The following is a 57,671-nucleotide window of genomic DNA, read 5'->3' as shown; positions in this document are numbered from 1 at the left end:
CAACGTGCTGCTCGGCCTGTCCGGCGGTGTCGACTCCTCGGTTGTCGCGGCGCTGCTGCACAAAGCGATTGGCGATCAGCTGACCTGCGTATTCGTCGACAACGGCCTGCTGCGTCTGCACGAAGGCGAGCAAGTAATGGCCATGTTCGCTGAGAACATGGGCGTCAAAGTGATCCGCGCCAACGCCGAAGCGCAGTTCTTGGGCAACCTGGCCGGCGAAGCCGACCCGGAGAAGAAGCGCAAGATCATCGGCCGCACCTTTATCGACGTTTTCGATGCCCAGGCCAGTCAACTGGATAACATCCAGTTCCTCGCCCAGGGCACCATCTACCCGGACGTGATCGAGTCGGCTGGCGCGAAAAGCGGCAAAGCCCACGTGATCAAGTCGCACCACAACGTCGGCGGCCTGCCAGAAGAGATGAACCTCAAACTGGTCGAGCCACTGCGCGAACTGTTCAAGGACGAAGTGCGCCGTCTCGGCCTTGAACTCGGCCTGCCGTACGATATGGTCTACCGCCATCCATTCCCCGGCCCAGGCCTGGGCGTGCGCATCCTCGGTGAAGTGAAGAAGGAATATGCCGACCTGCTGCGCCGCGCTGACCATATCTTTATCGAAGAGCTGCGCAAGGCCGACTGGTACCACAAGGTCAGCCAGGCCTTCGTGGTGTTCCAGCCGGTGAAATCGGTGGGCGTGGTCGGCGATGGCCGCCGTTACGCCTGGGTTGTCGCCCTGCGCGCGGTGGAAACCATCGACTTTATGACCGCCCGCTGGGCGCACCTGCCCTACGAGCTGCTGGAAACCGTCAGCGGCCGCATCATCAATGAAATCGAAGGTATTTCGCGCGTCACCTACGACGTGTCGAGCAAGCCACCGGCGACGATTGAGTGGGAATGAGTTGAACAACAAAGGCACCGTGAGGTGCCTTTGTTGCATCTGGAGGAAAGGTTTAAATCTGTTTGTTCGCGGCACCCACTGAACACTGGTCCCCGGAGGAAGGGTGATGTGAAAATAGTATCAATTCGCCGGGCCGTCGGGTTCGGATGTTCGACAACATGGATGTGAGCAGGCTTTGAACGAGCTTGTGTAAGGAATATATGGTTTCCATCTACGTTTGCGGTGAAGACAAGACCCGGCAGATAAGTGACTGGGTAATAAAGAGTGACAGGCGCGACGGTCTCTCGCTGACTTGCCACTTTCCCTCCGGCAAGTATTTTCGTCGTCCACTCGCTGAGTGCGAGGTCATTCCTACCCGAGAGGTGCAAGACAAGCTGCTTCGCAAAAAGGGCAGCTCAGTAGTTAGTGCCATCGCAAAGGCTGTTATCTACGGCGAGAAATACGCTGTTATTCAGTATTCCGAAAGCACGACAAATTACCTGTTCAAGATGGACGCTATAGAGCTTGTCACCCCGACGACTATGAAGGACGAGTCGACGTTCCAATATTTCCGGGCCATGGCCAATGGTCGAGCCGTCCAGGCCGTGAAGTCTGCGGACAAGGTGATCGCCGACAATGTGCTGCGCCAGTTGAATGCATTAGTTCCGTGTGCAGACACTGCCTTGCACGCCTACTGCACCGGGCGGAATGGGCGGCAGGCACAAACGGGCGACTTCATCTTTCCTTTTGGTATCAATGAAAGTCAGCTTCAGGCCGTCGAGCAGGCATTCGCCTCACAGATCAGCCTGATCGAAGGACCGCCCGGCACAAGCAAGACGCAGACCATTTCGAACATCATTGCCAATATCCTGTTGCGTGGAAAAAGCGTGGCGGTGGTGTCCAACAACAATTCGTCCGTCGCAAATGTCTGTGAAAAACTGGGCAAGTCCGGGCTGGATTACCTTGTTGCCAGTTTGGGCAGCACAGAGAACCGCGAGGCATTCTTCGCTAACCCTCGCTCGCTGCCTACAGCGGCTCCCGAAGCCGTCCCTTCGATGGAGCGCATTCAGGTCGTCCTGCAACAACTCAAGGGTTTTCTAGGTGCCCAAAACGCGCAGGCGCAGTTGCAGATTGAAATCGATGAGCTGGAGGTGGAACGGCGTTATCTGCAGCAATGGCAGCAGGACAACGGTGTGCAGATACCCGCCCTGGACAAGTACAGGCTCTCCCCGCAAAAGTCCGCGGACTTGATGGCTTACCTGGCACATATGGCGGGTGGCCGCGTCAGGATCAAAGACAGAATCGAGATGCTGTTCAATTTCCGAATTCTGCGTATGAAGCCATTCGATAACTGGGAAAAGCGCAAATCGACGTTCTATGCCCTGCAGCTTCACTACTACGACAAGGCAATTGAGGAAAAGAAAGCGGTATTGACCAGCCATCAGCAAGCGTTGCGCCTGGGCAATTACCAGGCGCTACTGGATGAGCTGATCAGGCTTCGATGAAGTACCTCAAGCAACACCTGCATCAGCATGTGCCGGTCTCTGAGCCCTTTGAAGCCAAGACCTACAAGCGCAGATTCGATGAGTTCATCAAGCGTTATCCGATTATTTCCAGTAGCACGCACTCGATCATCAACTCGCTCGAAATCGGCGCGATACTCGACTATGTGATCATCGACGAGGCCTCGCAACAAGACATTGTTCCCGGAATATTGGCACTGGGGTGTGCGAAGAACCTGATCATCGTTGGCGATAGAAAACAGCTTGCGCACATTCCGGCGAACCTGGGAATGGCATCGCCCATTGACCACTACGATTGCGATAAATACAGCCTGCTCGATTCGTGTGTCAGTGTGTTCAAGGGGGCGATACCGACGACATTGCTCAAGGAACACTATCGCTGTCACCCGCGAATCATTCAGTTCTGCAATCAGCAGTTCTATGACAACCAGCTGGTCCCGATGACGAAAGACAGCGGGGAAAAGCCGTTGTCGCTGCTGGTCACCGCCAAAGGCAATCACACGCGAAAGACAACCAACCTGCGTGAGCTAGATTCGTTGCTGGCGGTGCTGGAGGGCGAGGGCGAAAGCGCATGGGAGGTCGAGGATGGCCGGGGGTTTATTGCGCCGTTCAGGGCTCAGGCCGTGCTTTCTGGCACGCTTTTACCGGCTGACTTCGTCAATGACACCGTGCACAAGTTCCAGGGCCGCGAGTGCGACGAGATCGTCTTCTCCACCGTACTGGACAAAAAGAGCATCACGCCGAAATTCCTGACCTTCGTGGATGAGCCACGCATGGTCAATGTGGCAGTGTCCCGAGCCAAGCACCACTTCACCCTGGTTACGGGAGACGACGTCTTTACGGCGAACAACGGACATATCGCAGCGCTGGTGCGCTACATCGAATACTACGCAGAAGAACGGCAGCTGCATCGCGCGCCGGTGATCTCGGCTTTTGACCTGCTCTACAAGGAATACGACCAGTCGCTTGAGCGCCTCAATAAGCGGTTGCGGCGGGAAGACTCTGAATTCAAATCCGAGCAGATCGTGGCACAGATACTGCGTGAGAGGCTGGATCAGGAGATTTTTCAGGGGCTCGAGTTTTACTCGCAGATCGCGCTGAACCAGTTGGCCTCAAGCGCCAACGCAAGTCTGACGCCGCGAGAGCTGGATTTCATGAGCAACGGTGCCAGTTGCGACTTCGTGGTCTATTTCAAAGTCGGGAAAACGCCGCTGGGCGTGATAGAGGTTGATGGGGGGAGTCATGACGCGCCGGTACAGGCGGCGCGGGATGCCTTGAAGAACAGCATCCTTGAGAAGAGCAATATTTCCTTGCTGCGCTTGCGAACCGACGGCAGCCGCCTTGAAGAACGGATAGAAAACTTTCTGGCTCAGTGGGTTTGAGAAGTTAGGCCGACAAGGGCAGCGAAAGCTGCCCTTGTCGTTTCTGCTGCGGCATCCTGTCCGCTTTTCGGGGTCGTAAGTCTCATCGCTTAAATGAGAAGATATTGCAATTGGTGTTCCGGATTAAATCTGGAACGATAGCTTCCCGGATTGCATTCGGGGCACGGGAATCCTTATGTCTTTTACTCGCAGACAAATGCTGGTCGGCCTGGCTGGCCTTGGCGTCGTCGGCCTTGGTGCTGGCGGCGTGCGTTATTGGCTGGGCCGCCCGGAGAATGTGGCGACTCACGACTACGAGCTGATCGCCGCGCCGCTGGATATCGAGTTGGTGCCGGGGCATATCACGCCGGCCTGGGCATACGGTGGACAGGCTCCGGGTGTGGAGCTGCGCTGCCGCCAGGGCGAACGCTTGCGCGTGCGTTTTATTAATAAGCTGGACGTGCCGACCACTATTCACTGGCATGGCATCCGTCTGCCGTTGGCGATGGACGGCGTGCCTTATGTGTCGCAGGCGCCGGTGCTGCCGGGGGAATACTTCGACTACAACTTCATCACCCCCGATGCCGGCAGCTTTTGGTATCACCCGCACGTCGCCAGCGGCGAGCAGCTGGGGCGCGGGTTGGTTGGTGCGTTGATTGTTGAGGAGCGCGAGCCAAGCGGCTTTAGTCATGACCACACGCTGAACCTGAAAAGCTGGCATATCGACGAGCAGGGCGCATTCACCGCATTCAGTGTGCCGCGCGAGGCAGCTAGGGGTGGCACGCCGGGGCGCTTGAGTACGGTCAATGGCAAGCATGCGCCGGCCCTGGACTTGCCTGCTGGGCAAGTGGTGCGCCTACGGCTGATCAATCTGGATAACACCCTGACTTATCGCCTCAACCTGCCCGGTGCGGATGCGCGTATCTATGCGCTGGATGGCAATCCAGTCGAGCCACGGCCGCTGGGCAAGGGGTACTGGCTAGGGCCGGGCATGCGTATCGAGCTGGGCTTGAAGGTACCGGCAGTCGGCAACGAGTTATCGCTGCGTAACGGGCCATTGCGCCTGGCGACTCTGCGTGCGCAGCCCAGTGCCGAGGGTGTAGGTGAATGGCCGCCGGCGCTGCCAGCCAACCCGGTGGCTGAGCCGGATCTGGCCAATGCGCAAACCGTCAAATTCAACTTCGAGTGGGCTGGCGCGGTGTCGGTCGGCCTGGCGCAGGGCGCGGCGCACAGCTTCTGGCAGATCAATGGTCAAGCCTGGGATATCAATGACAAGACCTGCGCAGACCGGCCGATTGCCAGTCTGCAATTGGGCAAAAGTTATATCTTCGAGCTGCGCAACCTTAGCCAGTATCAGCACCCGATTCATCTGCATGGGATGACCTTTAAGGTGCTGGACTCCAACCGCAAAAAGATCATCCCCTATTTCACCGACACCTACCTGCTGGGCAAAAACGAGCGCGCACGTGTTGCGCTGGTCGCGGATAATCCCGGGGTATGGATGTTCCACTGCCATGTGATCGACCATATGGAAACCGGTCTGATGGCGTCAATCGAGGTCGTTTAAGCGTGCGCCAGCCCCTGATTATTGATCGCAGCCAGGATCAGCACTTTATGCGCGAGGCCTTGGCTCTGGCCGCCGAAGGTGCAGCCCTGGGCGAGGTGCCGGTCGGCGCGGTGCTGGTGCAGGATGGCCAGATTATCGGGCGCGGTTTCAATTGCCCGATCTCCACCCATGACCCCAGCGCCCATGCCGAGATGGTGGCGATCCGCGCCGCCGCGCAGGCCGTGGACAACTATCGTCTGCCGGGCAGCACGCTGTATGTCACCTTGGAGCCGTGCAGCATGTGCGCCGGGCTGATCGTGCACGCGCGGGTGCAGCGCGTGGTGTATGGCGCAACTGAACCCAAGGCCGGAGTGGCCGTGAGTCGTGGCGAGTTCTTTACTCAGGCCTTTCTCAATCATCGGGTGTTGATCGAGGGTGGGGTGCTAGCGCAAGAGTGTGGTGCGGTGTTGAGTGCGTTTTTTAAGCTGCGCCGCGCAACGCGGTAGGTGCCTTCCCCACTTCAATCCAGCGGGTGTAGCCCGAATAAGCCTAAGCGCAATCCGGAGTGGGCAGGTGTAGAGATTTCCGGGTTTTATCCGGGCGATCAACTGATGCGAGTCGCTGTACTCAGCCTGCACGGGTTACAGCGGCGACAGTTCTTCCGGCGGCGGCGTTTTGTTCACCCCAGGTACATGCTGATTGCTTTCGGCGAGCTGCGAGCCTTCCAGTTGTGGCTGGGTTACCCAGGTGAGGATGTCGTAGTAGCGGCGGATGTTGCGCACAAAATGCACCGGCTCGCCGCCACGGGCATAGCCGTAACGGGTTTTGCTATACCACTGTTTTTGCGACAGGCGCGGCAGGATTTTCTGCACATCCAGCCATTTATTTGGGTCCAGGCCTTCGGCTTCGGTGAGCTTGCGTGCATCTTCCAGGTGGCCGCCGCCGACGTTATAGGCGGCCAGGGCGAACCAGGTGCGATCTGGCTCCTGAATGCTTTTCGGCAGCTGGTTCTTCACATAAACAATGTATTTGGCGCCGCCTTCGATGCTCTGCTTGGGGTCGAGCCGGTTGGACACGCCCATGGCCTGGGCGGTGCGCAGGGTCAGCATCATCAGCCCACGCACGCCGGTTTTCGAGGTGGCGGTGGGTTGCCAGAGGGATTCCTGATAGCCCATGGCGGCCAGCAGGCGCCAATCGACCTGATTGGCCTGGGCCGCTTCGCGAAAGTGTTTCTCGTAGCGCGGCAGGCGTTGCTGCAGGTGTTTGGCGAAGGTGTAGGCGCCGACGTAGCCGAGTACATCAACATGGCCGTAGTAACGGTCCTTCAGGCGTTGCAGGCTGCCATTTTTGTGCGCACGTTCGATAAAGGCATTCATCTCATTGAGCAGGCTGCGGTCCTCACCAGGGGCGGTGGCCCAGGCCAGGTTCTGCGCATCACCCAGATCAAAGGCCACACGCACGTTGGAGAAATACACCTGGTTCATCGCCAGCTCGTTGGAGTCGACCAGCGTCAGGTCGATTAGCCCCTCATCGACCATACGCAGCAAGTCGGTCACCTCGACGGCGGCGGATTCTTCGTAAGCCAGTTCCGGCAGTTGCAGCTTGAGTGTGGCCAACTGTTCGGCATGGCTGCTGCCTTTAAGCACCAGAATGCGTTTGCCGAGCAGGTCAGCGGGGCGCGTCGGGCGTTGCTGGCCGTTGCGGTAAATCACCTGAGGAGTGACTTCGAGATAGGGCAGTGAGAAGCGCGCATGCTGCTGCCGTCCGTCGCTTTCTACCAGACCAGCGGCAGCGAGTGCAGGGCCGTTGGGTTTGTTTAGGCTGGCAAACAGCTCGTCGAGGTTGTCGGCGGTTTCGATTTTCAGCTCAAGGCCCAGGTCGTCGGCAAAGCGTTTCACCAGCTCGTATTCAAAGCCGGTTGCGCCGTTACGGTCCTGAAAGTAGGTGGCCGGGCTGTTACGGGTGATCACCCGCAGTACACCCTCCGCCTGAACGCGCTCAAGTGTGCTGGGTTCTTCAGCACAGCCGCCGAGCACCAGGAGGATTCCGATCACCGACAGCCAGCAGGCGCAGTGCACGCGGAACGCAGATTGGGCAAACATTTGCGCAGTATACGCAAAGCATGGGGCGCGCCATATCTCGACAGCGGGAGGCTTCTCTGTTAGTGCAGTTGCTACGTTTGGCTCTCCTTCACGGGTGTCGTTGGCAACGCTTTAGGCTAGAATGCACGGCCTCAAAGTACACCCCTTCCCAGAGGCTGTTTTCCATGTTGATCCTGCGCGGCGCTCCCGCCCTTTCTGCTTTTCGTCACGGCAAACTGCTTGAACAACTGACCAGCAAGGTGCCTGCGGTCACCGGTCTGTATGCCGAGTTCGCGCATTTCGCTGAAGTGTCTGGCGTTCTGAATGCCGACGAAGAGCAGGTATTGGCCCGTTTGCTGAAGTACGGCCCGAGTGTGCCGGTGCAGGAGCCAAGCGGCCGCCTGTTCCTGAGCATTCCGCGCTTTGGCACCATCTCGCCGTGGTCGAGCAAGGCCAGCGACATCGCCCACAACTGCGGTCTGGCAAAGATCCAGCGCATTGAGCGCGGCCTGGCCTATTACGTCAGTGGTGAGCTGAATGCCGCCGAAGCGCAGCAGGTTGCCGATCTGCTGCATGACCGCATGACCCAGTTGGTGCTGGATAACCTCGAAGGCGCCGCTGCGCTGTTCAGCCACGCTGAGCCTAAGCCGCTGACTGCCGTGGACATCCTCGGTGGAGGTCGCGCTGCGCTGGAGAAGGCCAACATCGAACTGGGCCTGGCCCTGGCTGAAGATGAAATCGATTACCTGGTGACCAGCTTCAATGGTCTAGGGCGCAACCCCCACGACATCGAACTGATGATGTTTGCCCAGGCCAACTCCGAGCATTGCCGTCACAAGATCTTCAATGCTAGCTGGGATATCGACGGCGAAAGCCAAGAAAAGTCCCTGTTCGGCATGATCAAGAACACCTACCAGATGCATAACGAAGGTGTGCTGTCCGCTTACAAGGACAACGCGTCGGTAATCGTCGGCAGTGTTGCTGGGCGTTTCTTCCCGGACCCTGAGACCCGCCAGTACGGCGCGACCCAGGAGCCTGTGCATATCCTGATGAAGGTGGAAACCCACAACCATCCGACGGCCATCTCGCCGTTCTCCGGTGCGTCCACCGGCTCTGGTGGCGAGATTCGCGACGAAGGTGCCACCGGCCGTGGTGCCAAGCCCAAGGCCGGGCTGACTGGTTTCACCGTATCTAACCTGAACATCCCCGGTTTCGAGCAGCCTTGGGAAGTGCCGTATGGCAAGCCCGAACGCATCGTCACCGCGCTGGACATCATGATCGAAGGCCCGCTGGGCGGCGCGGCGTTCAACAACGAGTTCGGCCGTCCGGCCCTGACCGGCTACTTCCGCACCTTTGAGCAGGCGATCCAGACCCCGCGCGGTGAAGAAGTGCGTGGTTACCACAAGCCGATCATGCTCGCCGGCGGCATGGGCAACATCCGTGCAGATCACGTGCAGAAGGGCGAGATCACCGTGGGCGCCAAGCTGATCGTGCTCGGCGGCCCAGCGATGCTGATCGGCCTGGGCGGCGGCGCCGCGTCGTCGGTCGCCACCGGTGCCAGCTCGGCTGACCTGGATTTCGCCTCGGTACAGCGCGAAAACCCGGAAATGGAGCGCCGTTGCCAGGAGGTTATCGACCGTTGCTGGCAGTTGGGCGACAACAACCCCATCGCCTTTATCCACGACGTTGGCGCGGGCGGTATTTCCAACGCTTTCCCTGAGCTGGTCAACGACGGTGGCCGTGGTGGCCGCTTCGAGCTGCGCAATGTGCCCAACGACGAGCCGGGCATGGCACCGCACGAGATCTGGAGCAACGAGTCCCAGGAGCGTTACGTGTTGGCCGTCAGCGCCGTCGATTTCGAGCGTTTCAAGGCCATCTGTGAGCGCGAGCGTTGCCCGTTTGCCGTGGTCGGTGAAGCCACCGAAGAAGCCCACCTGACCGTGACTGACAGCCATTTCGCCAATACCCCGGTGGACATGCCGCTGGAAGTGCTGCTCGGCAAGCCGCCGCGCATGCACCGTTCGGCCGCCCGCGAAGCTGAGCTGGGCGATGATTTCGATGCCAGCACCCTGGCCATCGACGAAGCCGTAACCCGCGTGCTGCATCACCCGGCCGTGGCCAGCAAGAGCTTCCTGATCACCATCGGCGACCGCAGCATTACCGGCCTGGTGGCTCGCGACCAGATGGTTGGCCCGTGGCAAGTGCCGGTGGCCGATTGCGCGGTAACCGCCACCAGCTTCGACGTCTATACCGGTGAAGCCATGGCCATGGGCGAGCGCACACCGCTAGCGCTGCTGGATGCTGCGGCGTCCGGGCGTATGGCGATTGGTGAAACCCTGACCAACCTGGCCGCTTCGCACATCGAGAAGATGTCCGATATCAAACTGTCCGCCAACTGGATGGCTGCTGCTGGTCATCCGGGTGAAGACGCACGCCTGTACGACACCGTGAAAGCGGTTGGCATGGAGCTGTGCCCCGAGCTTGGCATCACCATCCCAGTGGGCAAGGACTCGATGTCGATGAAAACCCAATGGCGTGACGAGGGCACCGATAAGAGCGTGACCTCGCCGCTGTCGTTGGTGGTGACCGGCTTTGCTCCGGTCAGCGATATCCGCAAGACCCTGACCCCGCAACTGCGCATGGACAAGGGCGAAACCGACCTGATCCTGATCGACTTGGGCCGTGGGCAGAACCGCATGGGCGCCTCGATCCTCACCCAGGTGTACGGCAAGCTCGGCACCCAGGCGCCGGATGTGGATGACGCCGAAGACCTCAAGGCCTTCTTCGCGGTCATCCAGGGCCTGAATGCTGACGGTCATATCCTCGCTTACCACGACCGTTCCGACGGTGGTCTGCTGGTTACCGCGCTGGAAATGGCCTTCGCTGGCCATTGCGGGCTGAACCTGTTCCTCGACGCCTTGGCCGATAACAGTACTGAGTTGGCTGCCGTGCTGTTCAACGAAGAGTTGGGCGCGGTGATCCAGGTGCATCAGGACGCCACCCCAGACGTGCTGTCACAGTTCAGCGCTGCGGGTTTGGGTGACTGCGTTGCGGTGATCGGTCAGCCGGTCAACAACGATGATGTGGCGATCCATTTTAACGCGCAGCCGATTTTTGCTGGCAAGCGCCGGCTGTTGCAGCGCCAGTGGGCGCAAACCAGCTACCAGATTCAGCGTCTACGCGACAATGTGCAGTGCGCCGAGCAAGAGTTCGACAGCATCCTCGACGAGGACAATCCAGGGCTGTCGGCCAAGCTCAGCTTCGACGTCAATCAGGACATCAGCGCGCCGTATATCCGCAAAGGTGTAAGTCCGCAGATCGCCGTGCTGCGTGAGCAGGGCGTCAACGGCCAGGTGGAAATGGCGGCAGCCTTCGATCGTGCCGGTTTCAGCGCGATCGATGTACATATGAGCGATATCCTCAGCGGGTGTGTCAGTCTTGAAGAGTTCAAGGGTCTGGTCGCCTGTGGCGGCTTCTCCTACGGTGATGTGCTCGGCGCTGGTGAAGGCTGGGCCAAATCCATCTTGTTCAACGCCCGTGCCCGTGATGGCTTCCAGGCGTTCTTCGAACGTAAGGACAGCTTTGCCCTCGGCGTGTGCAATGGCTGCCAGATGATGAGCAACCTGCACGAGCTGATTCCCGGCACCGAGTTCTGGCCGCATTTCGTGCGCAACCGCTCGGAGCAGTTCGAAGCGCGCGTGGCCATGGTGCAGGTGCAGGAGTCGGCGTCGATCTTCCTGCAGGGCATGGCCGGTTCGCGTATGCCTATCGCCATCGCTCACGGTGAAGGTCATGCCGAGTTCGAGAACGAGGAAGCCCTGCTCGAAGCCGATCTGTCCGGTTGCGTGGCCATGCGCTTTATCGACAACCACGGCAAGGTCAGCGAAACCTACCCGGCTAACCCTAACGGTTCGCCGCGCGGGATCACCGGCCTGACCAGCCGCGACGGCCGCGTGACCATCATGATGCCGCACCCGGAGCGGGTGTTCCGCGCCGTGCAGAACTCCTGGAAGCCGGAAGACTGGCAGGAAGATGCCGGCTGGATGCGCATGTTCCGCAACGCCCGCGTGTGGGTGGATTGATCCGGATGGCGCGGGCTTATGTCGAAAAAGCCCGCGCCGATTCTGCCTGAGGTGCGACAGGTTAAGCCTGGCGATACCTTGCTGCTGTGCCGCTGCGGGCGTTCGTCCCAGCTTCCTGATTGTGTTTCTGCCTGCCCTGATCTGTTTGAGTTGCGGCCTGACCGTGAGCAATTTCTGCTGCTTTGCCGTTGCGCTCGCTCGCAATGTCTACCTTACTGTGATGGCAGCCATAACCAGCCGGTAATCGGCTTCAAGGCACGATGGCGGCGCTTCTGGCGTGGTCTGTAGGTGTAGCTGATTACGCTAATGCGTTGAACACGCTGCAAATTATCCGGTCTTAGGGTGCACGTGTGATGGGTTGCGCGAATACCCGATAAGGCAAAGTGCCATTATTGTGTGGCATCATTATCGAACTGTTTTTATCAGTCTTGCCGGCGGAGACTTCGATGTACAAGCTGTGTTTTTATGTGCCTGAAACTCATCTGGATACCGTGAAGAGCGCGGTATTCAGCGCCGGTGGTGGACGAATTGGTCATTACGATCAGTGTTGCTGGCAAACCCTGGGGCAGGGCCAGTTCCGTGCCCTGGAAGGCAGTCAGCCATTTCTCGGCCAGTCTGGGCAGGTTGAACAGGTGGCCGAGTGGAAAGTCGAGATGGTGGTGGCTGACGAGCTGATCCATGACGCCGTCAAGGCCATGAAAAAGCAGCACCCTTACGAGACGCCGGCTTTTGAGGTGTGGAGACTGTCGGACATCCAGTTCTAAGAACCTGCCAAAGCCTGCTGTGCGTCGGCCCTGCTGCGTTAACAGTCATGGCAGCCCCGCCACCCCTGATGATGAAAGAGAGCTATAGATAGGGAAGGTGGCGGTGAGAGGTCGCTAGTTTTTTTGGCGGAGACACCCCGTCGTTAACATGATCCAGCGAACTGACTCGTACCCCGGATTGCCTCTTTCGAGAGCGAACGCTAAATAGGCCGTTGGGGACTTGTTCCCTTCAGGCTCATTCAGTTCGATCACCGCCACCTTCCCGATCTTGAGTGTAGACAGCAGAGGGGTGGGGTATGGAATTGATTGCCCTTTATAAACGTGTGGTTGGACTGGATGTGCATCAGGCCCAGATCACTGCCTGCGCGGTGATTGAAGAGACGGATGGTCGCATCACAGTCGAGCACCGTCAGTTTGGCGCGTTCAAGCGTGATCGTCGGGCGCTGGCCGAGTGGGTAGCGGCTCTGCAGCCGGACGATGTGGTGATGGAGAGCACCGGCGTTTACTGGAAGAGCCCCTATGCGGCCCTGGAAGCGGTGGGTATCAGGGCCAAGGTGGTCAATGCTCGGCATGTCAAAAATGTACCTGGGCGCAAAACGGACATAGCCGATGCTCACTGGCTGGCGATCCTGGCGCGCGCTGGGCTCTTGCGTGGCTCGTTTGTGCCGCCGGCCAAGCTGCGCGAGTTGCGCCTGATTGCCAGGCAGCGGCAGAAGCTGGTCAGCCAGTTGGCCTCGGAGAAGAACCGCTTGCACAAGGTGTTGAGCGACAGCGGGGTGCGTCTCGGCGTCGTGGTGAGCGACCTGCATGGGCGTTCTGCGCGGGCCATGGTCAAGGCGATCATTGCGGGTCAGCCCGTACACGAAGTGCTCAAGTTCGCCACGCGCCGCCTGAAGGCCAGCCGTGAAGAGCTGTTCGAGGCGCTGCAAGGAGAACCGACGGCCAGCCACTGTTTTGTGCTCGACGAGTTGATGCAGCACATTGAAGAGCTTGAAGCGCGGATTTCCCGTTTCGAAGCCCGCCTGCTCAGCGAACTCGATAGCGAGCGCAATGCCCTGTCTCTTTTGCAGACCCTGCCCGGCGTTGACTTGATCGGCGCGGCGCTACTCATCGTTGAGATCGGCAGTGACATGGACGCCTTTGGTAGCGCTGATCGATTAGCCTCCTGGGTGGGCATCTGTCCAGGCAACAACGAGTCTGCAGGTAAACACAAACCTGGAAAGATACGTAAGGGCAATGCTCATGTGCGGCGGTTGTTATGCGAATTCTCGCACTCGGCCAGCCGCACTGCATCGGTATTCAAAACCAAGTTCCAGGCACTGGTGATTCGACGTGGCTACAAGCGCGCGATCATCGCCTTGGCTCACAAACTGCTACGTACCGTCTACTACATGCTCAAGCGGCGCGAACACTACCGGGACAGCGCCCTGGACTATGAAGCCTTGTCGGTCAAACGCAATTCAGCTCGCTGGCTCAGGGCACTGGAGAAGTTCGGCTACCTGCCGAGCTAAACCACCCCCGAGTGTTTTTTTGCTGGTGTCCGGCAGGTTCGCGCTCGTCTGTCAGATGGATTCTTTCACGCTAAAAACAGGCTCGGAATGCTCATTTACAAACCGTAAACTCCGCTTCCTCGCCTGTTTTTGCCTTGCATGACTCTAGCTCGCAAGGCCTTGAACAGGTTCTGAGATTAAGCATAAAAAAGGCGCCGATTAAAAGGCGCCTTTTTTGTGCCTGCTTGTCAGGGTCTGATTTCGATCAGCGTGCCGTCTTTGACCAGGGCCCAGATCTCGCGCATGTCGGTGTTTTTCATGGCGATGCAGCCTTCGGTCCAGTCCAGGGTATGGAAGAACCACTCTGGGTATTCTTCATCCAGCGGTGTGCCGTGAATCATGATCATGCCGCCGGCCGGTACGCCCTTGGTGCGGGCTTGCGCCTGGTCGCGGGCGTTGGGGTAGGAGATGTGCATGGACAGGTTGTACTTGTCGCTGGTTTTGCGCCAGTCGATCCAGTAGAAGCCTTCTGGGGTGCGCAGGTCGCCTTCGCGTTGCTTCGCCCCTTCAGGTTGCTTGCCCAGCGATACGCGGTAGGACTTGAGCGTGTCGCCATGGCTGATCAGGTGCAGCTTGCGTTCGGATTTAACCACCAGCACTTTGTCGATGGTCTTGCCATTAAGGGTCGGGGTGGTGCTGGCGTGGCCAGTCAGGGCAACGGTCAGGCAGAGTAGGGCGAACAACCAGCGCATCGTAATTCCCATGGATCAAAAGGCTTTCTTGTAATGCGCGCGCAAGGCTTCGAGCGGCTCGTTGCGGACCGGGTAGTGCTGCTGCAGGCGGTCCGCGAAGTAGCATTCTAAGGTACGCCCGATAGTCGGGAAAGCCAGCTCTGACCAGGGGATGTCCTGTTCGTGAAATAGCTGCACCTCCAGGCTTTCTTCGCCAGGGGCAAAGTCCAGGTCGACCAGCTCGGCGCGAAACAGCATGTACACCTGATTGATATGCGGCAGGTCGAACAGGGTATAGAGGCTGAGGCTGCGCACCCGCGCGCAGGCTTCTTCATGGGTTTCACGGGCGGCGGCCTGCTCCAGGGTTTCGCCGTTTTCCATAAAGCCGGCCGGCAGCGTCCAGTAGCCACGCCGTGGCTCGATGGCGCGGCGGCACAGCAGCACTTGCTCGCCCCACACTGGCAGGCAGCCGGCGATGATTCGTGGGTTCTGATAATGCACGGTCTGGCACTGCGCGCAGACGTGGCGCAGGCGGTTGTCGCCTTGCGGGATGATGTGGCTGATCGCGCCGCCACAGTTGCTACAGAACTTCATGCCAGGCCCTCGCTGCGTGTTGGCTATCTTGGCGCGCGTGTTGTGTGCTCGGCAAGCGGGGTTTATCGAGCGCTTGAATGATTGCAGTCAGCGGCGCAGGGCTTGGGCCGTGCGCTGTTTTCGTGCCATGATCGAGCGCAGAATAAAAGACTGAGAATCCCCATGCTGGACGAGTTGCTCCATCGCATGCGTGGCTATAGCCCGCACATTCTGCAGACCGACAAACGCTACCCTGAGGCCGCAGTGCTGGTGCCCATCACCCGCAGCGACGAGCCGGAAGTGGTACTCACCTTGCGCGCCAGCGGTCTGTCTACCCACAGCGGTGAAGTGGCGTTTCCCGGTGGCCGGCGTGACCCGGAAGATGCCGATCTGATCGAGACGGCCTTGCGCGAAGCGGAAGAGGAAATCGGTTTGCCGCCTGGCTTGGTCGAGGTGGTTGGGCCGCTCAGCACCCTAGTGTCGCGTCATGGTATTTCGGTCACACCCTATGTCGGTGTGGTACCGGATTTTGTCGAGTACAAGCCCAACGACGCTGAAATTGCCGCCGTGTTTGCTGTGCCGCTGGCGTTCTTTCGCGACGACCCACGGGAAACCACCCACCGTATCGATTACCTGGGGCGCAGCTGGTATGTGCCAAGTTACCGTTATGGCGAATATAAAATCTGGGGACTGACGGCGATTATGCTGGTCGAGTTGGTCAACCTGGTGTTCGACGATGTGCATATCGATATGCACCAGCCGCCCGAGCACTTTATCAAGCTCACCTGAGCTTATGAGGAAGCATCTATGAAATACCGCCTGGGTTCGTCCCACGTCGAGGCCCACGCCGGCAGCTGGGTTGCACCGAATGCCACCCTGGTCGGCAAGGTCAAACTAGAACCGGGTGCCAGCGTGTGGTTTAACGCCGTGCTGCGTGGCGACAACGAGCTGATTCATATCGGCGAGAACAGCAACGTGCAGGACGGCACCGTGATGCACACCGATATGGGCTTCCCGCTGAATATCGGTACGGGTGTGACCATCGGCCACAACGCCATGCTGCACGGTTGCACGGTGGGCGATTACAGCCTGATCGGCATCAATGCGGTGATCCTCAATGGCGCGAAAATCGGCAAGTACTGCATCATCGGCGCCAACAGCCTGATCGGTGAAGGCAAGGAAATTCCCGATGGTTCGCTGGTGATGGGTTCGCCCGGCAAGGTGGTGCGTGAGCTGACCGAGCCACAGAAGAAGATGCTCGAAGCCAGCGCCGCCCATTACGTGCACAACGCCCAGCGCTATGCCCGTGACCTGCATGAGCAGGACGATTGATGCAGCCGCAGGAGCGTCCGGTCGCCTCGCCCTGCGTGCATGTCTGCGCGCTGGACGATGAAGATATCTGTATCGGTTGCCAGCGCACGGTCGCCGAAATTACCCGCTGGGGCCTGATGGATAACAGCGAGCGCAGCGCCGTGCTGGTGCAGTGCCATAAGCGCGCCAAGGCCAAAGGCATTCTGCTGTAACTTTCTTGATCAGTTTGAGGATTCACCATGCCCCGTATCGGAACCCCTTTGTCGCCGAGCGCGACCCGTGTGCTGTTGTGTGGCTCTGGCGAGTTGGGCAAGGAAGTGGTGATCGAACTGCAGCGTCTCGGCGTCGAGGTGATCGCCGTGGACCGCTACGCCAACGCCCCGGCCATGCAGGTGGCGCATCGCAGCCATGTGATCAATATGCTTGATGGCGACGCGCTACGGGCGGTGATCGAGTTGGAGCAGCCGCATTACATCGTCCCGGAAATCGAGGCGATTGCCACCGCGACCCTGGTCGAGCTGGAAAATGAAGGCTTTACCGTAATCCCTAGCGCCCGCGCCGCGCAGCTGACCATGAACCGCGAAGGCATCCGCCGTCTGGCCGCCGAAGAGCTGGGCCTGCCGACCTCGCCTTATCAGTTTGCCGACTCCTTTGATCAGTGCCGCAGCGCCGTCGAGAGCATCGGCTTCCCCTGCCTGATCAAGCCGATTATGAGCTCTTCGGGCAAGGGCCAGTCGGTACTTAAAAGTCTGGATGATCTGCAAACTGCCTGGGATTACGCCCAGGCGGGCGGCCGCGCGGGTAAAGGGCGGGTAATCGTCGAGGGCTTTATCGATTTTGATTATGAAATCGCGCTGCTCACCGTGCGCCACAGTGGCGGTACCACCTTCTGCGCGCCTGTTGGCCATCGTCAGGTCAAGGGCGATTATCAGGAGTCCTGGCAGCCGCAGCCGATGAGTGCCAAGGCTCAGGCCGAAGCCGAACGGATTGCCCTGGCGGTTACCGAGTCGCTGGGCGGGCGTGGGCTGTTTGGAGTTGAGCTGTTCGTCAAAGGTGATCAGGTGTGGTTCTGCGAAATCTCGCCACGCCCGCACGACACCGGCTTGGTCACCCTGATTTCCCAGGATTTATCCGAGTTTGCCCTGCATGCTCGGGCCATTCTCGGCTTGCCGATCCCGGCCATCCGTCAGTTCGGGCCGTCGGCCTCGGCGGTGATCTTGGTCGAAGGTGAATCGCAGCAGGTCAGCTTCGGCAACCTCGGCGCGGCGCTGGCCGAGCCGGATACCGCGTTGCGCCTGTTCGGCAAGCCGGAAGTCAGCGGTCAACGGCGCATGGGTGTGGCGCTGGCCCGTGATGAATCATTGCAAGCCGCGCGGGCCAAAGCCATGCGGGCGGCGCAGGCGGTCAACGTCGAGCTGTGAATGCACTGCGCGTGATGGCCATCACCCGTCAGATCTGGGTTGTCGCGTGCGGGCGCAGGGGGGTGGCCGTCAGTCTTGCACTGGCTGCTCGGTAAGCGCCTTGGGTTTGGTTTTCCAGGCGCGCACGCTTTTCACCCGGTTCTCTGACGACTGCAGGATTTCTAGGCGATAAGGACCGATCTTCAGGCATACGGCGCTGTCGGGGATGCTTTCCAGTGCTTCGGTCACCAGGCCGTTGAGGGTTTTCGGGCCATCGCAGGGCAGGTGCCAATCTAGCGCCTTGTTGATTTCGCGGATATAAGCCGCGCCATCGATGACCTGGGTACCATCTTCCTGCGGGTGAATATCCGGGCTGCGCAGGGTGTCCTGATTGCTGAAATCGCCGACGATTTCTTCGAGGATGTCTTCCAGGGTGACGATGCCTATCACGTCGCCGTATTCATCGACGACAATGCCGATCCGGCGTTTGTGCTTCTGAAAATTGATCAGCTGGGTCGACAGCGGTGTGCCTTCGGGTACGAAGTACGGCTCGTTACAGGCCGCCAGCAGCGCTTCTTTGCTTAGCTCATTGTGCGTCAGCAGCCGGGCAATCTGGCGCATGTGCACGATGCCTTCGATCTGGTTGATGTCGGTGCGAAATACCGGCAGGCGCGTGTGGGTGGTGTTGGTCAGCAGGCTGGTGATGCTTTCAAGGTCGTCGTCCAGATTGATGCCGGTGACTTCGTTGCGCGGAATCATGATGTCATCCACCGTCACCCGCTCAAGGTCAAGAATACCGAGCAGCATGTTCTGGCGGTTTTTCGGCATGTCAGCGCCGGACTCGCGCACCACGCTGCGCAGCTCTTCGGTGGACAGGCTGTCGCTGGCGCGCTGTGAGGGGTCGATGCCAAGCAGGCGCAGCAGCAGGTTGCTGATGGTGCTGGCGACCCAGACCACTGGGTAAAGCAGGCGTTGCAGCACTAGCAGCATGCGGCTGGCGGGGAAAGCCACCAGCTCCGGGCGCAGAGCGGCCAGGGTTTTCGGGGTGATTTCGCCGAAAATCAGTACCACGATGGTCAGGCCGGCGGTGGCAATCGCAATCCCGGCTTCGCCCCAGATATCCACGGCCAGCACAGTGGCGATGGAGGCGGCGAGGATATTGACCACGTTGTTGCCCACCAGAATGGTGCCGAGTAGGCGATCTGGGCGGCTGAGCAGGCTGGTGACGCGCTTGGCACCCTTGTGCCCTTCCTTGGCCATGTGCTTGAGGCGATAGCGGTTGAGGCTGAGCATGCCGGTCTCCGAACTGGAGAAGAAGGCCGAGCATAAAATCAGAAAAATCAGCAGCCCAAGCAGGTAGCCGGAGTGAAGGTCGTCCACGGAAGGGGTCTCAGATATGCAGAATAAATTCGCGAACCAGCTTGCTGCCGAAGTAGGCCAGCATCAGCAGGCAAAAACCTGCCAGGGTCCAGCGAATGGCTTTGTGGCCACGCCAGCCGAGTTGATGGCGGCCCCACAACAGCACGGCAAATACCACCCAGGCAAAGCACGACAGGATGGTTTTGTGCGCCAGGTGCTGGGCGAACAGGTCGCTGATAAACAGCGCGCCAGATAGAAGCGAGAGCGACAGCAGTGCCCAGCCGGCCCAGAGGAAGCCAAACAGCAGGCTTTCCATGGTTTGCAGGGGCGGGAAGTTCTTGATCAGTCCGGATGGGTGCTTATGTTTGAGCTGATGGTCCTGCAATAACAGCAGCAGCGATTGAAAGACGGCAATGGTCAGCATGCCGTAAGCCGTGATCGAGAGCAGGATATGCGCCAGGATGCCGGGCGCCTCGTCGATGACCTGGGTGGTGCCGCTGGGCATAAATTGGGCGAGCAGCACGGTGACAAAGCCCAGTGGGAACAGCAGTAACAGCAGGTTTTCCACCGGGATTCGCGTGCAGGCTAGCAACGTCAGCAGAATTACGGCAGCAGCAATCAGGCTGGCGGCCTTGAAGAAGTCCAGTGATAGGCCACTGGCATCAAACATCTGCAGAAACAGGCTGCTACCGTGCAGCAGCAACGCCAGTGTGCCGAGTGCAATCAGCAGGTGCTTGTTGGATGTGCTGCGCTGTTGCAGGCGCAGGCCTTGATAGAGTGCGGCTCCGGCATAGAGGCAGGCAGCAGCGAGGCTGGGTAGCAGAGGGTGCATAAATCCTTGTCAGGCAAACCCGAAAGGCGACCAGTGTGGCATACAACCCGTGCGCCACGAAAGCGTTTGGCGGTGTTGGGGTTTCGTGTCTTGTGACGTTTCAGTGCCGGCGCGGTTGCGATGAAACGTCACCAGATCCGATTAGTCTTCGCTATAATCCGCGACCTGTTGCAAGCCCACCCTCGGCTCGACTGAGCCTGAAAGGAACGCGCATGTTCGAAAATCTGACTGACCGCCTCTCGCAGACCCTGCGAAATGTCACTGGCAAAGCCAAGCTGAGCGAAGACAACATCAAGGACACTCTGCGTGAAGTGCGCATGGCCTTGCTCGAGGCTGATGTCGCCTTACCAGTGGTCAAGGACTTCGTCAATAAGGTCAAGGATCGCGCGGTCGGCACCGAAGTGTCGAAAAGCCTGACCCCGGGCCAGGCGTTTGTGAAAATCGTTCGCGCCGAACTTGAAGAACTGATGGGCGCGGCCAACGAAGACCTCGCGCTGAATGCCGTGCCGCCAGCGGTGATTCTGATGGCCGGTCTGCAGGGCGCGGGCAAGACCACTACCGCCGGCAAACTGGCGCGCTTCCTTAAAGAGCGCAAGAAAAAGACCGTGATGGTGGTCTCTGCCGACGTTTATCGTCCGGCGGCGATTAAGCAGCTGGAAACCCTGGCCAGCGATATTGGCGTGACCTTCTTCCCCTCCGATCTTAGCCAAAAGCCGGTGGATATCGCTGAAGCGGCGATCAAGGAAGCCAAGCTCAAGTTTATTGATGTAGTGATCGTCGACACCGCTGGTCGCTTGGCCATCGATGCCGAGATGATGGCCGAGATCCAGGCGTTGCACGCGGCGATCAATCCGGTGGAAACCCTGTTTGTGGTCGACGCCATGACCGGCCAGGACGCGGCCAACACCGCCAAGGCCTTCAACGATGCGCTGCCGCTGACTGGTGTGGTGCTGACCAAGGTCGACGGTGATGCCCGTGGTGGTGCGGCACTGTCGGTGCGACATATCACCGGCAAGCCGATCAAGTTTATCGGTATGGGCGAGAAGACCGAGGCGCTGGAGCCCTTCCATCCGGACCGAATTGCCTCGCGTATCCTCGGCATGGGCGACGTACTCAGCCTGATCGAGCAGGCCGAACAGACCCTGGATCGTGAGAAGGCCGAGAAGCTCACCAAGAAGCTGAAGAAGGGCAAGGGCTTCGATCTCGAAGACTTCCGTGACCAGTTGCAGCAGATGAAAAATATGGGCGGCCTCGGCGGTCTGATGGACAAGCTGCCGCAGATGGGTGGCGTCAATCTGGCGCAGATGGGCAATGCCCAGGGCGCGGCGGAGAAGCAGTTCAAGCAGATGGAGGCGATCATCAACTCGATGACCCCTCAGGAGCGTCGCGACCCTGACGTGATCAGTGGGTCGCGCAAGCGCCGCATCGCCATGGGTTCCGGCACCCAGGTGCAAGACATTGGCCGCTTGATCAAGCAGCACAAGCAGATGCAGAAGATGATGAAGAAGTTCACGGCCAAAGGCGGTATGGCCAAGATGATGCGCGGTATGGGCGGGATGATGCCGGGCGGTATGCCGAAGATGTAAGAAGTTCGCGTCGGCAGCGATGTCGGCGTAGGCCACGCCGAAAGAGCGGGATGTGCACTAAATCCGCCTTTTGTGTGAGTCGATTGGCTGGTTTGCGCAGCGGTCATTTGGCAAGCCTTGATTGCACAGTCCTATGCGTCTGAAAAAGCCATTTGCAAAAATCCGGATATTCCTTAGAATATGCGGCCTTTCGGGCACCCATGCCCGCCGTGCATTTAGATTTGCAGCACCGACTACAGGAACTATGTTCACATGCTAACGATTCGTCTTGCCCTTGGCGGCTCCAAAAAGCGCCCGTTCTACAAAATCAACGTGACCGACAGCCGTAACCCACGCGACGGTTCGCACAAAGAAGAAATCGGTTTCTTCAACCCGATCGCTCGTGGTCAGGAAGTTCGTCTGTCCGTTAAGCAAGATCGCCTGGCCCATTGGCTGAGCGTTGGCGCACAGCCTTCTGATCGTGTTGCTCAGTTGTTGAAGGACGCTGCTAAGGCTGCGGCCTAAGCAATATGAGTGCGACGCCTGTTTCTACCGATGATTTGATCGTTATCGGCAAGATCTACTCTGTACATGGCGTTCGCGGTGAAGTGAAGGTGTATTCCTTTACCGATCCTGTTGCAAACCTGTTGCAGTACAAGTCCTGGACGCTTAGGCGCGAAGGCAATGTTAAACAGGTAGAGCTGGTCAGCGGACGCGGGAATGATAAATTCCTGGTCGCGAAGCTCAAGGGTCTTGATGATCGTGAAGAAGCGCGTCTTCTTGCGGGTTATGAGATCTGTGTGCCGCGCAACCTGTTCCCTGAATTAGCCGACGGCGAGTTCTACTGGTACCAGTTGGAAGGTCTCAAGGTTATTGATCAGGCAGGGCAATTGCTCGGCAAGATTGATCACCTGTTAGAAACCGGTGCCAACGATGTGATGGTGGTCAAACCCTGCACCGACAGCCTGGATGATCGTGAGCGCCTATTGCCCTATACCGAGCAATGCGTGTTGTCGATTGACCTGAGTGCTGGCGAAATGCGGGTCGACTGGGATGCGGACTTCTAAGCCTGATGCCAAATCTGCGCGTTGAAGTCATTACGCTGTTCCCGGAAATGTTTGCCGCTATCAGTGAATACGGCATTACCAGCCGAGCGGTGAAGCAGGGTTTGTTGCAATTGACCTGCTGGAATCCGCGTAGCTACACCACAGACCGTCACCACACCGTGGATGATCGGCCTTTTGGTGGTGGCCCCGGCATGGTGATGAAGATCAAGCCGCTTGAAGATGCTTTGCTTGACGCCAAGCACGCTGCAGGTGGTGCGGCCAAGGTAATTTACCTGTCGCCGCAAGGTCGCCAGCTGACGCAGTCAGCAGTACGCGAACTGGCTAACGTTGAGGCTTTAATCCTCATCGCAGGTCGCTACGAAGGCATTGATGAGCGCTTTATTGAAGCGCATGTCGATGAAGAATGGTCGATTGGGGACTACGTCCTGTCCGGCGGTGAGCTGCCGGCCATGGTGCTGATCGATGCGGTAACGCGCCTTTTGCCTGGTGCATTAGGTCATGCAGGCTCGGCCGAGGAGGACTCCTTTACGGATGGTCTACTCGACTGCCCGCACTACACTCGCCCGGAGGTGTATGCGGATAAACGTGTTCCCGAAGTGTTGCTTAGCGGCAACCACGAACACATCCGGCGCTGGCGTTTGCAGCAGTCCCTTGGTCGGACCTACGAACGCCGTGCCGATCTTCTGGAAAGCCGCTCGCTTTCTGGAGAAGAGAAGAAGCTGCTGGAGGAATACGTCCGCCAGCGGGACGATAGTTAATGTATCGATGACCGGCCAAGGCCAGTCTTAGGAGCGCAGCATGACCAACAAGATTATTCAGCAGATCGAAGCTGAGCAGATGGGCAAAGATATCCCTCCTTTTGCACCGGGCGACACCATTGTTGTCCAGGTTAAAGTGAAAGAAGGTGACCGTCAGCGTTTGCAGGCGTTCGAAGGCGTTGTAATCGCCAAGCGTAACCGTGGTCTGAACAGTGCTTTCACTGTGCGTAAGATCTCCAACGGTGTTGGCGTAGAGCGTACTTTCCAGACCTACAGCCCGCTGGTTGATAGCCTGGCCGTTAAGCGTCGCGGTGACGTGCGTAAAGCCAAGCTGTACTACCTGCGCGACCTGTCCGGTAAGGCAGCGCGTATCAAGGAAAAACTGGGCTAAGTCTCAGCTTCCCATTAAAAAAGCAGCCCTCGGGCTGCTTTTTTCGTTTCTGCGGTCTGAACCGTGTTGTGGCTAGTGCAGGCTGATCTTCAGCGAGGCTTGCGACAGGTCAATGTCGTGCAGGCTCAGGCTGCCAAAACTCTGGCCCTGGGGTGCTCCGGCGACGCGGATGTTGTCGAAACGTAATTCGCCAATCGAGCTGGGCAGGCGCACATTCACCGAGCCATCGGCATTGATCACTGAGGTCAGTTTGCTGGTGTCGTACTGCACGTCTTTCATTGAGGTTTCCGCCTCGAGGCTGTTCAGTACCGGCATCACCAGTTTGCTTAGTTGGCTAACGGTGACCATGCCATCACCGCTGCCGGCCTGGAGAAACAGGCCCTGTAGCACATCGTCCAGACCTTGGGCGCTGACATTACTCATTTCCATGTCGCTCAGCGGGCGCAGGCCGCGCGGTGTTTGTTCCTGGCTGATGGCGCTGGGTGCGTTTTTCGGGGCGTCGGCGCTGGCGATTTGGAAGGGGCTAAGCAGGGCGGCGACCAGGGTGGCGGCCAGGCGCAGGTTGTTCTGTTTGCTGAGTGCTTTTTTTAGCTGGCGTTCGGTAAGCCAACCTTGCTCGATTAGCGTTTCGCCCAGGCGTTTGTGGTTGGTCAGTTGCAGTTGAATAGCAGCATCCAGCTGGCTGCGATTAATCAATCCTTTGTTGATCAGAATCTGACCAAGGCGTGAATGCTGTTGGCTGGACATTGTGTGGGCCCATTGGTTGTAGTGGCGTGGTGCAATCATGGGCCGCAAATTAAGGTCTGTCACCCATCCAAGGATAGGGTGACGATCTGATGGTTCTTTCTATGGGGTTGCTGTCAGTGGGCTGCTTTGTTCCTCTTCAATTAAGGCAACCAAGATCCAGTTTGGGCCAGGCAACACCTCAAGTGGCTGGGTGGCGATGTGTATCCAGCCGCTTGGGTCGCAGGCGAGTAAAATAACGGCTCGGTCGCCATGCAGGTTCTGGTAAGCCTGCCAGTCAAATGTGCTGGTTAGGGTGGTGGTACGAACCTCAGCACCTTTGCTGAGACGGCTGGCGAATTGTGGGAAGCTCAGCGTGCGACTGCCTAGGGGGCGACCACGCACTGCATCGCGGCTGCGGTGTTTATCGCTGCGTCGGCTTTCTGTGCCGCTGGGCAGCGTGAAGCGGCGGCTGGCGGTAAAGTCGTGACGAAAGTGCATGCACGCCAGTGCGTTGAGTTCGCTGGACGGCGACAAAGCGAGCAGGTGGCCAAGGCCTACCAAATCCAGGTGTGCTTCGGCATCCTGGGAGGTGGGGTTGCCGAAGTAAGTGGGGAGTTTCTGCATGCGCGCGGCGCTGATATTTTCCCAACTGGAGTCGCACAGCAATACACGGTTGCCGAGCTCTTGTAGTGCGGTGCCGAGCGCGCGAGCAATAGGGTTGGCGCCGACGATCAGAAAGCCACTGGGAGCAGGTTCTGCCACTTTTAATAGTTTGGCCAGTGGGCGTGCGGTGGCGCTCTGCAGAACCACAGTGCCAATGATCACCGCAAAAGTAAGCGGCACCAGCAGTTCTGCGCCTTCATAGCCCAGCTCGCTCAAACGAGTGGCGAAAATAGCCGAGACGGCTGCAGCAACAATGCCACGCGGTGAGATCCAGGCCAGAAGAGCGCGCTCGCGCCAGTCAAGGCTAGAGCCGAAGGTGGACAGTGCGACATTGAGCGGGCGCGCGACGAACTGAATGATGGCCAGTAACACGAGTACCGCAGGGCCGAAGGCGAGCAGGGCGTTTAGGTCGAGCCGTGCGGCAAGCAGGATAAACAAGCCGGAAATCAGCAGAACACTGAGGTTCTCCTTGAAGTGCAGGATGTGGCGTACGTCGACGCCCTTCATATTGGCCAGCCACATACCCATCAGGGTGACGGCGAGCAGGCCGGACTCGTGCATAACCGCGTTGGAGGCAATGAAAGCTCCCAGTACGGTGGCTAATACCGCGAGGTTGTGCAGGTAGTCGGGCAGCCACTGACGCTTTAGCACTTGGCCCAGCCCCCAGCCGGCAGCGATCCCAAACACGCTGCCGCAGGCGATGACGCCAGCAAAGGTGCCCGTGCCGTGTTGCCAGCCATTACCTTCGTTACTGGCAATGATGAAGCTGTACACCACAACGGCGAGAAGCGCGCCGATGGGGTCAATCACGATCCCTTCCCAGCGCAAGATGTTGGCGATGGAGGCTTTCGGGCGGACGACGCGCAGCATCGGTACGATTACTGTTGGGCCTGTAACCAGTGTTAGCGTGCCGAGCAGCAGTGCCATTTCCCAGTTAAAGCCAAGCAGGTAGTGCGTGCTGACGGCGATCACCGCCCAGGTGGCCAGGGCGCCAATAGTCACCATGCGCCTGACCACGCTACCAATTTCGCGCCACTCCGACAGGTGCAGGGTCAGGCTGCCTTCGAACAGGATCAATGCAACGGCCATCGATACCACGGGGAATAGCAAATCACCGAATAGGGCTTGGGGGTCAAGCCAGCCGAATACGGGGCCTGCGAGGATTCCCGCGATCAGCAAAAACAGGATGGCCGGAAGGCGTAGACGCCAGGCCAGCCACTGGCAGGCGAATGCGCTGGCACCGATGGCGGCGAAGGCCAAAAGAATATGTTGTTCGTTCATCAAGGGTCCTTGCGAATGGGTACCTGGCCCTGCATGGTCAAGCTGTGAAAGACTAACCTGCTTTCAACTGCCGCCATAGTTTCGCATGCCCGCCATCGACCACCCCTTGATTGACCGTTTTGTTGAGGCCCTGTGGTTGGAAAAGGGCCTATCGGCCCACACTCGTGCCGCCTATCGCAGTGATCTGGCGCTGTTCAATGGTTGGCTGCAGGCGCGCGATGTACAGCTGCCGGATGCAGGGCGTGAGCTGATTCTCGATCACTTGGCCTGGCGCCTGAATGATGGCTACAAGGCGCGTTCCACTGCGCGCCTGCTCTCGGGTCTGCGCGGCTTTTACCGGTTTCTTTTGCGTGAACAGCTGATCAGTCGTGACCCAACCCTGCAGGTCGACATGCCGCAGCTGGGTCGACCGCTGCCCAAATCTCTGTCCGAGGCGGATGTTGAGGCCTTGCTCGCCGCTCCCGAGCTGGATGATCCGATTGGCTTGCGCGACCGGGCGATGCTTGAGGTGCTGTATGCCTGTGGCCTGCGTGTCAGTGAGTTGATCGGCCTGACCTTGGAGCAGGTCAATCTGCGTCAGGGCGTGTTGCGCGTCTTCGGCAAGGGCAGCAAGGAGCGTCTGGTGCCGCTGGGTGAGGAGGCGATTGCCTGGATCGAGCGTTACAGCAAGGAGGCGCGGCCCTTTCTGCTCGATGGCAAGCCCAGCGACGTGCTGTTTCCCAGCCTGCGTGGTGAGCAGATGACCCGGCAGACCTTCTGGTATCGCATCAAGCACCAGGCCAAGGTGGCGGGGATTGCCAAGAGCCTGTCACCGCACACCTTGCGCCATGCCTTTGCCACGCATTTGCTTAATCACGGCGCTGATTTGCGGGTGGTGCAGATGTTGCTGGGGCACAGTGATCTATCGACCACGCAGATCTATACCCACGTTGCCCGTGCGCGACTGCAGGAGTTGCATGCACAGCACCACCCGCGAGGCTGAGGGCGCCGTCCAGCCTGCGGTGGTCGGTCTGTGCGGGCTTCTATGATAGGCTTCGCTCATCTTTTGTTAGATCGTCTTCCGCTAGGAGTTTGTATGCGTTTTAACCGCATTGTTGTCGCGTTGGCCCTGGGTCTGGTTAGCAGCGTGGGCGTTGCTGCCGATGCTGATCAGGCTATCCGCAACTCTCTTAAGGCTATCGATCCGGCGCTGCCGATTGAGGCGATCGCCGAGAGCCCGATGCCTGGCGTCTATCAGGTCGAGCTGGCCGGCGGCCGGCAGTTGTACACCAGTGCCGATGGCCAGTTCTTGCTGCAGGGCTACCTGTTTCAGGTCAAGGACGGTAAGCCGGTGAACCTGACCGAGGCCGCCGAGAGCAAGGGTGTGGTCAAGCTGCTGGATGCCATTCCAGCCTCGGAAATGGTGGTGTTCGCGCCCAAGCAGCCAAAAACCCACATCACCGTATTTACCGACACCGATTGCGGCTACTGTCAGAAGCTGCATAGCGAAGTGCCTGAGCTCAATCGTCTGGGCGTTGAGGTGCGTTACCTGGCTTTCCCGCGTCAGGGTCTAGAAAGTGCTGCGGCCAAAGAGCTGTCGAATGTCTGGTGTGCCAAGGACCAGCAGGACGCCATGAACCGTGCAAAAAGCCGTCAAAGCGTGGCTGATGCGCAGTGCGACAGCCCGGTTGCCAAGCAGTACGCGTTGGGGCAGATGATCGGGGTCAGCGGTACACCGGCCATCGTTCTGGCCAACGGCAAGATCATCCCCGGCTATCAGCCAGCACCGCAGCTGGCGAAGATTGCCTTGGAATCCAAATGATCTGAGGCTCGCGCCTGATTGACTAATAAACAGCCGCTTCGTATGGTGCGGCTCTTTTCTACGGCCGGGGCTTGCTCCGGCCGTTTTACGCAGTGCAGATGGGGAGTTCAGTGTGAAACCGGTGAAAGTAGGCATCTGTGGGCTGGGTACCGTCGGTGGCGGTACGTTGAATGTACTCAAGCGAAATGCCGAGGAAATTACCCGGCGCGCAGGGCGCGGTATTGAAGTTGCCCAGATTGCTATTCGCTCGCCCAAGCCGCAGTACGATACGACCGGTATTAGCATGACCAGCGATGTGTTTGAGCTGGTGAACAACCCCGAGATCGATATCGTTATCGAGCTGATTGGTGGTTACACCCTGGCCAAGGACCTGGTGCTCAAGGCCATCGAAAACGGCAAGCATGTGGTCACCGCGAACAAGGCGCTGATCGCCGTGCACGGCAATGAAATCTTCGCCAAGGCCCGTGAGAAGGGCGTGATTGTTGCCTTTGAAGCAGCGGTAGCGGGCGGCATTCCAGTAATCAAGGCGATTCGCGAAGGCCTGGCGGCTAACCGTATTAACTGGCTGGCCGGCATCATCAACGGCACTGGCAACTTTATCCTCAGCGAGATGCGCGAGAAGGGCCGTACCTTTGATGACGTCCTGGCCGAGGCGCAGGCGCTGGGTTATGCCGAAGCCGATCCGACGTTCGACGTCGAAGGCATCGATGCTGCGCACAAGCTGACCATCCTTGCGTCCATCGCCTTTGGTATTCCGCTGCAGTTCGACAAGGCTTACACCGAAGGCATCACCAAGCTGACCACCGCTGATGTGAACTATGCCGAAGCGTTGGGCTACCGCATCAAGCACCTCGGCGTAGCGCGCCGCACAGATGCTGGCATCGAACTGCGCGTACACCCGACGCTGATACCGGCCGATCGCCTGATCGCCAACGTCAACGGTGTAATGAACGCGGTGATGGTCAACGGCGACGCCGCTGGCAGCACGTTGTTTTACGGCGCGGGTGCCGGTATGGAGCCAACTGCTTCCTCCGTGGTGGCCGATCTGGTCGACGTTGTCCGCGCCCTGACGGCTGATCCGACCAACCGCGTGCCGCACCTGGCTTTCCAGCCGGACTCGCTGTCCGATCACCCGATTCTGCCGATTGAAGCTTGTGAAAGCGCTTACTACCTGCGCATCCAGGCCAAAGATCATCCGGGCGTGCTGGCCCAGGTGGCGAGCATTCTGTCGGCACGTGGCATCAACATCGAGTCGATCATGCAGAAGGAAGTCGAGGAGCATGACGGCCTGGTGCCGATGATCCTGGTCACCCACCGCGTGGTCGAAGCGCAGATCAATGAGGCGATCAGCGCCCTTGAAGCGCTCGACGATGTGGTCGGCAGCGTTGTGCGTATCCGCGTCGAGCAGCTGAACTAATCCGCCTTTGGCCGCAGCGGCAACAGGCCGCTGCGGCTCTTAAAGATTCAACCGAAGGTTTGCCCCTATGCGCTATATCAGTACCCGCGGCCAGGCACCGGCCCTGAATTTCGAAGACGTGCTGCTCGCCGGCCTGGCCAATGATGGCGGCCTCTATGTGCCAGAAAACCTGCCGCGCTTTACCCAGGAAGAAATCGCCTCCTGGGCTGGCCTGCCGTACCACGAGCTGGCCTTCCGGGTGATGCGCCCATTCGTCACCGGCAGCATCCCGGATGCGGATTTCAAGAAGATTCTTGAGGAGACCTACGGCGTATTTGCCCACAACGCAGTGGCGCCATTGCGTCAGCTGAATGGCAATGAGTGGGTGTTGGAGCTGTTCCACGGCCCGACCCTGGCCTTCAAGGATTTCGCCCTGCAGCTGCTCGGCCGTTTGCTCGACTACGTGCTGGCCAAGCGCAACGAGCGCGTGGTGATCATGGGTGCGACCTCCGGCGATACCGGCTCGGCCGCCATTGAGGGCTGCAAGGCCTGCGGCAACGTCGACATCTTTATCATGCACCCGCACAACCGCGTGTCCGAGGTGCAGCGCCGGCAGATGACCACCATCCTCGGCGATAACATCCATAACATCGCCATCGAAGGCAACTTCGATGACTGCCAGGAAATGGTCAAGGACAGCTTCGCAGATCAGGGCTTTCTCAAGGGCACGCGCCTGGTGGCGGTCAACTCGATCAACTGGGCGCGGATCATGGCCCAGATCGTTTACTACTTCCATGCAGCCCTGCAGCTCGGCGGGCCGGCGCGCTCCATCGCGTTCTCGGTGCCAACCGGCAACTTCGGCGATATCTTTGCCGGTTACTTGGCGCGCAATATGGGCCTGCCGATCAGTCAGCTGATCGTCGCGACCAATCGCAATGACATCCTGCACCGCTTTATGAGCGGCAATCAGTATGTGAAGGACACCCTGCACCCGACGCTGTCGCCGTCCATGGACATCATGGTGTCGTCGAACTTCGAGCGTCTGCTGTTCGACCTGCACGGTCGTAACGGCGCGGCGATTGCTGAACTGATGGCCAACTTCAAGCAGGGCGGCGGCTTCAGCGTCGATCAGGATCGCTGGACCGAAGCGCGCAAGCTGTTCGACTCGCTGGCAGTGGATGATGTACAGACCTGCGAAACCATCACCGAGGTATTTAACGAGTGCGGCGAGCTGCTTGATCCGCATACCGCCATCGGCGTGCGTGCTGCCCGTGAATGCCGTCGTAGCTTGACGACGCCGATGGTCATCCTCGGTACAGCCCATCCAGTCAAGTTCCCCGAGGCTGTCGAGAAGGCCGGTGTAGGTCAGGCTCCGGCGTTGCCGGCACACCTGGCGGACCTGTTTGAGCGCGAAGAGCGCTTCACGGTATTGGCCAATGACCTGAAAACCGTACAGAGTTTTGTGGCTCAACACGGTAATCGCGGTGAGCCGCTTTAAGCTTGGCGCTGGTCGATAAAGCCGGTACCCGCAAGGGCCGGCTTTTTTTGCGGCTATGCTCTGTATGGGCAAGATCAGCGGGTGCCCCGCATTGCAACGTGCTTCACCAGCGACGCTACACGCTGCTCTAGGGGTGTGTTGTCTTGCAACTAATGCTTGGAGTGTGAATCATGAAAAGTAAAACTCGCATGCTATTCCAGTGTGTGCTCAAGGGATTTCTTGCCAGTGTGATACTCACGCTAAGTGTGACAAGCGGCGCAGCCGAGCCGCTGCGCATTGCTCTCGTCATGAAATCGCTGAGCAATCCGTTTTTTATTACCATGGCTGAGGGCGCGCGAGTCCACTCTCGAGAGTATTCGGCACATTACGACTTGCAAATAACGGGAATTCAGACCGAAACCGATAGCGCCGAACAGATTCGTATTCTTGAACAATTGATCAAAGACAAGGTTGACGCAATAGTCTTGGCCCCGGCAGATTCTGGCGGCTTGGTGGCTGTGGTATCTAAAGCGCTGGAGGCTGGGATCACGGTGATCAATATCGACAATAAACTTGATGATCGTTTGCTGATTGAGGCTGGTATCAATGTGCCTTTTGTGGGCCCCAGCAACACTAAGGGCGCAGAAATGGTCGGTAGTTACCTGGCCAAGAAGCTGCGAGCTAACGACAAAGTCGTAATCATTGAAGGTATATCAATTAATACTAATGCCAGGGCTAGAACGGCGGGCTTTCGCGCATCAATGGCGAGTGCTGGGATCGAGGTCGTAGAGGTCCAGAGTGCTCAGTGGGAGACGGATATCGCTGAGAAGATTGCTGCCGAAATCCTACAGCGGCACCCGGATGTCAAGGCTATTTTGTGTGGCAATGACAGTATGGCTTTGGGAGTGGTGGCTGCCGTGCGCACTGCCGGTCGTGAGGGTAAGGTTAAGGTTGTTGGTTACGACAATATTCCACCGGTAGCGCCTATGCTGGCGGATGGTCGTATATTGGCCACGGTTGATCAGTTCGCAGCGCAGCAGGCCGTTTTTGGCATCGAACTGGCCCTCAAGGCGCTCTCAGAAGAAATCCCACAAAAGGACTTGCCTGCACTTGTACAAACACCTCTGAAGTTGATTACTCGTCAATGAGGCTGAAGCAAGTATGTCCGTTTATAGGTTGCTGCTTTTAGTACTGCTACTGGGCATGGCGCATGGCGCACTGGCTAATGGTGTTACCGTTCTAGTTGAGCCCTACCCTCCATTTGTTACAGAGCGGTCTGGGGGTGTTACCGGTCCATATGTCGATGCATTCGAAATGATTGCGCAGAGTCGAGGTATCGACACTCGAATAGCGGCGATGCCAATTCGTCGTGCCCTGCAGTTTGCGCAGCAAACACCAAATACCTGCGTATTGGCATTGAATTACTCGGCCTCTGATGCTGAGGTTTTAATCTATCTCAGCAAAATCACGCCAGTCTTCATATCAGCCTATGCGCGCCGTTATGCCCCAGTACAGGCCACTTCGCTCAAAGACCTGAAGAGTTACCAGGTAAGCACTGTGGACATGGCTGAAGTTCGAGGTCTTCTCGATAATGCCGGTATCAAATACTCACCCTTACAAGTCAATGCGCTTGGCCTGAAAATGCTCGCCGCCAAGCGCTTCGATGTATTACTCAGTGACGTAAGTTCAGAGCTGGCTGCTAACGAGGGGATAGCGGTCACACGCTTATTTACCGTCGTTCAGGTGGATCGCTGGTTGGCTTGTAACCCCAAGACCGACTCAGCCACGCTGGCGCTTCTGCGTGAAGCATTCAAGGAGGGTCTGTTCTCAGAAGGCGTTCGTGCTGTTTGGGTCGGTTACGGTATGGGCGATTACTACAAGCAAGTGCGTAAGGAGTGGGCCCCCATAAGCAAATAACTCCGGGAGCCTGTTCTTTTGTGGTGGCTGCGCCGGCGGTTCAGCCAAGCAGCAGGTAGACCAAGGCCATTATCAGGATCAGGCCTAGCCAGACCAGGGCGTTGAGCTTGCTACGGGCGACTATGCCGGGGCCGCGCAGGTTGATTGGCGGGTTGTCCTCTAGGTAGCGGTTGATCCGCTTTTCGGCTTCTTCTGCGCTTATCCCCTGGTGTGTCTGCAGCAACTCAATGGCCTTCTCGCGCCTGTCTTGCCGCAATGCCTGCAGCACGTCCGTGGGCGGTGAGGGTTTATCGGCAGGCATGGCGCTACTCCTGGCGGCATTCAGACGGCGCCATTGCGCCGCAGTTCGGCAATGGCCTCTGCGTCATAGCCTAGCGTAGCGAGGATCTGTTCGGTGTGCTCGCCCAGCTCCGGGCCAACCCAGTTCACCGCGCCAGGTGTATCGCTCAGTTTGGGCACGATGCCGGGCATCTTGAAAGCTTTGCCGTCTGGCAGCTTGGCCGACAGGAGCATTTCTCGGGCAAGAAATTGCGGATCGTGGAACATGTCCTCGGCGCTGAAAATCCGGCTGGCCGGAACTTCGGCCTGGCTCAGTGTTGCCAGCACCTGCTGCAGTGCCAGTGATCCGACCCAGCGGTCGATCACGCCATAAATCTCGTCGCGTCGTGCGTCGCGGCCATCGTTGCTGGTCAGCGTTACGTCGTCGGCCAGGTCATGACGGTCGATGGCCTGCATAAAGCGCTTGAAGATCGCATCGCCGTTGGCTCCGATCTGGATATGTTTGCCGTCGCTGCTGGTGTGGATTGAGGAGGGCGTGATGCCAGGCATGATATTGCCGGTACGCTCGCGGATAAAACCGAACACATCGAACTCCGGCACCATGGACTCCATCATGGCGAAGATCGCCTCATACAGCGCCACATCGACCACCTGGCCGCTGCCGCCATTCACCTCGCGATGCCGTAGCGCCATCAGCGCGCCAATCACGCCCCACAGCGCGGCAATCGAATCGCCAATCGAGATTCCGGTACGCACCGGTGGGCGGTCCTCGAAGCCGGTGATATAACGCAGCCCACCCATGGATTCGCCTACCGCGCCAAAGCCCGGCTGCTCCTTCATGGGGCCCGTTTGGCCGAAACCGGACAGGCGCACCATCACCAGCTTGGGATTCAGCGCGTGCAGCACGTCCCAGCCCAGGCCGAGTTTTTCCAGCACGCCTGGGCGGAAGTTCTCGATCAGGATATCGGCCTCGCTGAGTAGCGTCTTCAGCACCTCACGCCCCGCTTCGTGCTTGAGGTTGAGGGTGATCGACTGCTTGTTGCGCGCCTGCACAAACCACCACAAGGATGTGCCCTCATACAGCTTGCGCCATTTGCGCAGTGGATCGCCGCCATCGGGAGACTCGACCTTGATCACCTCGGCACCAAACTCGGCGCAGATGCGCGAAGCAAAAGGGCCGGCTATCAAGGTGCCGAGCTCAATGACTTTCAGGCCGGCGAGGGGTTTGTTGGCTGTGCTCATAAGGGCTTCCATTGGGCGGTGGGCTGGCCAAGGCTATTCGATTGTGGGGCGCTGCGTCATATTCAATGGTGGCTGCCAGTGGCTGCGGATTCCGCGCTGACTCGGACACCCATTCCACGCACATCCGGACAGTGATTCCACGCTGATCCGGACACCCATTCCACGAGCATCCGGACACTGATTCCACAGCCATCCGGACACTTTCTGGCAGGCAGCTACGCAGGATTTATTCACTACCATTGGCCTCTTTTTCGAAGCAGAGAGGTCGTCGTGGAGCGTTTATCCATGCGTAAAATCCGTGAAGTGTTGCGCCTCAAGTTCGATTGCGGGCTGTCTGTCCGTAAGATCTCCCGCAGTCTGGGCATAGGTCACAGCAGTGCCGGTGATTACCTTTGCCGATTCACGGCCTGCGGCCTCTCCTGGCCGCTCCCTACTGAGTTGTCCGACGCCGAGCTGGAGCGGCGCCTGTTCCCGCCACCGCCGGAGATCCCCTCTGAGCAACGACCAACTCCCGACTGGGCCTGGGTGCATGCCGAGCTGCGCCGACCAGGCGTGACCCTGGCGCTGCTCTGGCAGGAGTATCGGCTGGGCCAGCCACAGGGCTTCCAGTACAGCTGGTTCTGCGACCACTACCGGACCTGGCAGGGCAAACTGGATGTGGTGATGCGCCAGGAGCACCGCGTCGGCGAGAAGCTGTTCGTCGACTATGCCGGCCAGACGGTGCCGGTGATCGACCGGCACAGCGGCGAGATCCGTCAGGCGCAGGTGTTCGTCGCGGTGCTCGGTGCCTCCAGCTACACCTTCGCCGAGGCCACCTGGTCGCAGCAGTTGCCCGACTGGCTGGGCTCCCATGCCCGCTGCTTCGCCTTCCTCGGCGGGGTACCGGAGATCGTGGTGCCGGACAACCTGCGCAGTGCGGTGAGCAAGGCCCATCGCTACGAACCGGACATCAACCCCAGTTACCGCGATCTGGCCGAGCACTATGGTGTGGCGGTGGTGCCGGCGCGGGCCCGTAAGCCGCGCGACAAGGCCAAGGCCGAGGTCGGCGTGCAGGTGGTCGAGCGCTGGATCCTCGCCGCCTTGCGCCATCGCCAGTTCTTCTCCCTGGACGAACTCAACCGGGCCATCGCCGTGCTGCTGGAGCGACTCAACCAACGGCCGTTCAAGAAGCTACCGGGCTCCCGCCAGGCGGCTTTCGCCAGCCTGGATCGCCCGGCTCTGCGCCCGTTGCCGGAGCAGCCCTACGTCTATGCCGAGTGGAAGAAGGCGCGGGTGCACATCGACTACCACGTCGAGGTCGATGGGCATTACTACTCGGTGCCCTACCAGTTGGTGAAGAAGCAGCTGGAGGTGCGTCTGACGGCGCGCACCGTGGAGTGCTTCCACGCCAACCAGCGGGTGGCCAGCCACGTACGCTCCCTGCACAAAGGCCGGCACAGCACGCAGACCGAGCACATGCCCAAGAGCCATCGCGAGCATGCCGAGTGGACGCCGCAACGGCTGATCCGCTGGGCCGAGCAGACCGGCCCGAACACCGCCGGGGTGATCGGCCACATCCTCGAACGGCGCGTGCATCCGCAGCATGGCTACCGCGCTTGCCTGGGCATCCTGCGCCTGGGCAAGCACCACGGCGAAGAACGGCTGGAAGCCGCCTGCCAGCGCGCCCTAAGCCTCGGTGCCTGTAGCTACAAAAGCCTCGAATCGATTCTGCGCCAAGGCCTGGAAAACCTGCCGCTGGCTCAACAGAACCTACCCCTACTACCGGACGACCACGCCAACCTGCGCGGCCCCGGCTACTACCACTGAACAAAGGAATCCCACCATGCTGCCTCACCCGACCCTAGGAGCCTGTCGGACTTAACCCGAAAAGGAATGACAGCGCGGGTTTAGGTCTTTGATTGCTCGGGGTCGTTCTTTCTAAGCATCCGAGTTGACTATCGCGAACCCAGGCGGTCCGTTCGTGCACCTGAGCAGCTGCCTGGACGCGGGTGGGCGTACTTTTCGGCCGCGTTACATCGCGCGTAGCACATGCAAACGCTTGATGTTCCAGGCCATGGTCACCAGGCTCCATTCGCCCTGGGCGTTGGCCAGGCCGCGCATGCTCATCTGCCGCCAGCCCATCACTCGCTTGATGATGCCAAACACCGGTTCGACCGTCTGTTTGCGTAGCCTGTACAGCGCTCGACCTTCTTGCGTGCTCAGTCGGTGAGCCATCTGTTCGACTGGGTTACTCGTCTGTGGTAGCGGCGAGTCGGTGGCAAAGCGCTCCAGTACCGGGGTGTGGTGCGACTCGCGTTTGAGCGCCAGAAGCGGTTCGACCTTGGCTTCGTGGCAGGCGCTCACGTTGGCCTGGCTGAAGAAGCCGCTGTCCGCAATCAGGCTTTTCACCTCGCCTAATTCGGCGGGCAAGGTGGCTATGCGCTGTAGCGTGGGAACCACTTCGCGCTTGTCGTTGCAGGCCTGGGTTACATGCTGTGTGACCACCAGCATCGTCTCGGTGTCGACCCCGGCTTGAGCGTTATAGCTCTGCTCGAAGCCGCCACCGGAGACGGGCATGATGCGTGACTCTTCATCGGTCAGATTGACTTGATCGCTGTCTTTGGGGCCCGCTGCGGGCGGTTCTGGATCCTTGCCGCGTGGTTTCTTTCCAGCCTTGCGCTGGGCCTCACGCTTGGCCGTCTTGGTCTCGAATTGCTGTTGCTCAATGGCGTGTCGCTCAGCTGCACGTTGCTCGATCTTCGCTTTGGCCTGGGCTATCGCGCTGAGCCGATCTTCGCGCCGGGCAATCTCCGCCGGCACATCCATGCCATCGGGTACGGCGGCGCAGTCGCTGTTCTCGGCCAGCGCCAGCAACTGCTGGACCTCCTGGCGTAACTGCGCCTCGATCTTGTTGGCGTGCGCCCAGGACAAGGCCTTGTGCTTACTGGCGTTGGCCTCGATCTTGGTGCCGTCGAGGGCGATATGACCGAGCTTGAGCAGCTTCATCTCGCGCGCCAGCATCAGCACCTGGACGAACAGCGATTCAACCTGCTGCCGGAAACGTCGACGGAACGTGGCCAAGGTGTCGTGATCGGGGTGGGTGTTGGCCGCCAGATAACGGAACGCTACCGAGTCATAGGTCGCGCGTTCGATCTTGCGGCTGGAGTGCACGCCATTGGCGTAGCCGTATATCAGCAGCCCCAGGAGTACGGCCGGATGGTGGGCAGCTGAACCCCGCCCCGCATACTGCCCAGTCAGCTCGCTCAAATCGAGTTGCTCGATGACCTCGACCACGAACCGCGCCAAGTGATCCGCCGGCAACCACTCGTTCACCGAAGGCGGTAGTAAATACGCAGTGTCTCGGTCAGCAAGGACAAAACGGCTCATCAGCGGGGCTCTCGATTGCAGGGCCTTGATTGTCGCGAATACTTTCAGCGCAAGGAAGAGTCAGAAAGTCCGACAGGCTCCTAGACAAGCTGCAAACCCTGCGCCTGCACGGCATGCTCAAAGCCCTCGCCGAGCAACTGAAAACACCCGACATCGACAGCCTGAGCTTCGAAGAACGCCTCGGCCTGTTGGTCGATCGCGAGCTGACCGAGCGCGACGACAAGCGCCTGAGCAACCGCCTACGCCAGGCCCGGCTCAAGCACAACGCCTGCCTCGAAGACATCGACTACCGCGCCCCGCGCGGGCTGGACAAGGCGCTGATCCTGCAACTGCGCAGCGGCCAGTGGCTGCGCGACGGCCTCAACCTGATCATCGGCGGCCCCACCGGCGTCGGCAAAACCTGGCTGGCCTGCGCCCTGGCCCACCAGGCCTGCCGGGACGGCTACAGCGTGCGCTACCTGCGCCTACCGCGGCTGCTGGAAGAACTGGGCCTGGCCCATGGCGACGGCCGCTTCGCCAAGCTGATGAGCGGCTACGCCAAGACCGACCTGCTGATCCTCGACGACTGGGGCCTGGCACCGTTCACCACCGAACAGCGCCGCGACATGCTGGAGCTGCTGGACGACCGCTACGGCCAACGCTCAACCATCGTGACCAGTCAGATGCCGGTGGACAACTGGCACGAACTGATCGGCGATCCGACCCTGGCCGACGCCATCCTCGACCGCCTGGTGCACAACGCCTACCGGATCAACCTGAAGGGAGAGTCGATGCGCAGGCGGGCGAAGAAATTGACGACGCCGGGCACCTCAGACTAACAATGCATATCCTGCGTCGCTGCGCTCCGACTGCCTGTCCGGATGACCGTGGAACAGGTGTCCGGATCAGCGTGGGCTGAGTGTCCGAATGGCGTGGAATCCGCACAGTGGCTGCGGCTGCGATGGGGTTGGCAGTTTTGGCTGTTTAGTTGGTTGGCGATATAGCGTTAAATTGTCGTCACGAATGGATGCTCGGTGCCACTGACCCTGGATGGTTTCCCTCCCGCGACTTTTCCTGTGTGTTCTCTATGGTGCTGCTCTTGAGTGGCCAGCTGCGCGCGCCTAAAAATCAATAAAACTACGCTTTAAACCATTACATGTGATGTGTTGATTAATTACATGTGATGGCCTAGTCTTCGTCCATGGAAAACAAATCATCAGCTCACTACCAGCGTCTTTTTCGTCAGCGCCTGCGCGAGCAAGGGCTGGTCAAGAAAGAAGTCTGGATACTGCCAGAGCATGCCCCGCTGCTTATGGCGTTCGAGCGGAAACTTCGCCAGCCGCACTCAGTAAAGCTGGCTTCAATGGAAAAGGAGGAGGGTATGAGCATGCCGCAGGTTTGGTCTGCACAAGCTTTATACGATGCGCTGTCGGCTGTTGAGCTATTTAAGGGTGGGCAGGCGAGCATTGAGCTGATCCAAAGTTCGGACGCCAGCTTGCACGTCACCATGCACGACTATGGCGATTTGCCGCTGTTTATTGCCGTATTTGGCGAGCAGGTCGTGGTCGAGGGTTTGCTATGGCCCGCCGCCGATGTGAGTGATAGTGCGGCGTTCAATGAGCAGGTGCTGCGCACCCACAAGTTGTTTCCGCTGTCGTCTATCGGCCTGGAAACCCTGCCGGACGGTCAGCCTTGCTACACCATGTTCGGTGCGTTGAGCTCGGCGTCGACATTGACCGATGTGGTGTTCGAGATCGAATTGCTGGCCGACAACGTGATCAAGGCCACCGAAGCCTATGAAAGCTTCCTCAAGTCTGACGCTAAGGAGTGATGCTATGAACGTCTGGAGCAAATTGCTGACGGCGCTGCGTGGCGGCGCAAACGAAGTGGGTGAGGCCGTGGTTGACGGTCAGGCGCTGCGGATTCTCGATCAAGAGATTCGCGATGCTGACTTCGAGCTGCGCAAGTCCAAGGAGGCCTTGGCCGAAATCATGGCTAAACAGAAGCTGGCCAGTGATCGTCTGGGCAAGAGTACGGCGAAGATTGCCGAGTACGAGCAATACGCGCTCAAGGCCCTGGATGCCGGTAATGAAACCCTAGCCAAGGAAGTTGCCGAGAAGATCGCCAATCTGGAAGCCGAGCAAGCCAGCGACCGCGAACAGGCAGATGGCTTTGCGGCCAGCGTGGCGCAGTTGCGTAAAGCCGTGACTCAGGCGGAAGGGCATATCAAGCGCCTAAAGCAGCAGGTCGATACGGTCAAAGCTACGGAAAGTGTGCAGAAAGCGCAGATGGCCGTGGCGCAGCGCTATGGCGGTTCGCAGGCCAAATTGCATACCGCCGTCGAATCGCTGGAGCGGATCAAACACAAGCAGGCCGAGCGTGCAGCCATGATGGAAGCCAGTGCGGAGCTGGCCGCTACCAGCGCGCCGGATGACGCCTTGGAGGTCAAGCTGCGTGCTGCCGGCATTGTGCCGGATAACGCCAGTGCGGACAGTGTGTTGGCGCGGCTGAAGAGTAAGGCCAAACCAGAAACCTAAGCGGCCAATGCGGGAGCTGCGGCCCCGCTTCTTCGACTAGCAGGATGTAAAGAAGATGGAGCTATTCATACAGACCGCGCTGTCGTTCCCCGTGGTAGTGCTCAGTTTTGCGCTCTGCGTGGCGATTCTGTATTGGTTGGTCGCCGCCATGGGGATTGTCGATGTCGATCTGTTAGATATCGAAGTCGATTCAGCACTGGAAAACCATTCGCTGCAGCCCGAAGGCCTGACCGGTTTGTTACTCAAGCTGGGTTTGAATGGCGTGCCGGTGACGCTGATTCTCACCTTGCTGTTCTTTTTTTCCTGGTTTCTCTGCTATTTCGTCGAGCTGTTCTTGTTGCGCTTTCTACCGTTGGGCATTTTGCGTTACCCCCTGGGTTTGCTGGTGATCGCGGCCGCGTTGATCTCCGTAGTACCTGTGGTAAGCCTGTTGGTGCGGCCGTTACGTCCGCTTTTTCTCAAGCTGGAAGCCACCACCAGCAAGTCCGTGCTTGGGCAGGTGGCGATCGTGCGCAGTGGGCGGGTTACGGCTACCCAGGGTGAGGCGACGCTGGAGGATGGTGGTGCTGGGTTGATTTTGCGTGTACGTGCCGATGAAGCGCAGGGCTTCAAACGTGGCGACCGTGTGGTGTTGCTGGAGTACCTGGAGGCCGAACACGCCTATCGGGTAATTACCGAAGACGAGTTCAAGGGCATCTAGCCTGTTTATCAAAGGAGATTGATTGTAATGAGCTTCGAGCTGCTAATGCCTTTCCTGACCGGTTTAGGTCTGTTCTTCCTGGTTGTTTTTGGCTTTTTCGTTCTGTTCAAAGCCTTCTATATCAAGGTGCCGCAGGGTACTGCGTTGATCGTTAACGATATGTCGTCGACACCCAAGGTGCACTTCACCGGCGCCCTGGTGTACCCGGTGATCAACCTCAAGGAGTTTATGAAAATCTCCTTGATCACCCTGGAAGTCGACCGCCGGGCCAAGGACGGGTTGATCTGCAAGGACAATATGCGTGCCGACATCACTGTGGCTTTTTACCTGCGGGTTAATGAAACCCAGCAGGACGTGCTCAAGGTGGCCAAGGCCATCGGGGTTGAACGCGCCTCGGATCGCGCTGCGGTCAATGAGCTGTTCAACGCCAAGTTCTCTGAAGCATTGAAAACAGTCGGTAAGCAATTCGACTTCGTCCAGCTGTTTGAGAACCGCCAGGATTTCCGCGACCGCATCGTCGAGGTGATCGGCAACGACCTCAACGGCTACGTGTTGGAAGATGTGGCTATCGATTACCTGGAGCAGACCTCCAAGGCCTCCCTGGACCCGAGCAATATTCTCGACGCCGAGGGTATCCGCAAGATCACCGAGTTGACCGCCACGCAGAACGTCATTACCAACGAGCTGGAGCGCAACGAAGAGCTGGCGATCAAGAAGAAGAACGTCGAAACCCGCGAGGCCACGCTGTCCCTGGAGCGTCAGGAAGCCGATGCGGTGGCCCGGCAAAAGCGCGAGATCGAAACCATCCGCGCCCGCGAGCAGGCCGAAACCCTCAAGGTGCAGGAAGAGGAGCGTTTGAAATCCGAGCAGGCGCGCATCACCACCCAGCAGGAACTGGATATCCGCGCCGAGAACCATCAGCGTGAAGTGGAAGTGGCGCAGCAGAATCGCCAGCGTGCCGTGGTTATTGAGGTAGAAAAAGTCACCCGCGCCAAGGACCTGGAAATCGTCTCCCGCGAGCGCGAAGTCGAGCTGCAGCGCATCGAGAAAGAAAAGGCCCTGGAAGTCGAACGCAAGAATATCGCTGGGGTGATTCGCGAGCGCGTAGCGGTCGAGAAAACCGTGGCTCAGGAAGAAGAACGCATCAAGGAAGTGCGTGAAGTGTCCGAAGCCGATCGCGCCAAGCAGGTCATGGTGCTCAATGCCCAGGCTGAAGCCGAGCAGGAGCTGGTGCGCCAGGTCAAGCAGGCCGAAGCCGACGAGACCCGTTCCCAGCATAAGGCGGTGGAAATCAACAACCTCGCCCAGGCCGAGTTGGAAGCCGCAGCCAAGCAGGCCGAAGCCAAGAAGAAAATGGCCGAAGGTATCGAAGCCGAGCGCGCCGCGCCTGGCCTGGCCGATGCACGGGTACGTGAAGTCACCGCTGCCGCGAAAGAGAAAGAAGGTCTGGCCGAAGCCCGCGTACATGCCGAACAACTGATTGCCGAAGCCAAAGGCGACCAGGAGAAAGGCCTGGCCGAGGCGCGGGTGACCGAAGCCAAAGCAGCCGCCAAGGAAAAAGACGGCCTGGCCGACGCCAAGGTGCTGGAAGAGAAGCTTGGCGCTCAGGCGCGCGGCGAAGAGCAGCTTGGCGCAGCCAAGGCCAAAGCCACCCAGGACCTGGGTCTGGCCGAAGCCCATGTGTTGCTGGAGCGCTTGAATGCCGAGGCCGAAGGTCTGGGCAAGAAATTCGGTGCGCTTGATGCGCTCAGCGACAACGCGCGTCAGCATGAAGAGTTCCGCATGCAGCTGGAGGCCAACTTCGACGAAGCCATGGCCGCCATCGCCGCCAACAAGGAAATTGCCAAGGACCAGGCCGAAGTGCTCTCGGCGGCGCTATCCAAGGCGAAGATCGAAATCGTCGGCGGCGAAGGCGATTTCTTCAACTCCTTCGCCAAGTCGTTGTCGGTGGGCAAAGCCATCGAAGGCGTGGTCGGCAAGAGCCCTGTGGTGCAGGACGTGTTGGCTCGTTTGCTGGCCAGCAAGCCCGCAGTACCTCAGGCGCCCGCCAGTTCTGGCAATGGGGCGAGTGAGGCCTGACCTTGGCTCCCCGGTATCCGCCGGGGGCAAACCTTCGAGCCGCGCTCAATGCTTGTGTAGGAGCCAGCTTGCTGGCGATCAGAGGGTGAGGATCGCCAGCAAGCTGGCTCCTACAGGCATATTGACCATGGGCTAATGACTGCCCAGACGCCGCAGATCCAGGAAGAACACGATGTCGGACGCTCAGACCCAACCACAAGATGTACTGGACAAGGCCGTCGCCGAAGGCGGTGCCTACGAGGTGCTGCACAAGCGCCTGCAGGAGCAAGGCCTGCGCCTGCGCCAGACCACCGAAGCGCTGAACGCTCAGCGGTTGCAGGAGTTTGGCAGCAGCCAGATGGAAGTGGTCGGACGGGTACGCATCCGCACCGAGAACAACTGCACGGCGCGCGATATCGTCCAGGTCGGCGAGAACCTGCTGTTTGGCTACAACGTGTTTCTCGGCCTGAAAAAGGAAACCCGCGTCGAGGACGTGTTCTCCCTGTATCGCCTGAGCGAGCAGGACGAAGGCTATGAAGCCGAAAGCGTGGCGCTGGCCGACAGCTTTCTCGGCCAGAGCAGCTTCGTTAACGACTTCAACGAGCTTTACACCTACTACAAGAACACCCGCCTGCTGCAACTGCTGGTGCGCGATGGCAAGCTGCTGGCCAGCTTCCAGATCGGCGAGCGAATCAGCGATATCCGGGTGTTCCGCTGGTCGATCTCCCTCGATGGCAAAGAGGTTCGCTATATCGACAACCGCGGCGAGCGCGATATAGCGCTGCCGGCACCGTTCGATTTCGAATGGCAGAAAACTTCCCGCGAGATGGTGGTCAACGGCCGCCATCCGCATATGAATATTCTCGACACCCTCTTTGTCGAGACCATCGGCGGCGACCTTACGGTCAAGGTCGAAAACAACACCGAAGACGGACTGGGCATCTACCGCGAAGCGGTGCTGGACAAAACCCAGTCGCTGGACGACGCGCAGATCGAATACGCCAAGCTCGGCAGCCTGATCCTGCTGAAAATCCTGCCGTACCGCGAAGAACAGTGGCGCTACCTGGTATTCAATAGCCTGACGCGCAAGGTCGAACGTATCGATGCCATCGGCCTGGCCTGCGTGCAGCTGCCGGAAGACCACGGCATCATCTTCCCTGGCGGCTACTACCTGCAAAACGGCGAGTCCAAGGCCTTCGAGCAGCCCATGGGCGGCATGCGTTTCAAGCGTGCGGTGCGTTCACCCAATGGCGAGGACGTGCAGTACATCTTCTACCACCCGGAAGAAGGCCGTTCGGCGCTGTTCACCTACAACATGATCAACCGCCAGCTGCACAACCCGATCTTCGGCCACGGCTATGCGCGCCTGGAAGACGGGCGCACGGTGATCTTCGCCGCCGAAGGCAGCGAGCCGACCCGTATTCACCCGATGCAGATCTGGCAGACGCCGTTCTGCAGCGATGACTACGCCGCGCGCCAGCCGGTGCGCAGCGGCTTTTTCGGGCGTATCGGCAATGCCGAACTGGTGCGCGGCGTCTCCGATTTGCTGGGCCTGAGTCGCGAGATTGAAACCCCGGAAGTCTCGGTGCAGCGTTACACCCAGCTGTGCCAGAACACCCGCCGTCTGTTCGACGTCTACCACTGGCTAGGCGATGCTCAGTGCCAGGGTATGGCGCCGCTGCTGCGCGAAATCGCAGCCACCGGCGAACTGGTGCTCGATGAGTTCGAGAAGGTCGAAAGCATCCGCCAGCAATCTGCGCGCGCCATGGCCGAGGCGGAAACCCGCCAGCAAGCGCTGCTCTCCGGGCTGCTGATCGATAGCTGGGATGAGGTGCAGCACTTCGTTGACGCGCTCAATGGCATCAACGCCCAGCGTGGCCAACTGCTGACCATCCGCGATTACCGCTATATCGACGTGGCGCGTATCGATGCCATGGAGGCCGAGCTGCTTGCTGCCCAGGCGCAAGTCGCGGCCGCCACCTCGGCCTTCCTCGCCAGCAAAGCGGCACTGGAACCCTACGTGTTGCAGCTGGCTCAGCTCGACGCTCAGGCGCAAAAAGCCGAGACGGTCAGCCAGCTCAACGAACCGCTGGTGGCGCTGCAGGCCATGGCTGGCAACCTGGATATGCTCTCCAGCCTGATGGCGTCGTTGCCGATTGACGATGCCACCCAGCGCACCGAGATCGTCGACGCGATTTCCCAGGTCTACGCCCGCCTCAACCAGGCCAAGGCCCGCGCCGAGCAACGGCGCAAGGGCTTGGGCTCGGCAGAAACCGTGGCGCAGTTCGGCGCCCAGTTCAAATTGTTCAGCCAGGGCATCACCAATGCCTTAGGCCAGGCCCAGGACCCGGAGCGCTGCGACGAACAGCTATCGCGCCTGCTGGTGCAGCTGGAAGAATTGGAGAGCCAGTTTGGCGATCAGGAGCAGTTCCTCGGCGATATCCTGGCCAAGCGCGAAGAACTGCTGGAAACCTTCGAGACGCACAAACAGGCGCTGCTCGACGAGCGTCAGCGCAAGGCCCAGGGCCTGCTCGATGCCGCCAGGCGCATCCTGGAAAGCCTCGGTCGGCGCACCGCGCGCCTGACCCAGCCCGATGAGCTGAACGCCTTCTTCGCCTCCGATCCGTTGATTCTCAAACTGCGCGAACTGGCCGAGCGCCTGCGCGAGCTGAAGGACAGTGTTAAGGCCGAGGATGTCGAGTCACGCCTCAAGGCCGCGCGCGATCAGGCGGTGCGCAGCCTGCGCGACAAGAGTGAGCTGTTTGAGGAGGGCGGCAACGTCATCAAGCTCGGCCCGCGCCACCGCTTCAGCGTCAACACCCAGGAGCTGGACCTGACCCTGATGCCGCGCGGCGATCAGCTCTACCTGCACCTGACCGGCACCGAATTTCTTGAACCGCTGCGCAACGCCGAGCTGGAAGCGCTGCACGACTATTGGCAGGTGTCGCTGGAGTCCGAATCCGCCACGCTGTATCGCGCCGAATACCTGGCCGGCGAAGTGCTGGCCGCCGCCGATGCCGGGCGCGATGGCCTGAGTCTGGATGTGCTCAAGCAACAGCTGGCGCAGCCGGAGGCGCTGGTTAAAAGCATTCGCGACTTCGCCGCGCCGCGTTACAAGGAAGGCTATGAAAAGGGCATCCACGACCATGACGCAGCCCTGATTCTCACCCAGTTGCTGCCGCTGCGCGACAGCGCCGGACTGCTCAGCTATGGCGCCTTGCCTCGCGGTTTCGCCAGCTTTTTCTGGGGCCAGGCGCAACGCCGCGACGAGGCCAAGCAATGGCCGCAGCGCGCGCGCAGTGCCCGACATATTCAGCAGCTGTTCGGCCAGCGCGACAGCCTGTTGCAGTTGCAGGCGGAAATCGTCGAGGCCATGTCCGCCTATACCACTCAGCAGAGCATGAGCCTGAACCAGGCAACGCTCGAAGAGGCGGCGGAGTATCTGGTGCAGGAACTGGCCGCCGAGCGTATCGAGTTCGTCTTCAGCAAATACGCCCGCGAGCTGCTGGCCGGCCTGCAAGCGCGTTTGCAGACGGCGCATATGTGGGATGTGTATCAGCAAACCCTGGCGCAACTGCAGGAGCGCCCAGCGGCGCAATGGGCTCTGGTGGAAAACTGGCTGCGCGGCCTTTGCGCGGCCGATGAATTCGCCGCGCTCAGTGCCTATGTGCCCGAGGCCGTGGCCCTGACCTTGCTCGCCGAGGACCTGCCCAAGCGCATCACCGAAGTGGACCTGCGTTTTACCGTCAAGGAGCTGATGGGCGAGCACTCGCGCATCAGCGAGCGGCAACTGGTGTTGGCGGTGGACGACTTCTTCGCTCGCCTGCGCGTGCACCGCGAGCAGTTCCTGCCCGGTTTGCAGCGCTACCAGGCATTGCGCCAGGAGGTGGTGGGGCGCGAGCGTGAGGCGCTGCGCCTTGAAGAGTTCAAGCCCAAGCCGCTTAGCTCCTTTGTGCGTAACAAGCTGATCAACGATGTGTACCTGGGCGTGATCGGTGACAACCTGGCCAAGCAGATGGGTACCGCCGGGGAGAACCGTCGCTCGGATCTGTCCGGCCTGCTGATGCTGATTTCGCCGCCCGGTTACGGCAAAACCACCCTGATGGAATACGTCGCCCATCGCCTCGGTTTGATCTTTATGAAGATCAACGGCCCGGCCTTGGGCCACGAGGTGCGCTCCCTGGACCCGGCCCAAGCGCCGGATGCCACTTCCCGCCAGGAGCTGGAAAAGCTCAACCTGGCGCTGGAGATGGGCAACAACGTGATGCTCTATCTCGACGATATCCAGCACACTCACCCGGAATTCCTGCAGAAATTTATCTCGCTCTGTGATGGCACCCGGCGTATCGAAGGTGTGTGGAAGGGTCGAACGCGGACCTACGATATGCGCGGGCGCAAGTTCTGCGTGATCATGTCGGGTAACCCGTACACCGAGTCCGGCGACGTGTTCAAAATCCCGGATATGCTGGCCAACCGCGCCGACATCTATAACCTCGGCGACACCCTGGGCGGCATGCAGGAAGCCTTCGCGCTGTCTTACATCGAGAACGGCCTGACCTCCAATCCGGTGCTCGCGCCGCTGGCCACCCGCGATATGGCCGATGTCTATCGCTTCGTCGCCAAGGCCGAGGGCAAGCCGTTCTCCAGCAACGAGCTAAGCCACAGCTACAGCGGCGCCGAGGTCAATGAAATCGTCACCACCTTGCAGCGCCTGATGCAGGTGCGTGATGTGGTCGGCCGGGTCAACCAGCAGTACATCGCCAGCGCCGCCCAGGCCGATCAGTACCGCACCGAGCCGCCGTTCAAGTTGCAGGGTAGCTACCGCAATATGAACAAGATGGCGGAGAAGATCAGCTCGGTGATGAACGATACCGAGGTGCTGCAGCTGATCGCCGATCACTACCAGGGCGAATCCCAGCTGCTCACCACTGGCGCAGAGGAGAACCTGCTCAAGCTCGCCGAACTGCGCGGCAATATGACCGACGTACAAGCCGAGCGCTGGGCGCAGATCAAACGCGACTTTATGCGAAACAAGGCCATGGGTGGCAGTGACACCGATGTGGGCGGGCGGGTGGTGGCGCAGCTTAACGACCTGGTCGAAGGCGTGCGCGGTCTGGCCAAGTTGGCACCGGGCGAGCAACCCGCCGCGCCGACGATTCCCTGGGCCGAGCTGCTTGCCGGGCTGGATAACCTGGGCAAGCTGCGCCCGCAGGTGGAGGTGATAACGCCGCCGCAACCGGCTGTGCAGAAGGTGCTGGAAAGCCTGGCCGACAGCCTGCAGAACAGCTTTCTGCCGTTGATCAACGCCATGGACAAGAAGATCGACATCGACCTGCGCACCCACAACCGCATGCTGGAAATCTCCACCCAGCTGCGTGACCTGGGCGAGCAACTGGGCCATGAACAGCGCCTGGGCGGCGACAGCGAAAGCGAAACGCCATGAAGGCCGGGCTGTTGCCACGCGTGCAGCTGTTGCTGGGCATCGCCGGCCTGATGCTGGTGCTGCAACTGGGCAATAGCCTGAGTGGTTACAGCCTGAATCTCTGGGGTGTGATTCCACGCCGGCTTGAGTCATTGCCGGGCGTGCTGTTTGCGCCTTGGCTGCATGGCGGCTGGATGCACTTGCTGAGCAATCTCAGTGGCCTGCTGGTACTTGGGTTGCTGGCTCTGCTGGAATCGCGGCGCGACTTTATCCAGGCCAGCCTGTTTATCATCCTCGGCAGTGGGGCGCTGGTCTGGCTGTTCGGCCGCCAGGGTATCCATGTCGGGGCCAGCGGCTGGTTGTTCGGGCTGTGGGCATTGCTGCTGGCGCGGGCCTGGTTTCGTCGTAGTTGGCTCGACCTACTGCTGGCGGTGTTGGTGTTCTTTCTGCACGGTGGCTGGGTCTTTGGCCTGCTGCCGCAGCAGGGCGTTTCATTCGAGTATCACCTGGCCGGCGCGCTCTGCGGCGGCCTCTATGCGGCCTGGCGCTACAGGCCACGCACACGACAGGGAGGTTAAATGGATTTCAATCGTCTCGACCAACAGTTGCGTGACAGCCTGGCCGATCTGCGTTTGAGCAATGAGGAGCGTGATGAACTGCGCCAGCTGGGCAGTGACCTGGGGCCGGATCAGGTGCGCTACCTGCGCAATCGTGCCTTTGCCTTGGTGCGTGAGTTGGTCGTTGATCCGGCTAATACGCTGGCGGCGCTGAAGTGGCTTGAGCAGGTGGTCAAAACACTCGACAGCTGTGCGGCTTCAAACCGGGTAGAGGTCGCCAGTGCGCACTTCAGCCCCGGTGAGAGCTGCCGGCGTAAGATTCGTGACCTGTGTCGCCAGGCCCGGCAGTCGGTGGATATTTGCGTATACACCATCTCTGATGATGAGTTGAGCAATGAGATTCTTGCCTGCCATCAACGCGGCATCGCGGTGCGGGTGATTACCGATAACGAAAAACAGTTTGATCTTGGCAGCGATATTGAGCGCTTGCATAGCCTGGGCGTGCCACTGCGCATCGATTCTGGGCCTTACCACATGCATCACAAGTTCGCCCTGTTCGATGGCCGCTTTCTGCTTAACGGCAGCTTCAATTGGACCCGGAGCGCGACCACGGGCAACGAGGAAAACCTGCTGGTGATCGACCATCCCGCATTGTTTGCCGATTATCTGCGGGTGTTCGATGAACTATGGCTGCGTTATGCGAATAACTGATGTGTGAGCCTTGCGGGCTGGCCATGCCTGGCATCTCTCGTTAAGGTCAACCCAGTCCTGCTTTCAGCAGGCGGCGGTTGTTCTGGCAAATGAGGAGCGAGCATGGCATTGCGCAACGCGATTCAGTTGATCACCTATCCAGATCGCTTGGGTGGCAATCTTGGCAGCCTCTACACGCTGCTTGACCGACACCTGGCTGATGCCGTCGCCGGCGTGCATTTGCTGCCGATGTATCCGTCCAATGCGGACGGTGGTTTTTCACCGTTAACTCATATGGAAGTTGACCCACGCTACGGCGACTGGGCGGATGTCGAGCGTATCTCGGCGCGTTTTGATCTGTGTGTTGACCTGGTGATCAGCCACATTGCCGATGAGTCGCCAGAATTTCTCGATTTTGTTGCCCATGGCCAGGACTCGGCCTACGCCGACTTGTTTGTGCAGGTCGATAAGCTGGGCGAGATCAGCCTGGAAGACCTGGCCAAGATTCACATCCGCAAGGAGAAAGAGCCGTTTCGTGATGTGCGCCTGGCCAGTGGCGAGACGTGCCGTGTGTGGTGCACCTTCACTGAACGGCAAATCGACCTCAACTACGCGTCACCGCTGACCTATCGTTTGATGGAGCGGTACATGGCCTTTCTCGCCGCGCGCGGGGTCAAACTGTTTCGGCTGGATGCGTTCGGTTACACCACCAAGAAGATTGGCAGCAGCTGTTTTTTGGTCGAGCCGGATGTCTATCGCATCCTCGACTGGTTCCGTGAAACCGGTGAGAAGTACGGCGCGGAGATGCTGCCCGAGGTGCATGACCACATCAGTTACCAGTACGCCATCTCACGCCGGCATATGCGCCCGTACGCGTTCGCTTTGCCGCCGCTGGTGCTGCATGCCTTTCTCGCCGGCCAAAGCCGTTACCTGAAACAGTGGCTGCGCATGTGCCCGCGCAATCAGGTCACCGTGCTCGATACCCATGACGGCATCTGTATTCCGGATGTGGAAAGCATGCTTCCGGAGGCGGAAATTCGCTTTCTGGTTGATGAGGTGTCGACCCGCAGTGCCGACCCGATCATGCGTCGCTCGGCGGTCAGCGTGCACAGTGTAGGGGCGATTTACCAGCTGACCTGCACCTTCTATGAGGCCCTGCTGCGTAATGACGAGGCCTACATCGCCGCGCGAGCGATTCAGTTCTTCACCCCCGGTATTCCCCAGGTTTACTACGTTGGCCTGCTGGCCGGCTGTAATGACTTTGAACTGTGTACCGCAAGCGGTGAGGCGCGCGACGTCAATCGGCACTATTACAGCCTGGAGGAAGCCGAAGAGGCTCTGCAGCAGCCGCTGGTGCAGCGCCTGTTGCAGTTGATGCGCCTGCGCAATAGCCATCCGGCCTTTGATGGGCGCTTTGAGTTGGATCAGTCCGGCGACAACAGCGTGGCCATGGCCTGGCGCCATGGCGAGCATTACTGCCGCTTGTATGTCGATTTGAGCACGTGCCAGGCGATTATTGATTACCGTGATCCTGAGGACGGTAGTGAGCGACAAATACGCTGTTGAGTGGGCGTGCCCTACGGGCGAGGCGCATTTCGGGTTAGACTTGCGCTCTTTTCGCCCAGTAAGAAGCCCCGTCCATGGCCCTGCCGTCTACCACTTACAAAATCGAGCTGAACCTCACCGATATGGACCGCAGCGTCTATGAAAACCTGCGTTTCACCGTGGCCAAGCACCCTTCGGAAACCGAAGAGCGCCTGGCGGCGCGCCTGGTTGCCTATTGCCTGTTCTATCACGAGCACCTGGCGTTCGGGCGTGGTCTGTCGGATGTGGATGAGCCGGCGCTGTGGGAAAAGAGCTTGGACGATCGCGTACTGCACTGGATCGAAGTCGGTCAGCCGGACAGCGACCGCATCACCTGGTGTTCGCGGCGTACCGAGAAGTTCAGCCTGGTGGCCTACGGCAACCTGCGCGTATGGCAGACCAAGGCGCTCGATCCGGTGCGCAGCTTGAAAAATATCAATGTCGTCGCGCTTGATCAGGAAGCCCTGGCCAAACTGGCGCTGGATATGCCGCGTTCGCTGAACTGGAGCGTGATGATCAGCGACGGCGAGATGTTCGTCACCGACGAACGCGGCCAGCATGAGCTGCCGATCGAGTGGTTGGCTGGCGAGCGCTGAGTTTTTCTGTAGGAGCCAGCTTGCTGGCGATGTAGGCAGCCATGATCGCCAGCAAGCTGGCTCCTACAAAACCCGCCCTTCACGACAAAGACTAACCATGCGTATTGAGTCCCGCCCGCTTCCTGAAACCCTGCCTGATCTAGGCGCTCTGCCGCCACTTTTGACCCGCCTATATGCCGCCCGTGGCGTGCAGTCCGCCGCCGAACTGGATAAAGGCCTGGCGCGGCTGATTCCGTACCAGCAGCTCAAGGGCATGGATGCAGCAGTCGATTTGCTGGTGCTGGGGCTGCAGCAAGGCCAGCGCATGCTGATCGTCGGTGACTTCGATGCCGATGGCGCCACCGCCAGCACGGTTGGGGTGCTCGGTCTGCGCATGCTCGGTGCGGCGCATGTCGATTACCTGGTGCCCAATCGTTTCGAATACGGCTACGGCCTGACCCCGGAAATCGTTGCGGTGGCGCTTGAACGTGAGCCGCAGTTGTTGATCACCGTGGATAACGGCATCTCCAGTGTCGAGGGCGTCGCGGCGGCCAAAGCCGCCGGGTTGACCGTGCTGGTCACCGATCACCATTTGCCCGGTGCCGAGTTGCCGGCGGCGGATGCCATCGTCAATCCCAATCAGCCGGGCTGCGAGTTCCCCAGTAAGGCCTTGGCTGGGGTTGGGGTGATGTTCTATGTGCTGCTGGCGCTGCGTGCGCGGCTGCGGGAGATGGGCTGGTTTACTGCGCAGCGCCCGGAGCCGAATCTGGGCGAGCTGCTGGATCTGGTGGCCCTGGGCAGCGTGGCTGACGTGGTGCCGCTGGATGCTAACAACCGCATTCTGGTGCATCAGGGCCTGGCGCGGATTCGCGCCGGGCGCGCGCGCGCTGGTTTGCGCGCGATTCTCGAAGTGGCCGGGCGCGACCATCGGCGTATTACCTCCACCGACCTGGGCTTTATCCTCGGCCCACGCCTGAATGCGGCGGGGCGCCTGGATGACATGGCCCTGGGCATCGAATGCCTGCTCTGTGAAGACGAGGCGCTGGCCCGTGATATGGCGGTGCAGCTCGATCAGCTCAATCAGGACCGCAAGGCCATTGAGCAGGGCATGCAGCGCGAAGCCCTGGCCCAGCTCAAGGACCTGCCGCTGGACGATATGCCCTTCGGTCTGTGCCTGTTCGAGGCCGACTGGCACCAGGGCGTGATCGGCATCCTCGCCTCGCGGATGAAAGAGCGTTACCACCGCCCGACCATCGCCTTTGCCGATGCCGGCGACGGCGTGCTGAAAGGTTCGGCGCGCTCAGTGCCGGGCTTTCATATCCGCGATGCCTTGGATGCAGTGGCCGCCAAACACCCGCAGCTGATCAGCAAGTTTGGCGGGCATGCCATGGCCGCCGGCTTGTCGCTGCCGCAGGCTAATTTCGGCGCCTTTGCCGCCGCATTTGATGCCGAGGTGCGTCGCCAGCTGTGTGAGGACGATCTGACCGGGCGCTTGCTGTCCGATGGCGCCTTGTCCATCGAAGAGTTCCACCTGCCGCTGGCCAAAGAGCTGCGCAATGCCGGGCCTTGGGGCCAGCATTTCCCCGAGCCGTTGTTTCATGGCGTGTTCCAGCTGGTGCAGCAGCGCGTGGTCGGCGAGCGGCATCTCAAGGTGGTGCTGAAAAGCGAGTGTGGCAGCGTGCAGCTTGATGGCATCGCCTTTGGTGTGGATCGGGATGTCTGGCCAAACCCGACCGTGCGCTGGGTCGAGCTGGCCTACAAGCTGGATGTGAATGAGTACCGTGGGCAGGAAAGCGTACAGCTGCTGATCGCCCATATCAGCCCGTGCTGATACGGAGGGTAGAATGTCGGAAAGCCGACGAACAGCCGCTTTTCCTGGGGTTTACGCCTGTTGGCAATCTTTCGAAGCACTCTGGCGTTAGGCGGCGGGAAACCACCGTCTCTAGAATCAGTCTGTGTGCTTGCACAACCATTTTTAGGGAGAGCGTTTGATGATTACCCGTGGCTTGCTTGATCAGTTGTTGAAATCCGGTCAGGACCTGATGCAACAGAAATCCGCTGGCAGTAGCGCTGGCGGCTCGGCCGGTGGGCTGGGTGGTGCTTTGGGCGGTTTGCTCGGCGGTGCAGGCAAAGGTGGCAAGGGCGGTGACCTGGGCACTTTGCTCAAGGGAGCAGGCGGCGGCGCGTTGGCAGCCGGTGCGCTGGGCATGCTGCTGGGCAACAAAAGTGCGCGCAAGATGGGCGGCAAGGCACTGACCTACGGCGGTCTAGCCGCGCTTGGCGTGGTCGCCTACAAGGCTTACAGCAATTGGCAGGCGCAGCAGGCCAGTGCACCGCAGGCGGAGCCGCAAACCCTGGATCGCTTGCCAGCACCGCAAGCTGAGCTGCACAGCCAGGCTATTCTCAAGGCGCTGGTGGGGGCGGCTAAGGCCGATGGTCATGTGGATGCCCGCGAGCGACAGTTAATCGAAGGCGAGCTGGTCAAACTCACCAACGATGGTGAACTACAGCATTGGCTACAGGCCGAGCTGAACAAGCCCTTGGATCCCGCTGAAATCGCCCGCGCAGCCAGCACACCGGAAATGGCCGCAGAAATGTATATCGCCAGTGTGTTGATGGTCGATGAAGAGCACTTTATGGAGCGTGCCTATCTAGAGGAACTGGCCCGTCAGCTCAAGCTCGATCCGGCGCTAAAGGCCGAGCTTGAGACCCAGGTGCGTCAGGAGCTGGTGGCCAGCTAATCATCTGCGTGAGGCTGGCCGCTAAGGGCTATGGCCGCTAACCGGCAGCCTCCCTATACTTGGCACTTTCCCCGCTATGGATGGACGCCCAATGCGCCGCACCTATACCAATTACCTGCTGAGTCTGGCGCTGATTGTTTTCAGTTTGATCGCGCAGGCTTCGCCTGACGTAGCGTTGACCCAGGTGCAGCAGGCGCAAGTGCAGGTGTTTCGCGCCAGTACCGATTTGTTTATTCACCGTGGCGAAGGCGGGCATGCCGAGCTGGCAACCAAGGTGCAGGCCGACCTGAGCAAACTGCGTGAAGGCATGGCGACCTTGCAGGCGCAGCCGTTGACAGATTCGGCGCGCCTGGCGATGGAGCAGTTGCAGCCGCCATTGGCAGCTTTTATCGCGCTGGTCGAGCGGGCCCTGGCCTACAACCCCGGTGAGCCTGACCTGCCGTGGGAATTCAATTTCCAGTACAGCAAGGCCCAGCGTGAGCTGGTGGCGGCCTTGGAGGCGCTTGAACAGCAACTACTCAAAGGCCTGGCGCAGCCATTGCCAGCGGCGGATCTACGTTTGCAGAGCCTGCCGGCCAAGGTGCAATACCTGGCGGCGCGCTACACCGCGCGGGCTTACGTTGGTGATATCGAGACTCTGCCCGAACAACAGCAGCACTACCTGAATCAGGATATCGACGTGCTGGCCAAGCAGGTCGATGCCGAACTTGCCAGCCTGGCCGCTGAGTTGACCGCTGAGCAGCAACAGCGCCTGCAGCGTGCGCTGATACGCTGGAAGTTTATCTATCCGCGTCTCGTCGGCTACAGCGACAACTTGGTGCCGTTGGTCGTCGAGCGGCATGCTGCCGAGCTGGCGGATCAGCTACTGCGACTGCGCGCTAAATAAGCCTCAGTGTTTGCCAACTGCGTGGAACACCGCGCAGTTTTTGCCGGCATGTTTGGCTCGGTGCAACGCCTGGTCGGCCAGCTCCAGCGCTTCGGCCAGGTTGCTGCTGTCCAGCGGCCAGAGTGCGCCACCGATGCTGCAACCGACCTTAACCTGGTTGTTGCCCAGATCGATCGGCGGGTTAAGCGCTGCCAGGGTGCGTTCGGCCACTAGCTGCGCCTGCGCCAGGGCTTCGCCATTGGGTACCTGCAGCACCATCAGGAATTCGTCGCCGCCCAGGCGCGCGACCAGGTCACCTTCGCGCAGGCGGCCACGCAGCCGCACGGCCACCTCACGCAGCAGCTGATCGCCCGCCGCGTGGCCGAACTGGTCATTGATCGGCTTGAAACCGTCCAGATCCAGATAGAACAGCGCTAGGCAATTGTTGTTGGCTTGGCTGCGCTGCTGCGCGCGCGGCAGGTAGCTTTCCAGGGCGACGCGGTTGGGCAGGCCGGTGAGGGCATCGTGGTGGGCGAGGTTTTCCATCGCGCTGAGGGCGCTTTGCTGGTGAGTCAGGCTTGCCACCAAATGGCGAATCGAGTGGCTGAGTATCTCGATTTCGCGGGTGCTTTTAAGTTCGGGTATTACGCTAATTTCACCGGCGCTGAAGCGGTCCGCCGCCTCTGCGATCTGCCGCAGCGGGCGGGTGAAATAGCCTGCCAGTAGCCAGCCGATAACGGCGAACAACAGCGCCAGGCCGCTACCCCACAGCAGTATGTAACGCGTGGTCTCGCGCGCCGGGGCGTAGGCCTCATCCAGCGGTTGGCGTGCTATGACCGTCCAGCCCAGGCCCTTGTAATCCATATGGCCCTGGCTCAGCGCCAGGCCTGTGAGGTACTGCTTGCCGTCTGGCCACTCCTGCACGGCCCACAGATCTTGGCGCTCTGCCACTTCGTTGAGGGCGGGTAAGTGCAAGCGCTGGCCGATCATTTCCTTGGGGGCGAGCAGCACGGTACGGTCTTGGCCGATCACGAAGAACTCGACATTACGGCGCTTCTGGATCGGTTCAAGGATGGCCAGGCGCACTTCGTCGGCCCATGACCAGGACAGGTGCGAGGCCAGCACGCCAACCAGGCTGCCATCCGGAGCGAACACCGGCAGGCTGATATCAACGAACTTCATCGCCTCGCCGGTCGGATTTGGCAGCAGTTTGGCCAGTAGCACGGCCTCATGCACGTCGCCGATAAATACGTTCTTCTGTGCTTCGAGGAAAACCGGGCGTTGGGCAATGCTGGCGCCTTCCAACACGCCATCGCTGGAGGCCTGCACCGTGCCCTTGGCATCGGTATAGCCGATCCAGGCGATGCTGGGGAATTCTGTCTGCAGGCGGTCGAGCAGTACGCGAACTTCGCGGATATCGTCGGGCTGGGTCAGTGCGCGCAGTTTGCCGATCACCTGCAGCATGGCGGCGCGGCTCTGCATGTCGCGGTCCAGGCGGTCAATCATCATAAAGGAGACTTCGGCAAGATCGCGGCCAACCTCCTCGCGGATGCGCTGGGTGGCGTCATTGCCAATCAAGGTGCCAAGCAGCCAACTCAGCACGGCGACCAGCAGGGCAATCAAAATGGCAAAACGGCTACGCAGGCTGTGCGATGAGCTCATGGCACGACGGCTCCTGTGGGCGGGCAGGCAATGTAAAGACAGTCCTTAGAACCTGTTGACGATCTCGCGAGCTAGAGCCGTGCAAGGCAAAAAAGGCGAGGAAGCGGAGTGTACGAGCTGTACATGAGCATTCCGAGCCTGTTTTAACGCAGCACGGCCGACGCGCAGCAGATCGTCGGCAGGTTCTGAGTATAGTGCGCCGTTGGTCTGCATGGCTGTGTGCCAGCGCCAATTGCGGGCTGCAAGGGCTGAGTCGACTGCGCTATACTCGCCGGCTTTTCCGAAAGTTTGACTTACGAGTGCTGCCAGCCATGGAAATCAACCCGATCCTGAATAGCATCAAGGACCTGTCCGAGCGCACCCAGACCATTCGGGGGTATCTTTGACTACGATCACAAACATGATCGTCTGGTCGAAGTAAACCGCGAACTCGAAGACCCGAGCG

47 protein-coding genes and 2 pseudogenes (2 of these 49 running past the window's edge) are annotated in these 57,671 nt (G+C 59.7%); 38 read left to right on the top strand and 11 right to left on the bottom strand.

The window, feature by feature from the left end:
• The 4 genes and pseudogenes from guaA to tadA form a co-directional block, all read left to right on the top strand.
• On the top strand, positions 1-895 hold the 3' portion of the coding sequence (gene guaA / locus AC0T4W_RS15975) for a glutamine-hydrolyzing GMP synthase (RefSeq protein ID WP_476320574.1). Its footprint begins 683 nt before the window's first position; 895 of the gene's 1,578 nt are visible here — the last part of the coding sequence; the start codon falls outside the window, past its left edge; the stop codon is at positions 893-895.
• Positions 896-1,095: 200 nt separating this feature from the next.
• Positions 1,096-3,779, top strand: a pseudogene (locus AC0T4W_RS15970) (AAA domain-containing protein).
• Between the two features lie 175 nt (positions 3,780-3,954).
• Complete coding sequence (locus tag AC0T4W_RS15965) at positions 3,955-5,325, top strand: multicopper oxidase family protein (protein ID WP_476320571.1); 1,371 nt, start codon at positions 3,955-3,957, stop codon at positions 5,323-5,325.
• Between the two features lie 2 nt (positions 5,326-5,327).
• Positions 5,328-5,810: a tRNA adenosine(34) deaminase TadA gene (gene tadA / locus AC0T4W_RS15960; protein WP_476320568.1), complete on the top strand. Its 483-nt coding sequence runs from the start codon at positions 5,328-5,330 to the stop codon at positions 5,808-5,810.
• A gap of 135 nt (positions 5,811-5,945) precedes the next feature.
• Here tadA and mltF read toward each other — a convergent pair whose 3' ends face one another.
• On the bottom strand, positions 5,946-7,406 hold the full coding sequence (mltF, locus tag AC0T4W_RS15955; RefSeq protein WP_476320565.1) for a membrane-bound lytic murein transglycosylase MltF: 1,461 nt from the start codon (positions 7,404-7,406) through the stop codon (positions 5,946-5,948).
• A gap of 164 nt (positions 7,407-7,570) precedes the next feature.
• Here mltF and purL point away from each other — a divergent pair, with 164 nt between their 5' ends.
• The 4 genes from purL to AC0T4W_RS15935 all read left to right on the top strand — a co-directional run bounded on the left by purL (position 7,571) and on the right by AC0T4W_RS15935 (position 13,742).
• Positions 7,571-11,467 (top strand): phosphoribosylformylglycinamidine synthase, encoded by a 3,897-nt coding sequence (gene purL / locus AC0T4W_RS15950; RefSeq protein ID WP_476320562.1) that lies wholly within the window; start codon positions 7,571-7,573, stop codon positions 11,465-11,467.
• Positions 11,468-11,485: 18 nt separating this feature from the next.
• On the top strand, positions 11,486-11,755 hold the full coding sequence (locus AC0T4W_RS15945) for a CDGSH iron-sulfur domain-containing protein (RefSeq protein ID WP_476320560.1): 270 nt from the start codon (positions 11,486-11,488) through the stop codon (positions 11,753-11,755).
• A gap of 158 nt (positions 11,756-11,913) precedes the next feature.
• A complete protein-coding gene (locus tag AC0T4W_RS15940; RefSeq protein WP_476320557.1) occupies positions 11,914-12,231 on the top strand; it encodes an NGG1p interacting factor NIF3 in 318 nt (105 codons plus the stop codon).
• 296 nt (positions 12,232-12,527) lie between these two features.
• Positions 12,528-13,742 carry an IS110 family RNA-guided transposase gene (locus AC0T4W_RS15935; protein ID WP_476316702.1) on the top strand — a complete coding sequence of 405 codons (1,215 nt, stop codon included), beginning with the start codon at positions 12,528-12,530 and terminating at the stop codon, positions 13,740-13,742.
• Positions 13,743-13,969: 227 nt separating this feature from the next.
• On the opposite strand, the gene AC0T4W_RS15930 is transcribed toward AC0T4W_RS15935, so the two are convergent.
• Positions 13,970-14,473 (bottom strand): L,D-transpeptidase family protein, encoded by a 504-nt coding sequence (locus AC0T4W_RS15930; protein WP_476323717.1) that lies wholly within the window; start codon positions 14,471-14,473, stop codon positions 13,970-13,972.
• Positions 14,474-14,488: 15 nt separating this feature from the next.
• A complete protein-coding gene (locus AC0T4W_RS15925; protein WP_304865529.1) occupies positions 14,489-15,046 on the bottom strand; it encodes an NUDIX hydrolase in 558 nt (185 codons plus the stop codon).
• A 162-nt stretch (positions 15,047-15,208) separates the two neighbouring features.
• Between AC0T4W_RS15925 and AC0T4W_RS15920 the strand changes: the two genes are divergently transcribed.
• From AC0T4W_RS15920 to purT, 4 genes are read left to right on the top strand one after another with little or no spacing between them, the layout of a single operon-like run.
• Entirely contained in the window at positions 15,209-15,814 is a 606-nt protein-coding gene (locus tag AC0T4W_RS15920; protein ID WP_476320554.1) for a CoA pyrophosphatase, read from the top strand.
• A gap of 18 nt (positions 15,815-15,832) precedes the next feature.
• Positions 15,833-16,357, top strand: a complete 525-nt coding sequence (locus tag AC0T4W_RS15915; RefSeq protein ID WP_476320552.1) for a gamma carbonic anhydrase family protein — start codon at positions 15,833-15,835, stop codon at positions 16,355-16,357.
• Positions 16,357-16,548: a DUF1289 domain-containing protein gene (locus tag AC0T4W_RS15910; protein ID WP_476320549.1), complete on the top strand. Its 192-nt coding sequence runs from the start codon at positions 16,357-16,359 to the stop codon at positions 16,546-16,548. The genes AC0T4W_RS15915 and AC0T4W_RS15910 overlap by 1 nt, the downstream gene beginning before the upstream one ends.
• 27 nt (positions 16,549-16,575) lie before the next feature.
• Positions 16,576-17,757, top strand: coding sequence for a formate-dependent phosphoribosylglycinamide formyltransferase (gene purT / locus AC0T4W_RS15905; RefSeq protein ID WP_476320547.1), 1,182 nt, complete (start codon positions 16,576-16,578; stop codon positions 17,755-17,757).
• 69 nt (positions 17,758-17,826) lie between these two features.
• Here purT and AC0T4W_RS15900 read toward each other — a convergent pair whose 3' ends face one another.
• Complete coding sequence (locus tag AC0T4W_RS15900) at positions 17,827-19,116, bottom strand: HlyC/CorC family transporter (RefSeq protein WP_476320544.1); 1,290 nt, start codon at positions 19,114-19,116, stop codon at positions 17,827-17,829.
• 10 nt (positions 19,117-19,126) lie between these two features.
• On the bottom strand, positions 19,127-19,927 hold the full coding sequence (locus AC0T4W_RS15895) for a cytochrome C assembly family protein (RefSeq protein WP_476320541.1): 801 nt from the start codon (positions 19,925-19,927) through the stop codon (positions 19,127-19,129).
• A gap of 212 nt (positions 19,928-20,139) precedes the next feature.
• On the opposite strand from AC0T4W_RS15895, the gene ffh reads away from it, so the two are divergent.
• The 5 genes from ffh to rplS all read left to right on the top strand — a co-directional run bounded on the left by ffh (position 20,140) and on the right by rplS (position 23,708).
• On the top strand, positions 20,140-21,513 hold the full coding sequence (gene ffh / locus AC0T4W_RS15890; protein ID WP_476320539.1) for a signal recognition particle protein: 1,374 nt from the start codon (positions 20,140-20,142) through the stop codon (positions 21,511-21,513).
• 252 nt (positions 21,514-21,765) lie between these two features.
• Positions 21,766-22,017, top strand: coding sequence for a 30S ribosomal protein S16 (gene rpsP, locus AC0T4W_RS15885; RefSeq protein WP_090239277.1), 252 nt, complete (start codon positions 21,766-21,768; stop codon positions 22,015-22,017).
• Between the two features lie 5 nt (positions 22,018-22,022).
• Positions 22,023-22,559, top strand: coding sequence for a ribosome maturation factor RimM (gene rimM, locus AC0T4W_RS15880; RefSeq protein WP_476320536.1), 537 nt, complete (start codon positions 22,023-22,025; stop codon positions 22,557-22,559).
• A 5-nt stretch (positions 22,560-22,564) separates the two neighbouring features.
• On the top strand, positions 22,565-23,317 hold the full coding sequence (gene trmD, locus AC0T4W_RS15875; protein ID WP_476320533.1) for a tRNA (guanosine(37)-N1)-methyltransferase TrmD: 753 nt from the start codon (positions 22,565-22,567) through the stop codon (positions 23,315-23,317).
• A 40-nt stretch (positions 23,318-23,357) separates the two neighbouring features.
• Positions 23,358-23,708 (top strand): 50S ribosomal protein L19, encoded by a 351-nt coding sequence (gene rplS / locus AC0T4W_RS15870; RefSeq protein ID WP_476320530.1) that lies wholly within the window; start codon positions 23,358-23,360, stop codon positions 23,706-23,708.
• 72 nt (positions 23,709-23,780) lie between these two features.
• Here the strand turns inward: rplS and AC0T4W_RS15865 are convergent, their stop codons facing one another.
• A complete protein-coding gene (locus AC0T4W_RS15865; protein WP_476320528.1) occupies positions 23,781-24,455 on the bottom strand; it encodes a hypothetical protein in 675 nt (224 codons plus the stop codon).
• Between the two features lie 99 nt (positions 24,456-24,554).
• A complete protein-coding gene (locus AC0T4W_RS15860) occupies positions 24,555-26,378 on the bottom strand; it encodes a cation:proton antiporter (protein WP_476320526.1) in 1,824 nt (607 codons plus the stop codon).
• Positions 26,379-26,463: 85 nt separating this feature from the next.
• Here AC0T4W_RS15860 and xerD point away from each other — a divergent pair, with 85 nt between their 5' ends.
• The 6 genes from xerD to AC0T4W_RS15830 all read left to right on the top strand — a co-directional run bounded on the left by xerD (position 26,464) and on the right by AC0T4W_RS15830 (position 32,969).
• Positions 26,464-27,360 carry a site-specific tyrosine recombinase XerD gene (xerD, locus tag AC0T4W_RS15855; protein WP_476320523.1) on the top strand — a complete coding sequence of 299 codons (897 nt, stop codon included), beginning with the start codon at positions 26,464-26,466 and terminating at the stop codon, positions 27,358-27,360.
• A 93-nt stretch (positions 27,361-27,453) separates the two neighbouring features.
• Positions 27,454-28,179, top strand: coding sequence for a bifunctional protein-disulfide isomerase/oxidoreductase DsbC (gene dsbC, locus AC0T4W_RS15850; protein ID WP_476320521.1), 726 nt, complete (start codon positions 27,454-27,456; stop codon positions 28,177-28,179).
• Between the two features lie 112 nt (positions 28,180-28,291).
• Positions 28,292-29,596, top strand: coding sequence for a homoserine dehydrogenase (locus AC0T4W_RS15845; RefSeq protein ID WP_476320518.1), 1,305 nt, complete (start codon positions 28,292-28,294; stop codon positions 29,594-29,596).
• Positions 29,597-29,663: 67 nt separating this feature from the next.
• Complete coding sequence (gene thrC / locus AC0T4W_RS15840) at positions 29,664-31,073, top strand: threonine synthase (RefSeq protein ID WP_476320515.1); 1,410 nt, start codon at positions 29,664-29,666, stop codon at positions 31,071-31,073.
• Between the two features lie 170 nt (positions 31,074-31,243).
• Positions 31,244-32,200 (top strand): substrate-binding domain-containing protein, encoded by a 957-nt coding sequence (locus AC0T4W_RS15835; RefSeq protein WP_476320513.1) that lies wholly within the window; start codon positions 31,244-31,246, stop codon positions 32,198-32,200.
• A gap of 13 nt (positions 32,201-32,213) precedes the next feature.
• Positions 32,214-32,969 (top strand): hypothetical protein, encoded by a 756-nt coding sequence (locus tag AC0T4W_RS15830; RefSeq protein ID WP_476320511.1) that lies wholly within the window; start codon positions 32,214-32,216, stop codon positions 32,967-32,969.
• A gap of 40 nt (positions 32,970-33,009) precedes the next feature.
• On the opposite strand, the gene AC0T4W_RS15825 is transcribed toward AC0T4W_RS15830, so the two are convergent.
• Both AC0T4W_RS15825 and AC0T4W_RS15820 read right to left on the bottom strand, forming a co-directional pair.
• The gene (locus AC0T4W_RS15825) at positions 33,010-33,270 is read right to left on the bottom strand and encodes a hypothetical protein (RefSeq protein WP_476320509.1); all 261 of its coding nucleotides are present in this window, start codon (positions 33,268-33,270) and stop codon (positions 33,010-33,012) included.
• 20 nt (positions 33,271-33,290) lie between these two features.
• Positions 33,291-34,521 (bottom strand): annotated as a pseudogene (locus AC0T4W_RS15820) (CaiB/BaiF CoA transferase family protein).
• 254 nt (positions 34,522-34,775) lie between these two features.
• On the opposite strand from AC0T4W_RS15820, the gene istA reads away from it, so the two are divergent.
• The gene (gene istA, locus AC0T4W_RS15815) at positions 34,776-36,296 is read left to right on the top strand and encodes an IS21 family transposase (RefSeq protein ID WP_476320507.1); all 1,521 of its coding nucleotides are present in this window, start codon (positions 34,776-34,778) and stop codon (positions 36,294-36,296) included.
• Positions 36,297-36,500: 204 nt separating this feature from the next.
• Here istA and AC0T4W_RS15810 read toward each other — a convergent pair whose 3' ends face one another.
• On the bottom strand, positions 36,501-37,856 hold the full coding sequence (locus tag AC0T4W_RS15810) for an IS1182 family transposase (protein ID WP_476317714.1): 1,356 nt from the start codon (positions 37,854-37,856) through the stop codon (positions 36,501-36,503).
• A gap of 38 nt (positions 37,857-37,894) precedes the next feature.
• Here AC0T4W_RS15810 and istB point away from each other — a divergent pair, with 38 nt between their 5' ends.
• The 13 genes from istB (at position 37,895) to AC0T4W_RS15745 (ending at position 55,585) form a co-directional block, all read left to right on the top strand.
• Complete coding sequence (gene istB / locus AC0T4W_RS15805; RefSeq protein ID WP_476323714.1) at positions 37,895-38,674, top strand: IS21-like element helper ATPase IstB; 780 nt, start codon at positions 37,895-37,897, stop codon at positions 38,672-38,674.
• Positions 38,675-39,036: 362 nt separating this feature from the next.
• On the top strand, positions 39,037-39,666 hold the full coding sequence (bacA, locus tag AC0T4W_RS15800; protein ID WP_476320505.1) for a biofilm formation regulator BacA: 630 nt from the start codon (positions 39,037-39,039) through the stop codon (positions 39,664-39,666).
• Positions 39,667-39,670: 4 nt separating this feature from the next.
• Positions 39,671-40,372, top strand: coding sequence for a PspA/IM30 family protein (locus AC0T4W_RS15795; RefSeq protein ID WP_476320502.1), 702 nt, complete (start codon positions 39,671-39,673; stop codon positions 40,370-40,372).
• A 55-nt stretch (positions 40,373-40,427) separates the two neighbouring features.
• The gene (locus tag AC0T4W_RS15790) at positions 40,428-41,072 is read left to right on the top strand and encodes a hypothetical protein (protein WP_476320500.1); all 645 of its coding nucleotides are present in this window, start codon (positions 40,428-40,430) and stop codon (positions 41,070-41,072) included.
• Between the two features lie 27 nt (positions 41,073-41,099).
• Positions 41,100-43,151, top strand: coding sequence for a hypothetical protein (locus AC0T4W_RS15785; RefSeq protein ID WP_476320498.1), 2,052 nt, complete (start codon positions 41,100-41,102; stop codon positions 43,149-43,151).
• A gap of 172 nt (positions 43,152-43,323) precedes the next feature.
• Complete coding sequence (locus AC0T4W_RS15780) at positions 43,324-48,573, top strand: DNA repair ATPase (RefSeq protein ID WP_476320496.1); 5,250 nt, start codon at positions 43,324-43,326, stop codon at positions 48,571-48,573.
• A complete protein-coding gene (locus AC0T4W_RS15775; RefSeq protein ID WP_476320494.1) occupies positions 48,570-49,130 on the top strand; it encodes a rhomboid family intramembrane serine protease in 561 nt (186 codons plus the stop codon). The genes AC0T4W_RS15780 and AC0T4W_RS15775 overlap by 4 nt, the downstream gene beginning before the upstream one ends.
• The gene (locus AC0T4W_RS15770; protein WP_476320492.1) at positions 49,131-49,820 is read left to right on the top strand and encodes a phospholipase D-like domain-containing protein; all 690 of its coding nucleotides are present in this window, start codon (positions 49,131-49,133) and stop codon (positions 49,818-49,820) included.
• A 102-nt stretch (positions 49,821-49,922) separates the two neighbouring features.
• Complete coding sequence (gene gtfA, locus AC0T4W_RS15765) at positions 49,923-51,365, top strand: sucrose phosphorylase (protein ID WP_476320489.1); 1,443 nt, start codon at positions 49,923-49,925, stop codon at positions 51,363-51,365.
• A 74-nt stretch (positions 51,366-51,439) separates the two neighbouring features.
• Positions 51,440-51,979 carry a YaeQ family protein gene (locus AC0T4W_RS15760; RefSeq protein ID WP_476320487.1) on the top strand — a complete coding sequence of 180 codons (540 nt, stop codon included), beginning with the start codon at positions 51,440-51,442 and terminating at the stop codon, positions 51,977-51,979.
• Between the two features lie 97 nt (positions 51,980-52,076).
• Positions 52,077-53,789 carry a single-stranded-DNA-specific exonuclease RecJ gene (recJ, locus tag AC0T4W_RS15755; RefSeq protein WP_476320485.1) on the top strand — a complete coding sequence of 571 codons (1,713 nt, stop codon included), beginning with the start codon at positions 52,077-52,079 and terminating at the stop codon, positions 53,787-53,789.
• A 160-nt stretch (positions 53,790-53,949) separates the two neighbouring features.
• Entirely contained in the window at positions 53,950-54,699 is a 750-nt protein-coding gene (locus AC0T4W_RS15750; RefSeq protein WP_476323711.1) for a tellurite resistance TerB family protein, read from the top strand.
• Between the two features lie 91 nt (positions 54,700-54,790).
• Positions 54,791-55,585, top strand: a complete 795-nt coding sequence (locus AC0T4W_RS15745; RefSeq protein WP_476320483.1) for a hypothetical protein — start codon at positions 54,791-54,793, stop codon at positions 55,583-55,585.
• A gap of 3 nt (positions 55,586-55,588) precedes the next feature.
• Here the strand turns inward: AC0T4W_RS15745 and AC0T4W_RS15740 are convergent, their stop codons facing one another.
• Positions 55,589-57,226, bottom strand: a complete 1,638-nt coding sequence (locus AC0T4W_RS15740; RefSeq protein ID WP_476320480.1) for a sensor domain-containing diguanylate cyclase — start codon at positions 57,224-57,226, stop codon at positions 55,589-55,591.
• 311 nt (positions 57,227-57,537) lie between these two features.
• Between AC0T4W_RS15740 and prfB the strand changes: the two genes are divergently transcribed.
• Positions 57,538-57,671 (top strand): peptide chain release factor 2 gene (gene prfB / locus AC0T4W_RS15735; protein ID WP_476320478.1). Its coding sequence is split into 2 segments (ribosomal slippage): positions 57,538-57,609 and positions 57,611-57,671, totalling 1,095 coding nucleotides; it runs 962 nt beyond the window's last position; the frame shifts between segments, so codons are not numbered across the junction.

The organism is Pseudomonas sp. C7.1, assembly GCF_056312395.1.
This window is presented reverse-complemented; position numbering and strand designations above follow the sequence as displayed.

Excerpts from the sequence above, each read along its gene's own strand:
- AC0T4W_RS15965 (WP_476320571.1), top strand. The coding sequence starts at position 3,955 with ATGTCTTTTACTCGCAGACAAATGCTGGTCGGCCTGGCTGGCCTTGGC.
- mltF (WP_476320565.1), bottom strand. The coding sequence starts at position 7,406 with ATGTTTGCCCAATCTGCGTTCCGCGTGCACTGCGCCTGCTGGCTGTCG.
- purL (WP_476320562.1), top strand. The coding sequence starts at position 7,571 with ATGTTGATCCTGCGCGGCGCTCCCGCCCTTTCTGCTTTTCGTCACGGC.
- AC0T4W_RS15945 (WP_476320560.1), top strand. The coding sequence starts at position 11,486 with ATGTCGAAAAAGCCCGCGCCGATTCTGCCTGAGGTGCGACAGGTTAAG.
- AC0T4W_RS15940 (WP_476320557.1), top strand. The coding sequence starts at position 11,914 with ATGTACAAGCTGTGTTTTTATGTGCCTGAAACTCATCTGGATACCGTG.
- AC0T4W_RS15935 (WP_476316702.1), top strand. The coding sequence starts at position 12,528 with ATGGAATTGATTGCCCTTTATAAACGTGTGGTTGGACTGGATGTGCAT.
- AC0T4W_RS15930 (WP_476323717.1), bottom strand. The coding sequence starts at position 14,473 with ATGCGCTGGTTGTTCGCCCTACTCTGCCTGACCGTTGCCCTGACTGGC.
- AC0T4W_RS15925 (WP_304865529.1), bottom strand. The coding sequence starts at position 15,046 with ATGAAGTTCTGTAGCAACTGTGGCGGCGCGATCAGCCACATCATCCCG.
- AC0T4W_RS15920 (WP_476320554.1), top strand. The coding sequence starts at position 15,209 with ATGCTGGACGAGTTGCTCCATCGCATGCGTGGCTATAGCCCGCACATT.
- AC0T4W_RS15915 (WP_476320552.1), top strand. The coding sequence starts at position 15,833 with ATGAAATACCGCCTGGGTTCGTCCCACGTCGAGGCCCACGCCGGCAGC.
- AC0T4W_RS15910 (WP_476320549.1), top strand. The coding sequence starts at position 16,357 with ATGCAGCCGCAGGAGCGTCCGGTCGCCTCGCCCTGCGTGCATGTCTGC.
- purT (WP_476320547.1), top strand. The coding sequence starts at position 16,576 with ATGCCCCGTATCGGAACCCCTTTGTCGCCGAGCGCGACCCGTGTGCTG.
- AC0T4W_RS15895 (WP_476320541.1), bottom strand. The coding sequence starts at position 19,927 with ATGCACCCTCTGCTACCCAGCCTCGCTGCTGCCTGCCTCTATGCCGGA.
- ffh (WP_476320539.1), top strand. The coding sequence starts at position 20,140 with ATGTTCGAAAATCTGACTGACCGCCTCTCGCAGACCCTGCGAAATGTC.
- rpsP (WP_090239277.1), top strand. The coding sequence starts at position 21,766 with ATGCTAACGATTCGTCTTGCCCTTGGCGGCTCCAAAAAGCGCCCGTTC.
- rimM (WP_476320536.1), top strand. The coding sequence starts at position 22,023 with ATGAGTGCGACGCCTGTTTCTACCGATGATTTGATCGTTATCGGCAAG.
- trmD (WP_476320533.1), top strand. The coding sequence starts at position 22,565 with ATGCCAAATCTGCGCGTTGAAGTCATTACGCTGTTCCCGGAAATGTTT.
- rplS (WP_476320530.1), top strand. The coding sequence starts at position 23,358 with ATGACCAACAAGATTATTCAGCAGATCGAAGCTGAGCAGATGGGCAAA.
- AC0T4W_RS15865 (WP_476320528.1), bottom strand. The coding sequence starts at position 24,455 with ATGTCCAGCCAACAGCATTCACGCCTTGGTCAGATTCTGATCAACAAA.
- AC0T4W_RS15860 (WP_476320526.1), bottom strand. The coding sequence starts at position 26,378 with ATGAACGAACAACATATTCTTTTGGCCTTCGCCGCCATCGGTGCCAGC.
- xerD (WP_476320523.1), top strand. The coding sequence starts at position 26,464 with ATGCCCGCCATCGACCACCCCTTGATTGACCGTTTTGTTGAGGCCCTG.
- dsbC (WP_476320521.1), top strand. The coding sequence starts at position 27,454 with ATGCGTTTTAACCGCATTGTTGTCGCGTTGGCCCTGGGTCTGGTTAGC.
- thrC (WP_476320515.1), top strand. The coding sequence starts at position 29,664 with ATGCGCTATATCAGTACCCGCGGCCAGGCACCGGCCCTGAATTTCGAA.
- AC0T4W_RS15835 (WP_476320513.1), top strand. The coding sequence starts at position 31,244 with ATGAAAAGTAAAACTCGCATGCTATTCCAGTGTGTGCTCAAGGGATTT.
- AC0T4W_RS15830 (WP_476320511.1), top strand. The coding sequence starts at position 32,214 with ATGTCCGTTTATAGGTTGCTGCTTTTAGTACTGCTACTGGGCATGGCG.
- AC0T4W_RS15825 (WP_476320509.1), bottom strand. The coding sequence starts at position 33,270 with ATGCCTGCCGATAAACCCTCACCGCCCACGGACGTGCTGCAGGCATTG.
- istA (WP_476320507.1), top strand. The coding sequence starts at position 34,776 with ATGCGTAAAATCCGTGAAGTGTTGCGCCTCAAGTTCGATTGCGGGCTG.
- AC0T4W_RS15810 (WP_476317714.1), bottom strand. The coding sequence starts at position 37,856 with ATGAGCCGTTTTGTCCTTGCTGACCGAGACACTGCGTATTTACTACCG.
- bacA (WP_476320505.1), top strand. The coding sequence starts at position 39,037 with ATGGAAAACAAATCATCAGCTCACTACCAGCGTCTTTTTCGTCAGCGC.
- AC0T4W_RS15795 (WP_476320502.1), top strand. The coding sequence starts at position 39,671 with ATGAACGTCTGGAGCAAATTGCTGACGGCGCTGCGTGGCGGCGCAAAC.
- AC0T4W_RS15790 (WP_476320500.1), top strand. The coding sequence starts at position 40,428 with ATGGAGCTATTCATACAGACCGCGCTGTCGTTCCCCGTGGTAGTGCTC.
- AC0T4W_RS15785 (WP_476320498.1), top strand. The coding sequence starts at position 41,100 with ATGAGCTTCGAGCTGCTAATGCCTTTCCTGACCGGTTTAGGTCTGTTC.
- AC0T4W_RS15780 (WP_476320496.1), top strand. The coding sequence starts at position 43,324 with ATGTCGGACGCTCAGACCCAACCACAAGATGTACTGGACAAGGCCGTC.
- AC0T4W_RS15775 (WP_476320494.1), top strand. The coding sequence starts at position 48,570 with ATGAAGGCCGGGCTGTTGCCACGCGTGCAGCTGTTGCTGGGCATCGCC.
- AC0T4W_RS15770 (WP_476320492.1), top strand. The coding sequence starts at position 49,131 with ATGGATTTCAATCGTCTCGACCAACAGTTGCGTGACAGCCTGGCCGAT.
- gtfA (WP_476320489.1), top strand. The coding sequence starts at position 49,923 with ATGGCATTGCGCAACGCGATTCAGTTGATCACCTATCCAGATCGCTTG.
- AC0T4W_RS15760 (WP_476320487.1), top strand. The coding sequence starts at position 51,440 with ATGGCCCTGCCGTCTACCACTTACAAAATCGAGCTGAACCTCACCGAT.
- recJ (WP_476320485.1), top strand. The coding sequence starts at position 52,077 with ATGCGTATTGAGTCCCGCCCGCTTCCTGAAACCCTGCCTGATCTAGGC.
- AC0T4W_RS15750 (WP_476323711.1), top strand. The coding sequence starts at position 53,950 with ATGATTACCCGTGGCTTGCTTGATCAGTTGTTGAAATCCGGTCAGGAC.
- AC0T4W_RS15745 (WP_476320483.1), top strand. The coding sequence starts at position 54,791 with ATGCGCCGCACCTATACCAATTACCTGCTGAGTCTGGCGCTGATTGTT.
- AC0T4W_RS15740 (WP_476320480.1), bottom strand. The coding sequence starts at position 57,226 with ATGAGCTCATCGCACAGCCTGCGTAGCCGTTTTGCCATTTTGATTGCC.